The organism is uncultured Allofournierella sp., assembly GCA_944382705.1.
In the GTDB taxonomy this organism is placed as follows: domain Bacteria; phylum Bacillota; class Clostridia; order Oscillospirales; family Ruminococcaceae; genus Allofournierella.
Map to the genome: position 1 here is coordinate 1 of CALWNE010000027.1, position 56,983 is coordinate 56,983.

The 56,983-nt window shown below is 54.4% G+C and carries 54 protein-coding genes, 2 tRNA genes and 2 pseudogenes; 43 read left to right on the forward strand and 15 right to left on the reverse strand.

Annotated elements, in window-relative coordinates:
* From ACH2EM_RS03480 to ACH2EM_RS03490, 3 genes and pseudogenes are all read right to left on the reverse strand, one after another.
* Positions 1 to 525: DUF4422 domain-containing protein (locus ACH2EM_RS03480; RefSeq protein WP_395150690.1), on the reverse strand; the 525-nt coding region annotated here is incomplete at its 3' end.
* A 418-nt stretch (positions 526 to 943) separates the two neighbouring features.
* Positions 944 to 1,653, reverse strand: a pseudogene (locus ACH2EM_RS03485) (DUF3825 domain-containing protein).
* Between the two features lie 230 nt (positions 1,654 to 1,883).
* A tRNA-Leu gene (locus ACH2EM_RS03490) sits at positions 1,884 to 1,968 on the reverse strand.
* Positions 1,969 to 2,130: 162 nt separating this feature from the next.
* Between ACH2EM_RS03490 and spoIVB the strand changes: the two genes are divergently transcribed.
* From spoIVB to ACH2EM_RS03605, 23 genes are all read left to right on the forward strand, one after another.
* Positions 2,131 to 3,357, forward strand: a complete 1,227-nt coding sequence (gene spoIVB / locus ACH2EM_RS03495; RefSeq protein ID WP_395150691.1) for a SpoIVB peptidase — start codon at positions 2,131 to 2,133, stop codon at positions 3,355 to 3,357.
* Between the two features lie 147 nt (positions 3,358 to 3,504).
* Positions 3,505 to 4,257 carry a sporulation transcription factor Spo0A gene (spo0A, locus tag ACH2EM_RS03500; protein ID WP_395150692.1) on the forward strand — a complete coding sequence of 251 codons (753 nt, stop codon included), beginning with the start codon at positions 3,505 to 3,507 and terminating at the stop codon, positions 4,255 to 4,257.
* 193 nt (positions 4,258 to 4,450) lie between these two features.
* Positions 4,451 to 5,566, forward strand: coding sequence for a 2-C-methyl-D-erythritol 2,4-cyclodiphosphate synthase (gene ispF / locus ACH2EM_RS03505; RefSeq protein WP_395150693.1), 1,116 nt, complete (start codon positions 4,451 to 4,453; stop codon positions 5,564 to 5,566).
* 123 nt (positions 5,567 to 5,689) lie between these two features.
* On the forward strand, positions 5,690 to 6,586 hold the full coding sequence (gene cdaA / locus ACH2EM_RS03510) for a diadenylate cyclase CdaA (protein ID WP_395150694.1): 897 nt from the start codon (positions 5,690 to 5,692) through the stop codon (positions 6,584 to 6,586).
* Entirely contained in the window at positions 6,567 to 7,841 is a 1,275-nt protein-coding gene (locus ACH2EM_RS03515; protein ID WP_395150695.1) for a YbbR-like domain-containing protein, read from the forward strand. Before cdaA ends, ACH2EM_RS03515 begins: the two co-directional genes overlap by 20 nt.
* An 11-nt stretch (positions 7,842 to 7,852) precedes the next feature.
* Positions 7,853 to 9,454 carry an NAD(P)/FAD-dependent oxidoreductase gene (locus ACH2EM_RS03520; protein ID WP_395150696.1) on the forward strand — a complete coding sequence of 534 codons (1,602 nt, stop codon included), beginning with the start codon at positions 7,853 to 7,855 and terminating at the stop codon, positions 9,452 to 9,454.
* A gap of 35 nt (positions 9,455 to 9,489) precedes the next feature.
* Positions 9,490 to 10,776 (forward strand): hypothetical protein, encoded by a 1,287-nt coding sequence (locus tag ACH2EM_RS03525; protein WP_395150697.1) that lies wholly within the window; start codon positions 9,490 to 9,492, stop codon positions 10,774 to 10,776.
* A gap of 7 nt (positions 10,777 to 10,783) precedes the next feature.
* The gene (recJ, locus tag ACH2EM_RS03530; protein ID WP_395150699.1) at positions 10,784 to 12,817 is read left to right on the forward strand and encodes a single-stranded-DNA-specific exonuclease RecJ; all 2,034 of its coding nucleotides are present in this window, start codon (positions 10,784 to 10,786) and stop codon (positions 12,815 to 12,817) included.
* 2 nt (positions 12,818 to 12,819) lie between these two features.
* Positions 12,820 to 14,997, forward strand: coding sequence for a RelA/SpoT family protein (locus ACH2EM_RS03535; protein ID WP_395150700.1), 2,178 nt, complete (start codon positions 12,820 to 12,822; stop codon positions 14,995 to 14,997).
* A gap of 30 nt (positions 14,998 to 15,027) precedes the next feature.
* A complete protein-coding gene (gene dtd, locus ACH2EM_RS03540) occupies positions 15,028 to 15,486 on the forward strand; it encodes a D-aminoacyl-tRNA deacylase (protein ID WP_395150701.1) in 459 nt (152 codons plus the stop codon).
* A 31-nt stretch (positions 15,487 to 15,517) separates the two neighbouring features.
* Positions 15,518 to 16,105, forward strand: coding sequence for an MBL fold metallo-hydrolase (locus tag ACH2EM_RS03545; RefSeq protein WP_395150702.1), 588 nt, complete (start codon positions 15,518 to 15,520; stop codon positions 16,103 to 16,105).
* 15 nt (positions 16,106 to 16,120) lie between these two features.
* Positions 16,121 to 17,569 carry a coproporphyrinogen dehydrogenase HemZ gene (gene hemZ, locus ACH2EM_RS03550; protein WP_395150703.1) on the forward strand — a complete coding sequence of 483 codons (1,449 nt, stop codon included), beginning with the start codon at positions 16,121 to 16,123 and terminating at the stop codon, positions 17,567 to 17,569.
* Positions 17,535 to 18,461 (forward strand): AAA family ATPase, encoded by a 927-nt coding sequence (locus ACH2EM_RS03555; RefSeq protein ID WP_395150704.1) that lies wholly within the window; start codon positions 17,535 to 17,537, stop codon positions 18,459 to 18,461. Before hemZ ends, ACH2EM_RS03555 begins: the two co-directional genes overlap by 35 nt.
* Before the next feature lie 122 nt (positions 18,462 to 18,583).
* Complete coding sequence (locus ACH2EM_RS03560) at positions 18,584 to 19,021, forward strand: zinc ribbon domain-containing protein (protein ID WP_395150705.1); 438 nt, start codon at positions 18,584 to 18,586, stop codon at positions 19,019 to 19,021.
* A 443-nt stretch (positions 19,022 to 19,464) separates the two neighbouring features.
* Positions 19,465 to 20,256 (forward strand): nucleoside triphosphate pyrophosphohydrolase, encoded by a 792-nt coding sequence (gene mazG / locus ACH2EM_RS03565; RefSeq protein WP_395150706.1) that lies wholly within the window; start codon positions 19,465 to 19,467, stop codon positions 20,254 to 20,256.
* A gap of 40 nt (positions 20,257 to 20,296) precedes the next feature.
* A complete protein-coding gene (locus ACH2EM_RS03570; RefSeq protein ID WP_395150707.1) occupies positions 20,297 to 20,572 on the forward strand; it encodes an HU family DNA-binding protein in 276 nt (91 codons plus the stop codon).
* A 145-nt stretch (positions 20,573 to 20,717) separates the two neighbouring features.
* Positions 20,718 to 20,963: an RNA-binding S4 domain-containing protein gene (locus tag ACH2EM_RS03575; protein ID WP_395150708.1), complete on the forward strand. Its 246-nt coding sequence runs from the start codon at positions 20,718 to 20,720 to the stop codon at positions 20,961 to 20,963.
* Positions 20,964 to 21,011: 48 nt separating this feature from the next.
* A complete protein-coding gene (locus tag ACH2EM_RS03580; protein WP_395150709.1) occupies positions 21,012 to 21,329 on the forward strand; it encodes a YabP/YqfC family sporulation protein in 318 nt (105 codons plus the stop codon).
* Positions 21,330 to 21,335: 6 nt separating this feature from the next.
* Complete coding sequence (locus tag ACH2EM_RS03585; RefSeq protein WP_395150710.1) at positions 21,336 to 21,809, forward strand: spore cortex biosynthesis protein YabQ; 474 nt, start codon at positions 21,336 to 21,338, stop codon at positions 21,807 to 21,809.
* A 39-nt stretch (positions 21,810 to 21,848) separates the two neighbouring features.
* Positions 21,849 to 22,148 (forward strand): septum formation initiator family protein, encoded by a 300-nt coding sequence (locus ACH2EM_RS03590; RefSeq protein WP_395150711.1) that lies wholly within the window; start codon positions 21,849 to 21,851, stop codon positions 22,146 to 22,148.
* Between the two features lie 68 nt (positions 22,149 to 22,216).
* The gene (locus ACH2EM_RS03595) at positions 22,217 to 22,693 is read left to right on the forward strand and encodes a S1 RNA-binding domain-containing protein (RefSeq protein ID WP_395150712.1); all 477 of its coding nucleotides are present in this window, start codon (positions 22,217 to 22,219) and stop codon (positions 22,691 to 22,693) included.
* Positions 22,694 to 22,918: 225 nt separating this feature from the next.
* Complete coding sequence (gene hpf, locus ACH2EM_RS03600) at positions 22,919 to 23,440, forward strand: ribosome hibernation-promoting factor, HPF/YfiA family (protein ID WP_395150713.1); 522 nt, start codon at positions 22,919 to 22,921, stop codon at positions 23,438 to 23,440.
* Positions 23,441 to 23,724: 284 nt separating this feature from the next.
* The gene (locus ACH2EM_RS03605; RefSeq protein WP_395150714.1) at positions 23,725 to 24,834 is read left to right on the forward strand and encodes a class I SAM-dependent RNA methyltransferase; all 1,110 of its coding nucleotides are present in this window, start codon (positions 23,725 to 23,727) and stop codon (positions 24,832 to 24,834) included.
* 148 nt (positions 24,835 to 24,982) lie between these two features.
* Here ACH2EM_RS03605 and ACH2EM_RS03610 read toward each other — a convergent pair whose 3' ends face one another.
* Both ACH2EM_RS03610 and ACH2EM_RS03615 read right to left on the reverse strand, forming a co-directional pair.
* Entirely contained in the window at positions 24,983 to 26,854 is a 1,872-nt protein-coding gene (locus tag ACH2EM_RS03610) for a hypothetical protein (RefSeq protein WP_395150715.1), read from the reverse strand.
* Positions 26,855 to 26,858: 4 nt separating this feature from the next.
* The gene (locus ACH2EM_RS03615) at positions 26,859 to 27,752 is read right to left on the reverse strand and encodes a 4Fe-4S cluster-binding domain-containing protein (protein WP_395150716.1); all 894 of its coding nucleotides are present in this window, start codon (positions 27,750 to 27,752) and stop codon (positions 26,859 to 26,861) included.
* A gap of 171 nt (positions 27,753 to 27,923) precedes the next feature.
* Here ACH2EM_RS03615 and ACH2EM_RS03620 point away from each other — a divergent pair, with 171 nt between their 5' ends.
* The 8 genes from ACH2EM_RS03620 to ACH2EM_RS03655 all read left to right on the forward strand — a co-directional run bounded on the left by ACH2EM_RS03620 (position 27,924) and on the right by ACH2EM_RS03655 (position 37,795).
* Entirely contained in the window at positions 27,924 to 29,909 is a 1,986-nt protein-coding gene (locus tag ACH2EM_RS03620) for a fructose-1,6-bisphosphatase (RefSeq protein ID WP_395150717.1), read from the forward strand.
* Positions 29,910 to 30,036: 127 nt separating this feature from the next.
* Entirely contained in the window at positions 30,037 to 30,756 is a 720-nt protein-coding gene (gene deoD, locus ACH2EM_RS03625) for a purine-nucleoside phosphorylase (RefSeq protein ID WP_395150719.1), read from the forward strand.
* Between the two features lie 2 nt (positions 30,757 to 30,758).
* Positions 30,759 to 31,187: a cytidine deaminase gene (cdd, locus tag ACH2EM_RS03630; protein WP_395150720.1), complete on the forward strand. Its 429-nt coding sequence runs from the start codon at positions 30,759 to 30,761 to the stop codon at positions 31,185 to 31,187.
* A gap of 191 nt (positions 31,188 to 31,378) precedes the next feature.
* A complete protein-coding gene (locus ACH2EM_RS03635; RefSeq protein ID WP_395150722.1) occupies positions 31,379 to 32,491 on the forward strand; it encodes a BMP family ABC transporter substrate-binding protein in 1,113 nt (370 codons plus the stop codon).
* Between the two features lie 195 nt (positions 32,492 to 32,686).
* Entirely contained in the window at positions 32,687 to 34,219 is a 1,533-nt protein-coding gene (locus ACH2EM_RS03640; protein WP_395150724.1) for an ABC transporter ATP-binding protein, read from the forward strand.
* Positions 34,219 to 35,322 (forward strand): ABC transporter permease, encoded by a 1,104-nt coding sequence (locus tag ACH2EM_RS03645; protein WP_395150726.1) that lies wholly within the window; start codon positions 34,219 to 34,221, stop codon positions 35,320 to 35,322. Before ACH2EM_RS03640 ends, ACH2EM_RS03645 begins: the two co-directional genes overlap by 1 nt.
* Positions 35,319 to 36,308, forward strand: a complete 990-nt coding sequence (locus tag ACH2EM_RS03650; protein WP_395150728.1) for an ABC transporter permease — start codon at positions 35,319 to 35,321, stop codon at positions 36,306 to 36,308. Before ACH2EM_RS03645 ends, ACH2EM_RS03650 begins: the two co-directional genes overlap by 4 nt.
* A 164-nt stretch (positions 36,309 to 36,472) precedes the next feature.
* Positions 36,473 to 37,795 carry a pyrimidine-nucleoside phosphorylase gene (locus ACH2EM_RS03655; RefSeq protein WP_395150729.1) on the forward strand — a complete coding sequence of 441 codons (1,323 nt, stop codon included), beginning with the start codon at positions 36,473 to 36,475 and terminating at the stop codon, positions 37,793 to 37,795.
* Between the two features lie 246 nt (positions 37,796 to 38,041).
* Here the strand turns inward: ACH2EM_RS03655 and ACH2EM_RS03660 are convergent, their stop codons facing one another.
* From ACH2EM_RS03660 to ACH2EM_RS03675, 4 genes are all read right to left on the reverse strand, one after another.
* Positions 38,042 to 38,653 (reverse strand): TetR/AcrR family transcriptional regulator, encoded by a 612-nt coding sequence (locus ACH2EM_RS03660; protein ID WP_395150731.1) that lies wholly within the window; start codon positions 38,651 to 38,653, stop codon positions 38,042 to 38,044.
* 122 nt (positions 38,654 to 38,775) lie between these two features.
* Positions 38,776 to 40,698 carry a molecular chaperone HtpG gene (gene htpG, locus ACH2EM_RS03665; RefSeq protein ID WP_395150732.1) on the reverse strand — a complete coding sequence of 641 codons (1,923 nt, stop codon included), beginning with the start codon at positions 40,696 to 40,698 and terminating at the stop codon, positions 38,776 to 38,778.
* A 581-nt stretch (positions 40,699 to 41,279) separates the two neighbouring features.
* On the reverse strand, positions 41,280 to 41,840 hold the full coding sequence (locus tag ACH2EM_RS03670; protein ID WP_395150734.1) for a hypothetical protein: 561 nt from the start codon (positions 41,838 to 41,840) through the stop codon (positions 41,280 to 41,282).
* A 341-nt stretch (positions 41,841 to 42,181) separates the two neighbouring features.
* A complete protein-coding gene (locus ACH2EM_RS03675) occupies positions 42,182 to 42,424 on the reverse strand; it encodes a hypothetical protein (protein WP_395150735.1) in 243 nt (80 codons plus the stop codon).
* A gap of 6 nt (positions 42,425 to 42,430) precedes the next feature.
* On the opposite strand from ACH2EM_RS03675, the gene ACH2EM_RS03680 reads away from it, so the two are divergent.
* The 6 genes from ACH2EM_RS03680 (at position 42,431) to ACH2EM_RS03705 (ending at position 48,228) form a co-directional block, all read left to right on the forward strand.
* Complete coding sequence (locus ACH2EM_RS03680; RefSeq protein ID WP_395150737.1) at positions 42,431 to 42,670, forward strand: hypothetical protein; 240 nt, start codon at positions 42,431 to 42,433, stop codon at positions 42,668 to 42,670.
* Between the two features lie 96 nt (positions 42,671 to 42,766).
* Entirely contained in the window at positions 42,767 to 43,183 is a 417-nt protein-coding gene (locus ACH2EM_RS03685) for a phage tail tip lysozyme (protein WP_395150739.1), read from the forward strand.
* A 214-nt stretch (positions 43,184 to 43,397) separates the two neighbouring features.
* Complete coding sequence (gene rbr / locus ACH2EM_RS03690; protein WP_395150740.1) at positions 43,398 to 45,452, forward strand: rubrerythrin; 2,055 nt, start codon at positions 43,398 to 43,400, stop codon at positions 45,450 to 45,452.
* 95 nt (positions 45,453 to 45,547) lie between these two features.
* Complete coding sequence (locus tag ACH2EM_RS03695) at positions 45,548 to 45,868, forward strand: rhodanese-like domain-containing protein (RefSeq protein ID WP_395150741.1); 321 nt, start codon at positions 45,548 to 45,550, stop codon at positions 45,866 to 45,868.
* A 1-nt stretch (position 45,869) separates the two neighbouring features.
* Positions 45,870 to 47,558 carry an FAD-dependent oxidoreductase gene (locus ACH2EM_RS03700; RefSeq protein ID WP_395150742.1) on the forward strand — a complete coding sequence of 563 codons (1,689 nt, stop codon included), beginning with the start codon at positions 45,870 to 45,872 and terminating at the stop codon, positions 47,556 to 47,558.
* A gap of 496 nt (positions 47,559 to 48,054) precedes the next feature.
* Positions 48,055 to 48,228, forward strand: coding sequence for an IreB family regulatory phosphoprotein (locus tag ACH2EM_RS03705; protein WP_395150744.1), 174 nt, complete (start codon positions 48,055 to 48,057; stop codon positions 48,226 to 48,228).
* On the opposite strand, the gene eno is transcribed toward ACH2EM_RS03705, so the two are convergent.
* From eno to ACH2EM_RS03725, 4 genes and pseudogenes are all read right to left on the reverse strand, one after another.
* Complete coding sequence (eno, locus tag ACH2EM_RS03710) at positions 48,229 to 49,527, reverse strand: phosphopyruvate hydratase (protein WP_395150745.1); 1,299 nt, start codon at positions 49,525 to 49,527, stop codon at positions 48,229 to 48,231.
* Positions 49,528 to 49,547: 20 nt separating this feature from the next.
* On the reverse strand, positions 49,548 to 49,961 hold the full coding sequence (locus ACH2EM_RS03715; protein ID WP_395150747.1) for an EamA family transporter: 414 nt from the start codon (positions 49,959 to 49,961) through the stop codon (positions 49,548 to 49,550).
* Positions 49,962 to 50,039: 78 nt separating this feature from the next.
* A complete protein-coding gene (locus tag ACH2EM_RS03720; protein ID WP_395150778.1) occupies positions 50,040 to 50,903 on the reverse strand; it encodes an ATP-binding protein in 864 nt (287 codons plus the stop codon).
* Positions 50,880 to 51,254 (reverse strand): annotated as a pseudogene (locus ACH2EM_RS03725) (ferredoxin); the annotation flags it as partial. The pseudogene ACH2EM_RS03725 and the gene ACH2EM_RS03720, both read right to left, overlap by 24 nt.
* A gap of 314 nt (positions 51,255 to 51,568) precedes the next feature.
* On the opposite strand from ACH2EM_RS03725, the gene ACH2EM_RS03730 reads away from it, so the two are divergent.
* Positions 51,569 to 51,790, forward strand: a complete 222-nt coding sequence (locus tag ACH2EM_RS03730; protein WP_395150749.1) for a hypothetical protein — start codon at positions 51,569 to 51,571, stop codon at positions 51,788 to 51,790.
* A 266-nt stretch (positions 51,791 to 52,056) separates the two neighbouring features.
* On the opposite strand, the gene ACH2EM_RS03735 is transcribed toward ACH2EM_RS03730, so the two are convergent.
* Positions 52,057 to 52,141, reverse strand: a tRNA-Leu gene (locus ACH2EM_RS03735).
* 74 nt (positions 52,142 to 52,215) lie between these two features.
* Complete coding sequence (locus ACH2EM_RS03740; protein WP_395150750.1) at positions 52,216 to 53,379, reverse strand: DNA recombination protein RmuC; 1,164 nt, start codon at positions 53,377 to 53,379, stop codon at positions 52,216 to 52,218.
* Positions 53,380 to 53,480: 101 nt separating this feature from the next.
* Between ACH2EM_RS03740 and ACH2EM_RS03745 the strand changes: the two genes are divergently transcribed.
* From ACH2EM_RS03745 to ACH2EM_RS03765, 5 genes are all read left to right on the forward strand, one after another.
* Complete coding sequence (locus tag ACH2EM_RS03745; protein ID WP_395150752.1) at positions 53,481 to 54,290, forward strand: polysaccharide deacetylase family protein; 810 nt, start codon at positions 53,481 to 53,483, stop codon at positions 54,288 to 54,290.
* 195 nt (positions 54,291 to 54,485) lie between these two features.
* Entirely contained in the window at positions 54,486 to 55,349 is an 864-nt protein-coding gene (locus ACH2EM_RS03750; RefSeq protein ID WP_395150754.1) for a DUF5685 family protein, read from the forward strand.
* Positions 55,350 to 55,368: 19 nt separating this feature from the next.
* Positions 55,369 to 56,010, forward strand: coding sequence for a DnaJ domain-containing protein (locus ACH2EM_RS03755; protein ID WP_395150756.1), 642 nt, complete (start codon positions 55,369 to 55,371; stop codon positions 56,008 to 56,010).
* 3 nt (positions 56,011 to 56,013) lie between these two features.
* Positions 56,014 to 56,556 carry a hypothetical protein gene (locus ACH2EM_RS03760; protein WP_395150758.1) on the forward strand — a complete coding sequence of 181 codons (543 nt, stop codon included), beginning with the start codon at positions 56,014 to 56,016 and terminating at the stop codon, positions 56,554 to 56,556.
* 26 nt (positions 56,557 to 56,582) lie between these two features.
* A complete protein-coding gene (locus tag ACH2EM_RS03765) occupies positions 56,583 to 56,924 on the forward strand; it encodes a phenylpyruvate tautomerase MIF-related protein (RefSeq protein WP_395150759.1) in 342 nt (113 codons plus the stop codon).
* Positions 56,925 to 56,983: the final 59 nt, after the last annotated feature.

Below are 56,983 nucleotides of genomic sequence, written 5' to 3' on the forward strand. Positions count from 1 at the left end.
ATCCAGCAGGTCCCGGCGCATAATAAACATATTAAAGCGGTGGCCGCTGGTGCGTTTCATCACCCGGTCATAGGCAGGCAGATAGTCCGGCCATTTGCGCTCCAGAATGGCACGGGTCTGGTGCAAATCCTGGGCGTGATGTGCATGAATGTACTGGCTGTAATTGGTTTCAATCCAGTAGTGGCGCTTTTTGGGCAGCACAACGCCGGTTTGTTCCAGCATCCGTTCCAGTTCCGGCTGGCTGGCAATCCGCTGCCAGGGATTCTTCTCTCTGTGAATCGAGGCAAAATAGCGCCGGTAGTGCACAAGGCCCAGGTACTGGCAGGGCACATTTTTCCAGCCCCAGTAGAGGGCGGTCAGCTCGCAATAATTGGGATTTTTGGCCGAGATGGACTCGCCCTCATTATCCCGGCGGATGCCAGGCATCACCAGGGGCGGATGGAGGGCGGCTCCCACCTGAACAGGCAGGTAGACAGGGTCTTTGGGCAGCCGGGTGCTTTTGTGCATGGCCACCAGAACTTTCATATCCAATGTTTGCTCCTTCTCTCACAATTGGTGCCGCAAGCGGTAAGCTGCGGCGCCAGGATAGTCCAAGCTTGCACCACAAAAGGGCACAATTGTTTTTATGATACCCGATTTCGTCAAATCTTGCAATGCATTATTCTCTAGGGAGGGCCGCCTGCTTTGTGGAGGCAGCGGCGGCAGGTGACTGATAATCTTTTTTGCAAAGAAAGTGGCTTAACTGTGGGCGGTTTTAATGCGTTGCAATGCCGAATTATGTGAAATTGAGACGGGGACACACTTTACCGTGCAAAATTACTAAAACATATTGATTTTATCTGGAAATGAAACTATACTATCATTACAAACAAAACTTTGATTACGAACATTCCATGGACAAACTAAAAAAGACCGGAAGGGCAGCTGCCCCTCCGGTCTTTTTTTAATCTGCAAGCCAGTTTGATTCCGGCTTCATCACAAGCCGTGCTTTTTCGTAAGCCATCTCTTTGGTAAAAATCGTGTTTGCGCGGTACTGATTGGTAGCGGTTTTTTCAACAGCCAAAGCCATTGTTTCAAAGTTTCCATCCGCATTGGAGATTTTTATGGGAACAAGGTACATGATTTCGTTTTTATAAAACTGAGGAACCACCAGCCTGAGATTTCGCTTAATGCGTAATTTAGCTTCCTCAATCACTCCAACAAGCAGCGTTTTCATGAGTGTTTTATTCATCTTTACCACCGATTCAATCCGTTCCCAGTTATCGTCAAGAATGTGATCGGTATTTATAATAATGTTATAATCCGGGTTAAAGTACAGCTCCTCAAAATTGGTGGTGTATGTTGCCAGCAAAGGAATATCTGTAAAAACATTTAAAAAATCCCGGCTGCATTTATCTTTAAATTTTTTTAATACCCAAGGCTGAGCGCCTGCTTTGGTGTTTTTTCAAAAATGGCAATAATGTCGTTGCCGTTGGGGGTTAGCAGGCCGGTATTAAAGCAAGAGTGATTGCCGTCCGCAGAGATAAGCAGCTTATCCTGCTTGTAGCACTGTGAAAAAGTACCCAGAATGTAATTTCTCAAAACGCTATGTGGTTTTGCGTCATCAAAGCTCCACTTTTCTTCCTCTGCCAATTCGGCAAGATATCGCAGCATATTGTTAAAGCCTGTCTCTGTACCGCAAAACGCATAGGTAAACAAACTGATATCGTCTGGCACAAGCAATCCTCCTCGGGGCAATTTGGGCTGGCTTGTCGGCCCTTTACATGGGGATTAAACAGCATACTGTGGCCTAGCTGGATTAGGGGCAGCAAAGCTGCTGTTTTACAGCAAAAGTAGGTGTTTAATGAAAAATCGGAGCAGGTATCCTGATACCTGCTCCGATTTGGTGCGGGTAACAGGAATCGAACCTGCATGGATTGCTCCGCCAGATCCTAAGTCTGGTGCGTCTGCCAGTTCCGCCATACCCGCAAAACTGGTTCTAGTTTATCAGCTTGACGGGCGTTTGTCAATGGATGAAGGTCACTCTATTTAAAAATATCCGGGAACAAGAAATGGGATTTTTTGGAGCACTGTTTTTTTTATAAATTGCACATACTAACCAGGAACTTTATTAAAAGGAGAAGGATAGGTATGAAAACATGGGCAAAACGAGGCTTGGCGGCTGTTTTGGCTGCCGGTCTTCTGGGGGCTGGCAGCTGGGGATACCTCTATTCCAAATTGCCGGACACCTTTCTGGTACCTCAGGGACAGGGCCTGGTATTGGCCCAACTGCCCTGGCTAAAGCCCCAGGCTGCACAGGGCGTGCAGTCGGTGGCTTTGGCTCAAACCGGCTCCAGTTACAATGTAACCCTTTCTGCTTTTGGGTGGCTGCCCATTAAGCAGGTGCGGGCGGTGGTGGTAGAGCAAAGAGCAGTTACCGTTTGCGGCACCCCTTTTGGCATTAAAATGTTTTCTCAGGGAGCTATGGTGGTGGGCTTTACCGATGTACAGCAGCTGGCCGGCAGTGCCAACCCAGCCAAGCGGGCGGGCCTGAGGATGGGAGACCGAATTTTGGCCATGGATGGAGTGACCACCAGCAGCAACGAGGAGGTGGCCCAGGTGATTCAAAACAGCCAGGGCCGTTCGGTAACGGTGCAGTACAGCCGGGATGGTCAAACCATGGAAACCCAGCTGGAGCCGGTGCAGGACGCTGAGACCGGCCGCTGGCTGGCAGGAATGTGGGTGCGGGATTCCTCGGCGGGGATTGGCACCCTTACCTTTGTGGAAAACAGCACCGGTATTTATGGAGGGCTGGGTCATGCCATCAGCGATGCCGACACCGGCGAGAGCATTGCCCTGCGCAGCGGCGAGATTGCCTCGGTTACCATCACCGGGGCGGTAAAGGGCGCCGCCGGAAGCCCCGGAGAATTGCAGGGGCGCTTTTTGACTGGCCTTGCACTGGGGGATATTCTTTCCAATGGTTCCAGCGGCGTGTATGGTCATTATTATGGTGCTGCTCCCGGCAAGGACTATTTGGCTGCTGCGGCCCAACAGGTGCACCAGGGCAGTGCGCAGATTTTGGCCACGGTGGAGGGTACCCAGCCCAAGCTTTACGATGCGGTCATCGAACGGGTATCCCTTACCGAGGATGACCCAAATCGTAACATGGTCATTAGGGTAACGGACCCGGAATTGCTGGACAAAACAGGGGGGATTGTGCAGGGCATGAGCGGGAGCCCTGTCATTCAGGACGGCCAGTGGGTAGGTGCAGTGACCCATGTTCTGGTAAACGACCCAACCCGGGGTTATGGCATCTTTGCAGAGAATATGCTGAATGCGGCAGACCAGGCAGAGCAAGGGTCAAAATCACAATCTTAACCAAGCAATTTACCAGTTGTTTTAAATTGGTGGGAAAAACTGGAATAAAATGGTTGCATGAATTGGTAATATCTGGTATAATCAAAAACAATCGAGGAACAACCCTAAAATTTTTAATAATTTTAAATCATACAGGAGGAAGAATGTATGGAGTCGATGAAGTTTTTGATGACGGAGCTGGGAGACCGGATGACCCTGGAGTGCACCACGGCCATGAAGGAAAAAGGAATTGAAACCATTGTATGCCAGCGGGATGGCCATGCAGTGCTGGAGGCACTGCAACGCTACCAACCCCAGGCGGTACTGCTGGAAGCATTTATGCCTGGCCTGGATGCAGTGGCGGTAAAAAACCGGTACGAAGCACAGGGAGGTCAGGCACTGTTTTTTGCCATGGGCACCATGCAAAGCGAGCAGATGGAGCGGGAACTGCTGGAAAATGGCTTTGCCTTTTATTATGTAAAGCCCTTTGAGGCCCAAACCCTGGCCAACCGTACCGCAAAGGCACTGGGCCGGCAGTACTCCCAGCGGCAGATTGGCACCAGCAACGACGAGGTGCGGGTTACCAACATCCTGCATCAGATTGGAGTGCCCGCCCATATTAAGGGTTACCAATTTTTGCGGGATGCCATTCTGCTTACCATTGGTGACCAGGATTATATCAACGCAGTAACCAAGCGCCTGTACCCGGAAATTGCCCAGCAGAACGGCACCACCGCCAGCCGGGTGGAGCGTGCCATCCGCCATGCCATCGAGGTGGCTTGGGACCGGGGCGATGTGGATACCCTCAACAGCTATTTTGGCTATACCATTCATAATTTGCGGGGCAAGCCCACCAACAGCGAGTTTGTGGCCATGATCAGCGACCGGATGCGCTTAGATAAAAAACAGCAGCTGGTGTGATATCTGCGGGGTATGCTGTAAACCTCAGTCTGTCTTGCTTATGCAAGATGGGACTGGGGTCTTTTTTTTGGTGCTAGGGGATGTGGCGGCGGTGGATTTTTGAAAAAAAATACAGTATAATAGGGGCAACTGTTGCAATCGAAGGATGTGGGGTGCACAAAGCTGTGCAAACCCTTACAGGGAGGATATACATATGGGTGATACCATTACCGCAGTAATTGTGGCGGCGGGCAGTTCCAGCCGCATGGGCTTTGACAAACTGGCATGGAAGCTTCCGGGCGGCCGCACTGTACTGGAAACCAGCCTGCTTGCCTTTGACCAGCATCCGGACATTACGGATCTGGTGGTGGTGTACGGCAAAAACTTGCAGCTGGCCCAGCAGGCTGCCCAGCTGTGCCAAAAGCCGGTGCAGCTGGTGGAGGGAGGCGCTGAGCGGGCCGTTAGTGTGACAAACGGTGTGCGGGCTGCCCAGGGCCGGTATGTGGCCATTCACGATGGCGCACGCCCCTTTGTAAGCCAGCGGCTCATCCACGATGTGATTGAGGCCGCTTGCCGGTGGGGTGCAGCTGCCCCCGCTGTGCCGGTGAAGGACACCATCAAGCAGGCGCAGGAGCAGCTGGTACAGGGCACCCCCCCACGCAGCACCCTGTTTGCGGTGCAGACCCCTCAGTGCTTTGAACAGGCCCGGTACCTGGAACTGGCAGACGGGCAGGGCAATGAGCTGCTTACCGATGACTGCCAGCTGTACGAACAAGCCGGTTTGCCGGTGTATCTGACCCAGGGGGAATACGAGAACTACAAAATTACCACCCCGGACGACTTGAAGGAGGAACGAGCAATGCGCATTGGCCATGGTTACGATGTACACCAGCTGGTGGAAGGCCGCAAACTGATTTTGGGCGGCGTGGAAATTGCCTATGAAAAGGGGCTGAAGGGCCACTCCGATGCAGATGTGCTGGCCCATGCGGTGATGGATGCCTTGCTGGGCGCTGCTGCTTTGGGCGACATTGGCAAACACTTCCCGGATACCGACCCTGCCTACAAAGGGGCAGACAGCCTGGTGCTGGCGCACCATGTGGCCCAGCTGCTGGGCAAAGAGGGCTGGAGCATTGGCAATGTGGATGCGACCATCCTGTGCCAAGCCCCCAAGCTGGCACCCCACATTCCCACCATGCGCAGCAATCTTGCCCAGGCACTGGGGGTTGAGGTGGATGCGGTCAGCGTAAAGGCCACCACAGAGGAGCATCTGGGCTTTACCGGCGCAGGGCAGGGCATTGCAGTGCACGCCGTGGCGCTGATTCAGCGGTAAGCGGCCGGGTGAAATAGGTTTTCAAACCTTTATTCCTATGGTATACTAAAAGATGAGAATTTTTTACCATGTGCCCCTCCTGCCCCGGCAGGATGGCCAACAATGAGAACAGGAGGGCTTTTTGTGGCAAATGGCCTGGATGGAGGACTGCTGAGTATTGTGGATAAGGTGGTAAGCAATCTTACCACCATCTGGCAGCAGCCTCTTAATATTTTGGATATTTTAATTGTGGCGTTTGCGGTGTATCAGCTGTTTGCAGTAGTGCGCAAAACCCGTGCCGGTCAGCTGGCAAAGGGGGCCATTGTGCTGCTGCTGATTTACGCCATTGCATTTTTGTTTGACCTGCGCACCGTGGCCTGGATTATGAGCAATGTGCTGCAAATTGGTGTGCTGGCGCTGGTGGTGCTGTTTCAGCCAGAACTGCGCCGTGCTCTGGAGCAGATGGGCCGTACCGACAAATGGATGGCCCGTATGCTGCGCAGCCGCAAGATGGACCCCGGCCTGCGGGAAGCCTGGCAGAATGCCTGCCTGGCCATCTGCGATGCGGCAGAGCAGCTTTCGGATACCCGCACAGGTGCGCTGATTGTGCTGGAGCGCAGCACCAACCTTTCGGAAATTATTCGCACCGGCACCCCGCTGAACGCAGATGTAAACCGGGAAATGCTGGGGACCATCTTTTACGAGGGCACTCCGCTGCATGACGGTGCGGTGGTGGTGCGGGACGGCATTTTAAAAGCTGCCGGTTGCGTACTGCCCCTTTCCGACAACCTGGAAATTGGCAAAGACATGGGCACCCGTCACCGGGCCGCCCTTGGCATGAGCGAAAACTCTGATGCCGTGGTGGTTGTGGTGAGCGAGGAAACCGGCATTATCTCCCTGGCAAAGAACGGCGTGCTGATTCGCCGGTTGGACCGTCAGAACCTATTCGACCTGCTGCAGGAGGAATTGGTGCCTGCCGAGCAGGAGAAGCCGCAAAAACAATCGTTCTGGAGAAAAAAGAATGGAAAACAAACAAGCTAAAACCATCTGGGATGACCGGCGGATTACCATTCCCCTGTCACTGTTGATTGCATTGGTGCTGTGGATGGTAGTTACCCTGTTCATCAATCCCAATTCCACCCAGCTGCTGAGCGGCGTACCGGTGGATTTTAATTACAATTCTTCGGTTTACATCAACCAGCAGCTGGATATTGTGAACAATCCCCAGCAAAAGGTTACTCTGCGGCTCAGCGGCGATGGATATCAGGTAACCAAGGCCAAGGCAGAGGATTTTCAGGTGTATCCGGATTATTCCATGGTAACCAGCGCCGGAGAGGTAGAACTGGCTTTGCGGGTGCGGGTGCTGAACAGCAACCTGAACATTACCGCTTCGGTGGTAAACCCGGAGCGGGTCAGCGTGGTGTTTGATAAGGTGGAGGAAAAGACCTTTAAGGTAGAGGTGCAAACCCAGAACCTTACCGTGGCCGATGGCTATGTGCTGCAGGGCACCGTAGCCAGCCCAACCACTGTTACTGTGCAGGGCCCAGTCAGTGAGGTGGATCAGATCCAGTCCATTGTGGCTCGCATTGAACCCAGTGCTGATTTGGAGAATATGTCCGAAACTAAAATCAAAACAGTGGAGCTGCTGCCTTTGGATGAGGCGGGCAATCCCCTGGAGCTGCAATACACCACCCTGGACAACACCATGGCGGAGGTAACACTTACCATTTACCAAACCAAGGAACTGCCGCTCAAGATAAACTTCATCAACACCCCCGACGGCTTTGATGTAAACAGCCTGCAATACACCCTCTCCCAGGATAGCCTGGTGGTAAGCGGTATGCCGGAAACTCTGGCAAACCTCACCGAACTGGCAGTAAGCGATTTTGACCTGTCCAGCTTTACCATGGGGCATTCTTACAGCCTGAATGTGAACCTGCCCAAGGGGGTAGAGAGCAAGAGCAACATCAAAACCATTACCCTCAGCTTTGACAGCAGCAATCTGGCCACCCGAACCCTGAATGTAACCAACATTCGCACCATCAATGTACCGGCAAACTATCAGGTGGAGATACAGGACGAGCGCATCGAAAATGTAACCCTGATTGGCCCCAAGGATGTGATTGAATCCCTGTCGCCCTCCAGCGTTGTGGCAACAGTGGACATGAGTCAAAGCCAGGTGGTCACCGGCACCGAAAATCTGTCGGTGAGCATCTCGGTGCCCTCTGCCAACACGGTATTTGCTCAGGGCAGCTATCTGGCAGAGTGCTCCATTACAGTAAAATCCGGGAGCTGAACCAAACCATTATGTTATTAGTACGAGGAATCCGGGTGGATTTGAATTCTGCCCAGCCGCAGCAGCAGGCGGTGCACAAGGCGTGCAAACTGCTGCGCATCTCGCCCCGGCAGGCAGTCTCCACCGGCGTGGCAAAACTGTCGGTGGATGCACGGCACAAAACCCCTGTGCTGGTGTATACCATAGCCATTACATTGGAAAACGAGGGTGCAGAGCTGGCTTTGGCTGGCTCTGCGCCCTGCGTTGCTTTGGCCCGCCCGGCGGTATTTCGTCCCATTGTGGGCAGCGGCCAGCCCTTGGCGCATCGGCCTGTGGTGTGCGGCCTTGGGCCGGCGGGCCTGTTTGCAGCACTGGCTCTGGCACGGCAGGGCTACCAGCCCATTGTGCTGGAACGGGGCCCTGCTCTGGAGGACCGGGTAAAGGCGGTGGAGCATTTTTCCGCCACCGGCCAGCTGAATCCGGAGGCAAACATCCAATTTGGTGAGGGTGGCGCCGGTACTTTTTCGGACGGCAAACTCACCACCCGCATCAACGATGAACTGTGCAGTTTTGTGACCCAGACCCTGCTGAAGCATGGTGCCCCGGCAGAAATTGCCTACAAGCAAAAGCCCCATGTGGGCACCGACCTGCTGCGTGGGGTGATTTTGTCCATTCGCAAGGAGATTCAGCGGCTGGGCGGTACCGTGCATTTTAACACCAAGCTCACCGGCCTGGTGGAAAAAGGCGGTAAGCTGGCAGCTGTGCGCACCACCCAAGGAGAATTTGCCTGTGATGCATTGATTCTGGCGGTGGGCCACTCTGCACGGGATACCTTCCTGACCCTGGCACAGCAGGGCTTGCCTTTGGAGTGCAAGCCCTTTTCGGTGGGCTTTCGGGCGGAGCATCTGCAAACGGAAATCGAAAAAAGCCTTTACCATGCAGCGGCGGGCCACCCGGCATTGCCCCGGGGTGAGTATCAGCTGAGCCATCATGTGGGCCAGCGGTGTGTGTATACCTTTTGTATGTGCCCCGGCGGCCAGGTGGTGGCTTCCGCCAGCGAGGAGGGCGGTGCACTCACCAACGGCATGAGCTACCACGCCCGTGACGGCAAAAATGCCAATGCGGCGGTGGTGGTAAGCGTGGATGGCAGCGACTTTGGGGGCGACCCCCTCAAGGCCATCCAGTTCCAGCGGGAGCTGGAGCAGGCGGCCTTCCGTGCAGGGGGCGGCGGTTACCAGGCCCCGGCCCAAACGGTGGACAGCTTTTTGCAGGCGGGCAGCAGCCTGAACCTGAAACGGGTACAGCCCACCTACGACCGGGGCGTACAGGCGGCCAATCTGGGCAGCCTTCTGCCTCAGCAGCTGGCCGATACCCTGCGCACCGGACTAACTGCCTTTGACCGTAAACTGCGGGGCTACGCTGCGCCGGATACTGTTCTTACCGGCTTGGAGACCCGCACCTCCAGCCCGGTGCGGCTGGTGCGTGGGCAGGACCTGCAATGTGAGGGAATGCTCGGCCTTTACCCCTGCGGCGAGGGGGCAGGCTATGCCGGCGGCATTGTGAGTGCCGCAGTGGATGGACTGCGCTGCGCCCAGGCTTTGATGGCGGCTCATCCACCCCGCAGTGATTCGTAAATAATCCGCAAAACAGCAGGAGGGAAATGAACCCCATGGAAGATAAAAAGCCCTTTGAATATGGTTCTGGCAACCATAACTCTGGCGGCAAGCAAACCCAAAAAACTTTTACAAAAGAAGATTGGCAGCAGCTTTGCAGCAGCATTGGCGAACTGGGCCGCAACATGGCCGAGGAGATGGGTGTTTCCTTTTTGCTGGACCAACAGAAAGAAGGCCAAGGCTCCCGCCAGCTGGAGGAACTGGGCAAAAACATCTCCCAGGAGGTACAGCAGGCGGTGTCCTCGGTTTTGGGCGCAGACTGGGCCCATACCTCCAAAGCTGCCCCCAAGGCGCCGGCCTATCAAAGGCCCAAAGGTATGCCGGTTCAGGCAAATTCCCCCAAAACACAGAGCATCTGGAACGGCCTGAAAAACCGCCTGGTGGATTTCACTTATCTTACCACAGGCACTACATTATGGCTGCTGGCTATTCTTTTTTTGATTCCTGCCTTTGTCAAAGCAAGCTGGGTCGAGCCTGGCCTGGTGATTCTTTCACTGGCCTTTTGTGTGGGCAGTGGTTTGGGCGGCTGGTGGATGTTTCGCCAGCCCAAGCTGCGCCTGCGCCGCCGCCGCTACCTGGATTGCGCCGACCGGCCCCAGGGTGCTGGAGTTGAGGAACTGGCCGAGCTGGTGCAGCGGACTCCCCGGTTTGTAACACGGGAAATTGTGCGGCTGATTCGCAAGGGTCGTATGCCCGGAGCGTACTTTGACCGGGAGGAACAGCGGCTGTTTGCCCATCTGAAGGACTACCGGGCTTTGCAGCAGCGCCAGGCCCAGCAGAGTGCAAACCAGGAAAATCAGGCTCAGGCCTGTGCCCAGGGGCAGGAAGCTGCGCCCCAAAACCAGGAAGCAGCTGTGCTGCAAGGCCAGATTCGGGATTTTTTGCAGACGGTAGGCACCCACATTCAGCTGACCCACCAGGAGCCTGCCCTGCAGCAGGAGCTGCTCACCATGCACGGCCATGTAAGCACCATGTTGGCCTGGCTGGAACATCATCCCGAAAGTACGCCCAAGGCCCGGCGGCTGGGCAGCTATTATATGCCCGCCATCCGAAAGCTGCTGGGCGCTTACGATGAGGTAAGGGAACAGCAGAGCCAGGTGGCCCAGCAGATACGACTGGAAATTACCGGGATGCTGCACACCATGAACACGGCGTTTGTGAATTTGCAGGATGAGCTGCTCAGCAACACGGCGCTGGACATCTCCGCCGAAATCAGTGTGATGCAAAGTATGCTGGCCAAGGACGGATTGGCGGCAGAGGAGACTATTTTTTCAAAGGAGTAACAACGCAATGACCTATCGCGCCTGGCAAGTAAATCAACCCGATGACAAAGCGGCAGCCCGGCTGGCGGCAGCCATCGGGGCGCCCATGCTGCTGGCCCGTATCCTGGTGAGCCGGGGCATTACCTCTGCCCAGCAGGCCATGGCCTTTTTGGCCGAGGACGAGCCCCTGTCCGACCCTTTTTTGCTGAAGGATATGGATAAGGCGGCCCAGCGGATTCTGCAAGCCATCGACGGCCAGGAACCCATGGTCATTTTTGGCGATTACGATGTGGATGGCGTTACCGCCACCGCCCTGCTCTACTCCCATTTGCGGGGCATGGGTGCCAATGTGCGCTGCAAGCTGCCCAGCCGGGATGAGGATGGCTATGGTCTTTCCATCGGCATTGTGGAGCAGCTGGCCCAAAAAGGCTACAAGGTAATTATCACGGTGGACAACGGCATTGCCGCCATGGCGGAGGCTGCCCGTGCCAAGGAGCTGGGTATTGATTTGATTATTACCGACCATCATCTGCCGTCCGGCCCGCTGCCGGATGCCTTTGCAGTGGTGGACCCAGCCCGGCCGGATGACCAAAGTCCCTGTAAAATTTTGTCCGGCGCAGGGGTAGCCTTCAAGCTGTGCGCAGCGCTGGATGGCTGCGCCCCCGAAGATTTGCTGGACTTCTGCGGCGATCTGGCTGCCATTGGTACGGTGGCGGATGTAATGCAGCTCACCGGCGAAAACCGCACCATCGTAAAGCATGGGCTGCAGGTGCTGCAAAATTCTGACCGGCCTGGCTTGCTGGCCCTGCTGGAAGCCTGCGGCCTGGGCGAAAAGCCCGTTACCAGCGAGAGTATCAGCTTTGCCATTGCGCCCCGCCTGAATGCAGCCGGGCGTATGGATTCCGCTGTAACGGCCCTGCAGCTGCTGCTGTGCGAGGACGACCTGCGGGCGGAACAGCTCACCGAGCACCTGGTAGAAAACAACACCGCCCGGCAGGAGGCAGAGCAGCGCATTATGGCAGAAGCCCAGGCTCAGCTGGCCGCAGACCCCCAGCGGCGCAACGACCGGGTGATTGTGGTGTGGGGCGAGGGCTACCATCAGGGGGTGATTGGCATTGTGGCCAGCCGCCTGGTGGAACAGTACGGCAAGCCTGTTATCGTAATTTCTCTGGCAGATGGAGAGGGCAAGGGCTCTGGCCGCAGTGTGCCCGGTTTTCACCTGCACAAAGCCATCTGCGCCTGCGGCGATTTGCTGCTGCGGTACGGCGGCCACGCAATGGCAGCGGGCCTTTCCATCCAGGAACAAAACATTCCGGCCCTGCGCCAGGCCCTCAACCAGTTTGCAGCCCAGGAATACCCGGTGCTGGAAAGCCCGCCCCTCCAGCTGGATGTGGCGGTCAAGCTGGATCGCCTTACCGTGGAGGATGTGCAGGGGCTGGACTACCTGGCGCCCTGCGGCAACGGCAACCCCGCCCCGCTGTTTATGCTGGAGGATGCCATGATTGAGGGGATTTACCCGGTAAGCGACGGGCGCCATTGCCGGCTGCGGCTTCATCAGGGGATGTCCACCCTGTATGCGGTGTATTTTGGCATGAACCCTGCCCAGCTGCCCTATCAGATTGGCGACCGGGTGGACGCTGCCCTCAGCCTTTCGGTCTACGAGGGCAAAAACGGACCCCAGATGTCCGGCCGGATCAAGGAGCTGCGGCCCAGCGGCCTGCCCCCCACGGTGGCAAAACAGGCAGCACTGTTTGATGCATTCCGCCACGGCGCACCCATGACAGCGGCGGACCGGCAGCTGCTGATGCCTCAGCGCAGCCATATTGTGGCATTGTACCGCATGATTCAGGAGGGGACGGTCTGGGCGCAGGATTTGCAGCCGGTGTTTGCCAAGCTGGGTCCCGAAAATACCGCCCGCACCCTGGTAGGGCTGGAAGCTCTCACCCAGCTTGGTCTGGTGGAGATTTGCGAGGATAGCCAGGCCAACAAATATGCACCCATCCCCGTGGCGCAAAAGCAGGATTTGTTCTCGGCACCTATCTTTAAGGCATTGGAGGCATAACCATGGCAGAATATGTAACCTATCAGGATTTAAAACAGATGATTCAGGAAAGCGGCCGTGCCTATGACATGGATGTACTGGATCGGGCTTATAAATTGGCAGAGCAGGCTCACAAGGACCAGCGCCGCCGCTCCGGCGAGCCATACATCTGCCATCCCATCCATGTGGCCATGCTGCTGGTGGAACTGGGAATGGATACCGAAAGCCTGGCCGCTGCCCTGATGCACGATGTGGTGGAGGATACCAGCATTTCGCTGGAACAGATTCAGGCACAGTTTGGCCAGGATGTAGCCCACATGGTGGACGGTGTAACCAAGCTGACCAAAATCGTGTTTTCCTCGGTGGAGGAACAGCAAGCCGAAAACCTGCGCAAGATGCTCATGGCCATGAGCCAGGATGTGCGGGTGATGATTATTAAGCTGTGCGACCGGCTGCACAATATGCGCACCGGCGACGCCTGGCCAGAACAAAAACGCCGGGACAAAGCGCTGGAGACCATGGAGGTTTACGCCCCCATTGCACACCGGCTGGGCATCAGCAACATTAAGGAAGAACTGGAAGACCGCAGCCTGCGCTACCTGGACCCCATTGGCTACGAGCGCATCCGGCAGGAACTGGCCGACAATGGCGGCCGGGAATTTATCACTCGCATTGCCCAGGTGATTCACCAGCGGCTGGCGGAAAACAGTATGCCCCATGCCATCATGAAAAGCCGGGTAAAAAGCATTTACGGCATCTACCGCAAGATGTATATGCAGAACAAGGATTTTGAGGAAATCTACGATGTATATGCAGTACGCATTATTTTGGATACCGTGTCCGAATGCTACAATGCGCTGGGCGTAATTCACGATATGTACCACCCTTTGCCCAACCGCTTTAAAGACTATATTTCCACCCCCAAGCCCAACGGCTACCAGTCCCTGCACACCACCGTCATTGGCCATGCAGGCATCCCCTTTGAGGTGCAGATTCGCACCCATGAGATGGACCAGATGGCGGAATACGGCGTGGCGGCACACTGGAAATACAAGGCGGGCATCCAGGGCGGCGGCCGGGACAAGCTGGAAGAACGCCTGGCCTGGGTACGCCAGCTGCTGGAAAGCCAGCGGGAAAGCGAGGATGCAGGCAGCCTGCTGCAAGACATTAAGGGAGACTTGCTGCCGGAAGAAGTGTTTGCCTTTACCCCTAAAGGCGATGTAATCAACCTGCCTGCCGGGGCAACGGCCATCGACTTTGCCTATGCCATCCACTCTGCGGTGGGCAACCGGATGATTGGCGCCAAGGTAAACAGCCGCATTGTGCCCATTGACCATAAAGTAATCACCGGCGAAATTATCGAAATTATCACCGGGCCGGAGGACAAAGGCCCCAGCCGTGACTGGCTCAAGATTGTAACCACCAGCGAAGCCCGCAACAAGATTCGTAACTGGTTCAAAAAGGAGCGGCGGGAGGAGAACATCCAGGAGGGCCGCACCCTGCTGGAGAAGGAGCTGCGCCGCAACCTGATTACCATCCCCGATGATAAATGGGACGATTTCATGGCAGAAATTGCCCGGCGCCAGCGGCTGAACTCCACCGAGGAGATGTATGCCGCCCTGGGTTACGGCGGCTTGCAGATCAGCCGCCTGATGGGCAAAATCAAGGATGAATACCTGCGGATGAAAGCAGGGGAGGAAAAGCAGACTCCAACCCAGATTGCGGATGTTCCCCTCAAAAAATACAAGGGCAGCGAGGGCGTTGTGGTGGAAGGCATCGACAATACCCCCATCAAGTTTGCCAAGTGCTGCAGCCCCCTGCCCGGCGACGACATCATTGGCTTTATTACCCGTGGTTTTGGTGTTTCCATCCATAAAAAGGATTGCAAAAATGCCCAGGCCAGCATTCAGGACCCGGAAAATCGGGGCCGCTGGGTGAATGCCTATTGGGAGGACACCAAGCAGGAAAGCTACAAGGCTTCGCTGGAACTGATGGCCATGAACCGGGAGGGCCTGGTGGGCGATGTGGCCATGACCCTGAGCGATATGCGGGTGCCCATTTATGCCATGAGCGCCCGCATGGTGGACAATGGCCGGGCGGCCATGTCCCTGACGGTGGGCATTGCCAGCACCGAACACCTGAACAATGTACTCAACCGGCTGCGCCATCTGCGGGATGTGATTCTGGTTACCCGTGTATAAGCGGCAGCCACCGGAAAGGAGAAAGGAACCATGCGTGCCGTTGTGCAGCGAGTGAGCAGTGCCAGCGTGGTGGTAAACGGCGGTCAGCCCCGTACCATCGGCCCCGGCCTGGTAATTTTGCTGGGCATCCGAGAAGGGGACAGCCTGGATGTGGTGCCCAAACTGGCGGAAAAATGCGCCCATCTGCGGATTTTTTCTGATGAAGAAGGAAAGCTGAATAAAAGTGCGGTGGAGCTTGGGTATTCCGCCCTGGTGGTAAGCAATTTTACTTTGTACGGCTCCACCAAAAAGGGCAAGCGCCCCAGCTTTACCCAGGCGGCCCGGCAGCCCCTTTCGCTGGATGCCTACCAGGCTTTTTTGCAGGAGTTGGGCCGTCAGGGCCTGGCCCAGGTGCAGCATGGAGAATTTGGTGCCGATATGCAGGTAAGCCTGGTGAACGATGGCCCGGTTACCCTGATTCTGGACACCGACGAATGGCAGCAAGGTTAACCCGCTGCGTTTAAGAAAAGGAGCATACTGGATGCAAGTGTATCATTTACAGGGCCCGGCGCCCTATTCCACCAACTGTTTTTTGGCTATGACCGAACAGGGCAGCGCCGTACTGGTGGACCCCGCCCCCTCGGTGGAACAGCTGAATGAGCTGCTGGAGCAAAAGCAGGCCCGCCTGACCCATATTCTGCTCACTCACGGTCACTTTGACCATGTCACCAGCACCAAGGCCCTGCGTCAGCAGTGGGGGTGCAAGGTGTATCTGGACCTGGCGGATACCGCAGGCAGCGAGCTGTTTCCCCTCACTGCACAGGATGTGGACGGTGCCTATCAGGACGGGGGCGAAATCTGGGTGGACGAAGCCTGCTTTACCACCTGGCACACCCCCGGCCACACCGGCGGTTCCTGGGTGATTGCCAGCCAGGGCCTTTTGTTCACCGGCGATACCCTGTTTGCCGGTTCGGTGGGCCGCACCGATTTGGGCGGAAGCCCGGCGGACCAGCGCCGCACCCTGGAACGGCTGAAAACCCTGCCTCTTGCGCCGGATACCAGCGTGCTGCCTGGGCACGGTCCCTTCAGCACTCTGGCCCAGGAATTTGAAACCAACCCGTTTTTTTAAGCCAAAGGAGCCTTCATGCAGATTTTTGTAAGGGGCGTGGCCTCCGGCTATGAGCTGGAGAACATTGCCCGTATGTTTTTTCCTGGGGCACTGCCAGCCAAACGCTACTGCCCCAAAGAGGATTTGGTGCTGGCTTTGGCCAGCGGCCACCGGCTGGCTGCGGGCCTGCGCCAGAACGGTGTATGCCATGTAATGACTGCACCCCGGCCCGCCCAGCAGCAGGAGCTGGAGTTTGCCCTCTGCTCGCTGCTGTACCAGCTGCTGGGGCAGGTAACCGGCATCCGGCTGCCTTGGGGTAAACTCACCGGCGTGCGTCCGGTGCGCATCATCCACGACAAACGGGCCGCAGGCATGACCGATGAGAAGATTGAAAGCCTGTTTGTGGACCACTTTGACTGCACCCCCGAAAAATACCAGCTGGCCAAGGACATTGCCGATTTGCAGCGGCCCATTCTGGAGCGCAAAAGTCCGCTGGATTACAGCCTGTACATTGGCATTCCCTTCTGCCCCTCCCGGTGCAGCTATTGCAGCTTTGTTTCCCGCACGCTGGACCGGGACCAGAAGATGGTGCAGCCCTATGTGGATAAGCTTTGCCAGGAGGTACAGGCCATCCGCCGCCAGGCGGACCAGTGCGGTTTGCGCATCAAAACCATTTACATTGGCGGCGGCACCCCTACCAGCCTGTCGGCCCAGCAGCTGCGTCAGCTGATGGGCACTGTGCGGGACTGCTTTGAACTGGCGGAGCTGGAGGAATACACGGTGGAGGCGGGCCGTCCCGACTGCACCGACCGGGAAAAGCTGGAAGTGATTAAGGAATACGGAGCCACCCGTATCTCCATCAACCCCCAAACCTTCTCGGATGAGGTGCTGGCCCGGATTGGCCGCCGGCACACCGCCCAGGATATTCGGGATTGCTTTGCACAGGCACGGGCAGCGGGGCATACCAATATTAACATGGACCTGATTGCTGGCCTGCCGGGGGATACGGTGGAAGGTTTCTGCCAGAGCCTGGAAGAAGCAATTGCCCTTTCGCCGGAAAACATTACCGTGCACACCCTCACCCTGAAACGAGCCTCCAACCTGGTGATTGAAAACCGGGCCGAGGAGTTTGCGGATGTGGCAGCCATGGTGGAGCATTGCGGCAAGCTGGCACAGGCCGGTTATAAGCCCTACTATATGTACCGGCAAAAGAACACCTTAAAAAACTTGGAAAATACAGGCTGGTGTAAACCGGGCTACGAAGGGTACTATAACATTTACATCATGGAGGAGGTACACTCCATTCTCTCTGCCGGGGCAGGGGGCAGCACCAAGCTGTGCCAGCCCGGCGGCGACCGGATTGAGCGTATCTTCAACTACAAGTACCCTGCCGAATACATCGATGGATTTGATGAGATTCTTCGCAGGAAGGAAGGAGTGAGCGAGTTTTATGCCCGCTATCTGGATTCCCAAACGCCTGGTTGAAATCAGCCTGATTAACACTGCCGCAGAAAGCGCTCAAAGCTTTGTGCGCCACTGCGAACACGAGTATGAGGGCCGCATCCATGCCGCTGCCAGCGATGTGCTGGCCAGCGGCTGCAAGCTGGTAATGCTTACCGGGCCTTCGGCCTCCGGCAAAACCACCACCGCCCACAAGCTGGCGGCGGCGCTGCGCCTGCGGGGCACCCCGGCCCAGGTGGTAAGTCTGGATAACTTTTATAAAAATCTGGACTGCTACCCCCGCCTGCCGGACGGAAGCAAGGATTACGAAAACATCACCGCTTTGGATGTGGAGGAGATTCACCGCTGCCTGGAGGAACTGGTGCAAACCGGCAAAACCCAGCTGCCGGAGTTTGACTTCATGACCGAAAACCGCAAGCCCCAGCGCATCCCGCTGGATTTGGAGGGCGGCGTGTGCATTGTGGAGGGCATTCATGCCCTGAATCCCATCCTCACCAGCAAGCTGCCCCAGGGGCAGGTGTACAAAATCTACGCAGGCCTGCGGGAGGAGTACAGCTACCGGGGGCAGCGTGTGCTGCCCACACGGGACATCCGGCTGGCCCGGCGGATGGTGCGGGACCACAAATTCCGTGGTCACAGTCTGGAAAAGACCCTGGCCATGTGGAACCAGGTGTGTGCCGGAGAGGACCAGTTTATCCGGGTGTTCAAAACCGAAGCGGATTTGCTGGTAGATACCTCCTTCAGTTATGAGATTTGCCTGCTAGCGCACTTTGTGGTGCCTCTGGCCGGTCAGCTGCCAGTCACCCATCCCGGCTGCGAGCGGCTGAATGAACTGGCAGGGCATTTTGCTCTGGTGAACCCTCTGCCTCTGGAGCTGATGCCGGAGCACTCCATGCTGCGGGAATTTTTGGGCTGACCCGTTGCAGGACATACTGCCTGGCAGTATAATAAAGAAAAAACCTGGGGCACACATTGCCCTAGGCCAGCAGGCTGCAAAGCCTGTTACTTATTCTGTTAACATGAAAGAGGTGCGCAACCATGAACATTGATCTGGATCGACTGTGGAGCGCAGGCCAGCAGCTGGCCGACAGCGCCAAGAAAACCGCAAACGACCTGGCCCAAAAGGGCAAGCAGCAGGTGGATTTGCTCAATGCACAGAGCCGTTTGAGCAAGGCACAGCGCCAGCTGGGTGCTTTGGTATACAACCTGACCAAAAGCGGCGAAACCAACACTGCCCTGGTGCAGAAGTATGTGGATGCCATCGACCGGCTGCAGGAGGAAATCCGGCAGATTAAGCAGCAAACCCCGGAGCAGACCGACAGCCAGCCGGCCCAGGACCATGGCACCTTTGTGTACTCCTACACCGCCGAGGACGAGGAGATTTGCCCCCAGCCTGCTGTGCACACCTGCCCCCAGTGCGGCAAAGAGGTGCAAGAGGGTGCCTTGTTTTGTGATGGGTGTGGGGCACAGCTTTAAGCTGGGCAGCCAGTCCACTGGTGCAGCACTGGTGCTGGGAGTGGACGAAATAAACGGCCTTCGGCTGCATCGGCTGTGAGCGCCGATGGCTGTTTAAGCCAAAGCAATACACAAGGATGTGCCCCTGCGCCTGGTTCGGCAGATGCCGCCGGTGCAGGGGTGCTTTTTTGCCCTTGCTGCTTCCAGCAGAACAAACATTAGGGGAGCAACAGGGGGCGCAGCCTGGCTGCCAGCAAAACACAAGGCAACAAAAACCGGGATGATTTTTTCAATTTAGATAGAAAAAAAGCCAAAACCGCAATGGTTTTGTATGGGAAGGAATGAAAACCATTTGCACATGGTAAAAATACAAGAAAAGGGCTTGAAATGGCCTACTATCTAGAGTAAAATGGGAAAGTCACAAAATTGTAAGGCGAATCACGCAAAGGGAAAGGCGGTTTGGCATGGTAGATTTTACACCGAAGGAACACTACACTGCACAGGACCTGGTGGAAATCGTGGCGCTGCTGCGTGCCCCGGAGGGCGGCTGCCCCTGGGATAAGGAGCAGACCCACCAAAGCATCCGCATGAACTTTATTGAAGAAACCTACGAGGCAGTGGACGCCATCGACCTGGAGGACCCTCACCTGTTGGAAGAGGAGCTGGGCGATGTGCTGCTGCAGGTAGCCCTGCACAGCCAAATGGAAGCGGAGGCCGGCCGGTTTGATTTTAACCAGGTGTGCGACGGCATCTGCAAAAAACTGGTGTACCGTCATCCCCATGTATTTGGAGATGTATCCGCAGCCAGCAGCGGCCAGGCTTTGGCCAACTGGGAGATGCTCAAAAACGCCGAAAAGGGCCGTTCCACCGCACAGGACCGGTTGGAAAGTGTGCCCCGCAGTTTTCCTGCATTGATGCGGGCTGCAAAGCTGCAAAAGCGGGCGGCAGCCTATGGCTTTGAACTTACCGCTGCCCAGGCACTGGAGCAAATCAGCGCCTGCACAAAGCAACTTGCCAAGCCCCAGCCGGATACCGCTCAGGCAGGCCAGCTGCTGTTTGCAGCCGCAGCCCTCTGCCGCAGCCTTGGGCTGGACCCGGAACAGGCCCTTACCCAGGCAAGCGATGCCTTTCAGCAGCAGGTGATTTTTTGTGAACAGCAGGCCCAGGCCCAGGGAATTGGCCTGGAACAGGCAACCCCGCAGCAGCGTGCAGACTGGATGCAGGGGCAATCAATCCAGCAGTCCGCAAAGGAATAAGTCCTTTGTTGCTGATATATCATTTGGAGGTAAAAACAACATGACGAAAGTTGAACTGATCGCCGCAGTGGCCGAGAATGCCGGCCTTTCTAAAAAAGACGCAGAGCAGGCTGTAAATGCTACCGTAGAGGCCATCACCCAGGCTCTGGCTCAGGGCGATAAGGTTTCTCTGGTAGGCTTTGGCACCTTTGAGACCCGTGAGCGTCCCGCTCGCAAGGGCCGCAACCCCCGCACCAAGGAGGAAATCACCATTCCTGCCACCACCACTCCTGCTTTCAAGGCAGGCAAGGCTCTGAAGGACGCCGTAGCCAAGTAAGTTGGATTTCGTCGCTTAGTAAGATGTTCATCCCGTTGTGCCGCTCAAACCTGGTTTGGGCGGCCAACGGGTTTTTCTGTAACAGACTGCTCCAAAGGCAGAACAAATTGCAAGGAAACATTGCAAGGAAAGGAAGTGCACACAGATGCGTATTGACAAATACCTCAAGGTAAGCCGGCTGATTAAGCGGCGCACCGTGGCAAACGAAGTGGCCGACGCAGGCCGCATTCTGGTCAATGGCCGCCTGGCCAAAGCCAGCTATGCAGTAAAAGTAGGCGATGTGATTGAAATTACTTTCGGCAACCGGCCGGTTAAAGTAAAGGTGCTTTCCACCGAGGCACCCCTGGGCAAGGATGTAGCCCGGGAGATGTATCAGATCATCGAAGAATGATTGCTGCCCTTCCTGCATACCTTTTACAAAACAAAAGGAAAGGGATTGGTGAATGCCATCATGCAGGAAAAACGCTTGACTCAGCCGCAGCAGGCCGCCGCAGTGCCCAAGCTGCCCCATAATCTTACATTAGAAAGCCGCAGCACCCTTACCGCAACAGGTGTGGTGCGTGTCATCAGCTGTGACGAGCAGACCGCTGCCCTGGAAACCCAGCAGGGAAATCTGCTGATTGGGGGGCAGGGGCTCCAGGTCAGCGAGCTTTCCATGGAGAGCGGTGCAGTAAAAATTTTTGGACAGATTGAGTATCTGCAATATTCCCAGCCTAGCCAGAGCGCCGGAGGTTTTTTCCGCCGCCTGGTGCGGTAAATAGGGATGGCGGCCTATATCCCGGTGCGGTATGCCCTGGCAGATGCCTTGTGCTGCCTTGGGCTGGGTCTTTTGACGGCGGCAGGGCATCAGGCCTTGGGCTGGCTGCTGGGGCGTAGCAGGCTGGCCTTGTTCTGGCGGGACATTGCAGCCTTCTTGCTGGCGGCGGTACTGGGGTTCAGCTTTGCGGCTTCCCGCAGTTATAGTGGCCTGATACGCTGGTACATGGTGCTGGGTCTGGCGGCAGGTGCCTGGTGCTACCGGGCACTGCTGGCGGATGCTGTCCAGGCCACAGCCCAGTGGCTGGCGGCTGTGGTATGCAGCCCGCTGGTGTGGAGCTTCCGCCTGGGCAGGGCTTTGTGCCGCCCGGTGTGGCAGGCGGCTGGGCGGCGCAGAGCTGCCCGGCGGCAAAAGCGGGCAAAAGCAAAACAAAAACGGTTGCAAAAGGATGGCCGGGTGTTGTATAATTCTAATCAATAGCGGCTGCACAGCATTGCAGCAGAAAGGCAGGGAAGGACTATGGCAAAACAGAAAAACAAAACAATGGGCTTTTCCGGCCTGTTGCTGCGGGCGGGTGTACTGCTGCTGGGCGGTTACCTGGTGGTGAGCATGGTGCTCAATCAGGTGGAAATCCGCACCAAGCGCCAGCAGCTGCAAACCGTGGAGCAGCAGCTGGAAACCCAGCAGGCCCAGAACGAGGAATTGCAGCGCATTCTGGAGTCTGGCAGCGATCAGGAATTGATTGAGCGGGTAGCAAGGGATAAGCTGGGCTACGCAAAACCCAACGAACGGGTGTTTGTGGATGCCACCGGCAAATAAACCGTACATGCAAAAGGCCATTGGCTTTTTACATAATATTATTTTGATTTAGGAGAAAAAGGGGTTACATGGCGTTACAGTTAGAGGTAGGTTCCATCCTGGAAGGAAAGGTCACCGGCGTTAAAAAGTTTGGCGCATTTGTGGCATTGCCGGAGAATAAAACCGGTATGGTGCACATTTCCGAGGTTTCCAACAGCTTTATTGAAGATTTGGCAACAGTGCTCACCGAAGGCCAAACCGTAAAGGTAAAGGTTATGAGCATTGGCGAGGACGGCAAGATTGCACTGTCCATCAAGCGTACCCTTCCGCCGGAACCCCGGCCGGCCAAAGGGCCTCGTCCCGGCGGCGCAGCAGGCGGCCGTCCTGCCCGCAGCAAGAGCGATGCTCCCCGGGTATGGCAGCCCAAGGCACAGCCTGCCCAGGGCGATTTGAGCTTTGAGGATATGATGGCAAAGTTCAAAAGCCAGAGCGAAGAAAAAATTTCTGACCTGAAGCGTGTTACCGAAAACCGCCGTGGCGGCGGTTATTCCCGCCGCAGAGGTTAATCAGCAAAACTGCCTTTTGCACAGGATGCTCCCTGCAAAAGGCGGTTTTCTTGTTTAAAGGCAGATTCTTAACAGTTTTATCATAAATTGTTTACAGTTTTATCGGTTTTATCTCTGGCTTTTTTGTTGTAAATGTGGTACACTAAACACATGAAAAGGAGGAACAAAGTTCCATAAGGTGCAAGCTGTTGGTGCGGTGTTCCTCGAATAAGGAGGCAATGGTTTATGAAAGTCACATGCACTGGTAGAAAAGTCACCCTGAAGCCCACCTTCATCGAAAAAGCAGAGAACAAGCTGGCAAAGCTGGACAAGTTCCTCAGCGATGAGGCACAGGCGCACATCACCGTGACCGTGGAAAAGAGCGGTCAGACCGTGGAAGTAACAGTGCGGGACAAGGGCCTTGTTATCCGGGCAGAAAAAGCCGCCGAGCGTATGGAGGACGCATTGGATGAAGCAATGGACCTGCTCACCCGTCGTCTGGTAAAAAACCGCAAGCGTCTGGGCGATAAGCTCACCCATGCAGCCGTTGCGGAATGGGCTCAGGAGCCGGAACAGGAAGAAACCTACGATGTAATCCGTGAAAAACGGTTTGTGGTAAAACCTTGCAGCGCCGAGGAAGCTGTGTTGCAGATGAACCTGCTGGGCCACAACTTCTATCTGTACCGCAATATGGATGATGACCAGATTCAGCTGGTTTACCGGCGGGCCAATGGCACCTACGGTGTTCTGATTCCTGAGGATTATTAAGGGCCAGCCAGCGGCAGGCAGTTTGCCAATGCTGGAATAAAAAAGGGGAGGATACCCTTGGCTTAAGTTACAGTCAAACAGCACCCAGCCTGGCTGGGTGCTGTTTTTGCTGTGGGACTACCCAGAACAAAAAGGGCCTGTATTTGTGCCTCTTGCGCCGCCTGTTGGGGTATGGTATCATAAAAAGCACGCAATGAAACCGACCTGCACAAAGAGTATTGGCGAGGGCTGCTTTGCTTTTCTCCACTTGCTGGAGCAGGCCGCATATAAAAGGAGTTTGCCTTATGAAATTTGATTTGATTGCCCCCTGTTATTTTGGCACCGAAAGCACCGCTGCCTTTGAGGTGCGCCGCCTGGGGGCCGAGGATGTGAAGGTAACCGATGGCCGTATTGCCTTCCGGGGCAGCGAGGATATGATTGCTGCCGCTAACCTGAACCTGCGCTGTGCCGAACGGGTGCTGGTGCTGCTGAAAACCTACCCTGCTCACACCTTTGATGAGCTGTTCGACGGAGTTTCCTCCATTGCCTGGGAGGAGCTGATTCCCGCAGATGCACAGTTCCCTGTAAAAGGCTCCAGCCTGTCCAGCACTCTGTCCAGTGTGCCTGCCTGCCAGAGCATTGTAAAAAAGGCAGTGGTGGAACGGCTCAAGCGGGGCCACAAAACCCTCATGCTGCCGGAAACCGGTGCCCTGTATAAGATTCGTTTTTCCATCCGCAAAAACATGGTGGAAATCATGCTGGATACCTCTGGCGATGGCCTGCATAAGCGTGGCTACCGGCGCAATGCCACCGGTGCCCCCATTAAGGAAACCCTGGCAGCAGCCATTGCAGACCTGGGCCGGGTGCGGCGGGATTCCATTGTGGCCGATCCCTTCTGTGGCAGCGGCACCATGGTGATTGAAGCCGCCCAAAAAGCCATGAACATTGCACCGGGCCTGCGGCGCCGCTTTGCTGCCGAGCACTATACCTTCTGCCCGCCCCAGGTGTGGGCCCGCCAGCGGGAGAAGGCCCTGAGCGAAATCCGCAAGGATGCTGCCTTTGAGGGCTTTGGCTACGATCTGGACCCGGCTGCGGTGGCACTGGCCACCCAAAATGCCAAGCTGGCCGGCGTGGGCGACCGCTGCCACTTTGCACAGGCCGATGTAAAGGAGTTTGCGCCGGAGCCCCACATGATTGTGCTCACCAACCCCCCCTACGGTGAGCGCTTGGGCGACCTTGCCACCGCTGCCAAGCTGGCCGGTGTGCTGGGCCAGCGGCTGGAGGAGCATCCTGTGACCGGTGCCTACATCATCACCGCCGATGCAGACCTGGAAAAGCACCTGGGCAAAAAGGCAGCCCGCCGCCGCAAGCTGTACAACGGCATGATTCCCTGCCAGGTGTATATGTACTACTAATTTGAGCAAGCCCCTGCATAACTTGTAAAAGTAAAATGCCCATCCCTCTGTGTAAACCGCAAAGGGATGGGCATTTGTTTGTTATAAGTACAGCATATACAAGCGGCGTGACCCCCACAGAAACCCACACCGCCAAAGGGGCAGAGGATTATAAGGCTGGCACCTGGTACAGCTGGTACTCGCCGGACTGGTAAAGCAGGGTGCAATTTTGCTGGAACCAGTCCTCCTGCACTTGGTAGTCGCTGCGCTCCCAGGAGGAGATGACCACATACCCAACACCCCATTCATGCAGACCCTCCAAACTGGGGGATTCGTACAGGGTGCGCACCGCCTGCTTTTTCTCCTGCGTGTCCCGTCCGTGGAAGTAGAGCCACAAATCTGCGCTGCACACCACCGAGCGGCCGCTAAGGCTGAGCACCGGGTTAATGTGCTGGGTGCCGGTCAAAAACAGGGCAGTGGGGCTGGTGTTTTCCTCCACATAACGGGCCATAGCAATGCCGTCGGCAGAAAAATGCTGGTACCGGCTCACCGCTTCCCGGCCAAGGGTAAGTACGCTGCCAAGGGTGCAAACCACCACAAACCCACAGGCCAGGTATCGCTTAACCCACAGCTTGGGCACCAGTGCCAGAAGGTCCACCACCAGATTGGCCACCAGAATGCACCCCAGCAGATGCCAGATGAACAAAAGCTTGTTGTTGTCGTAATTATTGGGCTGGAACACCACGAATTCACTGAGGAGCAAAATCAGCAGACCGCCCCCATACACCCACCGCAGCTTGCGGCCTGCCCACAAAAAGGCAGGAATCAGCAGCAGGTACACCAGACCGATGTTTTTGATGTAGAACCAAAAGTAGGAATCCCCCTCGTTGGCCCAGTTGAAGTGCAGCCGCAAAAAGCCGCTGCCCTGGCTGGTGCTGGGCAGAATCTGGCTGGCCATAAGGGGAATCCACACCAGGCCGGTGGCAATGCCAAAGCACAGCCAGCCTTGCAGGGCTTTCAGATTAAACCGGCTGGCTGCCAGCTGCTGCGCAAACAGCACCAGGCAGATGAGCACCAGAGCCAGGGCGGAATGGGTGTGCACCAGGGGCAGGCAGACCGCCAGGATGAACAGGCCCGGCCAGAGCCGATGCGCTCGGCTGGCCCAAAAGTCCACAAGCAGGGTCAGGCAGGGCAGCAGCAGTGCCCAGCCAAACAGGGTGGCCCGCTGGGGAATGAGCAGGTCGGCAATGGGATTGACCCAGCGGATGTTTTCCTGCACATAATTGGTGGGGGTCTCGTAAAAAGCGGTAAAAATGCGGGTGAAGTTTTGCCAGTCGCCATTCATAAAATAGGCAAAGCCAAAGCCGCTGCCCATAAAAAACAGCCAATAGGCAAGGCTTGCCTTGGTGCTGCTGCACAGCAGATGGTCTGCCAGCAGCCAGCCGCCCCCCAGCACTGCCACAAAGGCCACAAACAGGGGCAGCAAGCAGGCCAGCTTCAGAGGCACACCCAGCAGCAAAAACACGCTGGAAACACTTTCGCACAAAAATGGGTAGCCAAACATCTCTTTTCCGGCCATGAGGGGGGAATAGGGCGGAAAGCTGCCCTGGTTGGCAATGCTTGTAATAAAGCTCAGGTGCATGGGCAAATCGCCGTAGGTGCTTTGGCCGCACCAGTAGGCGCCGTCCTTAAAATAAAGAGTATGGGTGTGCAGCAGCCAAAAACTGAACAAAGCCAGCGGAACCACGCACAGCCAAAAGGCGGGGGTAAAGCCTGGCCGCTGGTTGTTGGGGGGCGCGGTAAACCAGCACCACCCGGCCAAGGCCAGGGCTGCGGTAGCTGCAGCCAGGGCAGCGGGCAGCGTAAAACCCAGCACCAGAGCGGCCAGAGCCGGCAGGGCACACAGGCCGGCCAGCCCAAAGGCGCAGGTAAATACAGTGCGCTCCTGCCAATCTGCCTGGGGCAGCAGCTTGCGGCAGAGTGCTGCGCCAAAAGCTAAAAAGATACCTGCATAGACAATGCTTGCAGCAACGGAAATCATTCAATCACACTCCTTGTAAATCAAAGGGCGGGGTGTATTCTTCTTTAGCACTGCTTTTTTGCTGCATATAGCCCTGAGTCAACCCCAAATCCACGGCGTAATTGACCACCTGACGATATTCCCAGGTGGAGATGCGCCGGTTGAGCGGCTTGCGCTGTGCCGCTTTGTAAAAGGGGGTGTACTGGCTCATAAGGCTGGGCACAAAACTGCCCTTGGGCAGGCTTGCCCAGAAATCCAGTACCGCCCGGGAATCCTGCAAGGCCCCCGGCAAAGCCAGATGACGCAGGATGACACCCCGCTCCAGCAGGCCCTGGTCATTCCAGCGGGGCATACCGGCCTGGGCAATCATCTGCCGCACTGCCTGGGAACAAACCGTAAAGTAGTCCGCTGCGTGGGAATATTCTGCGGAAAGCTCGCTGGAAACATACTTCACATCCGCCAGCCAGATATCCACATGAGCAGTCAGTGCCTCCAGCGTTTCGGCGGTTTCGTAGCCGCTGGTGTTATAGGCGACGGGGATGGTCAGCCCCCGGCTGCGGGCCAGCTGTAAGGCCTCCAGCACCCAGGGCAGCCACTGGGTGGCTGTAACCAGGTTGATGTTGTGGGCCTGCTGGGCCTGAAGCTCTAAAAAAATCTCGGCAAGCCGCTGTGCATCCACCGCCTTGCCCACCATCTGCTGGCTGATGGGGTAGTTTTGGCAGTAGCAGCAGCGCAAACTGCACCCGGAAAAGAACACGGTGCCGCTGCCGTTCCGGCCGCTGATGCAGGGTTCTTCCCAATGGTGCAGGGCAGCCCGTGCCACCAGCAGTTCACTGGCGGCCCCGCAGGCACCGGCCCGCTGGGTGCGGTCTGCCTTGCAGAGGCGGGGACACAGGGTACAGGAACGGGGAATCTCCACCCGAAAACCTCCTTATAAAACGGCCCCAGAAATACAAGGCCGCAGAATCACAAAAATAACTATACCATACATTCGGCTCCATGTGGTATAATGAGTGATACAAAGGATTGCATTTGTTGCAAAATCCGCAGGCAAGGCCCCCGGCCGCCGCAAAAAAGGAGGGCGTTTCCCATGCAGAACAAAGCTGCCCAGGTGCGCAAACATTTAAAGTATCTTACGCTGCTGGCCAGGGAGTATCCTAACATTGCCAGTGCATGCAGTGAGATTATCAATTTACAGGCTATTTTAAAGCTGCCCAAGGGCACCGAGCACTTTATGAGCGATTTGCACGGCGAAGCCGATGCATTCACCCACATTGTGAACAGTGCGTCGGGCGTTATTAAAGAAAAGGTGGACCGGGTGCTGGGCCCGGCGGTCCCTGCCGAGGAACGGGCCGAGTTTGCTACCCTGATTTACTACCCCAGCAAAAAGCTGGAACAGCTTAAAAAACGGCAGCAGAATCTGGATGCCTGGTACCGGCACACCCTTTACCGGCTGATTGATGTGTGCCGGATGGTATCTTCCAAGCATACCCGAAGCTTTGTGCGCAAGCGGCTGCCGCCCAACTACGCCTATATTTTGGACGAGCTGCTCCACGCCCATTTTGAGGACCACGACAAGGAGTCTTACTACGACCAGATTCTGGCCAGCATTCTGGATGTGGGCCGGGCGGATGATTTTATTGAGGCACTTTGCCAGCTCATCAAAAGCCTGGCGGTGTTCAAGCTGCATATTGTGGGGGATATTTTTGACCGAGGCCCCCGGCCGGATTTGATTATGGAGCAGCTGATGGGCCACCACTCGGTGGACATCCAGTGGGGCAACCACGATGTGGTGTGGATGGGTGCAGCAGCGGGCAGCCCGGTGTGCATTGCCACCGTGCTGCGCACCACTCTGGCCTACAACAATCTGGAAGCCTTGGAAGATGGCTATGGCATCAACCTGCGGCCCCTGGCCCTGTTTGCAGAAAATGTTTACCGGGATTGCGATATGCACCATTTCTACCCCCGTGTGAGTGAGGCTCAGAAAGGGCTTTGTATGCGCAGCGATTTAATCCGCACCGCCCGGATGCACAAGGCCATTGCCATCATTATGTTCAAGCTGGAATGCCAGGTGATTGACCGCAACCCGGATTTTGAGATGGACCAGCGGGACTTTTTGCGCCGCATTGACTACGACGCTGCCACCGTGGAGGTGGAGGGCAAACGCTATCCCTTGCAGGATGGAGATTTCCCCACCGTGGACCCGGCGGACCCGGCCCGCCTGACTGCCGAGGAGCAGCAGGTGCTGGATGCCTTGCAGCGCAGCTTTATGGAGAGCGAAAAGCTTCAGCGCCATGTGCATTTTCTGTTTGCAAAGGGCGGGGTGTATCACATCGAAAACGGCAACCTCATGTTCCACGGGGCGGTGCCTCTTACCGAGAGCGGCAGCTTTGCGGTGGAAACCTTTGAAAACCACGGTTACGCAGGCCGTGCCCTGATGGACTACTGCGATGAGCGTGCCCGGCGGGGTTACTTTTCGCCCATGGGCAGCGAGGACCGGCAAAGCGGGTGCGACTTTTTGTGGTACCTGTGGTGCGGCAAGCTGTCGCCTTTGTATGGGCGTGATAAGATGACCACCTTTGAGCGGCTGTTTGTGGCGGACCCGGTCACCCATGTGGAAACCAAAAATCCCTACTACCACCACATCAATGACTCCAAGATGGACAGGGCCATTCTGGCAGAGTTTGGCCTGGACCAAACCCATAGCCACATTGTAAACGGCCATGTGCCGGTGCGGGCAGCCCAGGGAGAAAAGCCCCTGAAGGGCGGCGGCAAGGTGATTGTGATTGACGGCGGTTTCTGCCGTGCCTACCACGACAAAACCGGCATTGCCGGCTATACCCTGGTGTACAACAGCCGGGGGCTGAGCCTGCGCCAGCACCAGGCATTTGAAAGCACCGAAAAAGCCATTGAAGAAAATCAGGACATTGCTTCCACCGTGGATGTGTTTGAAACCATCGAAAAGCGAATGATGGTGGGAGATACCGACGAAGGCCGTAAGCTGGCTGCCAACGCAGAGGATTTAAAGCTGCTGGTGCAGGCTTACCAGATGGGCCTTGTGAAGGAAAAACAATAATGTTGTTTCAGCTCTGCTCCTTGGGGCGGGCTGTTTCAAGGGCTGCCACAAGGGGCATGGCCCCCTAAGCGGCAGCTGTACCATACAAACAACCAAAATTTCAACGAATATAAAGGAGAGTGCAACAATGTCTACCCCTCATAACAAGGCCCAGATGGGCCAGATTGCCAAAACCGTACTGATGCCCGGCGACCCTCTGCGTGCTAAGTTTATTGCCGAGACCTTTTTGGAGAATCCCGTACAGTTCAACGATGTGCGGGGTATGCTGGGCTATACCGGCACCTACCAGGGCCGCCCCATCAGCGTAATGGGCAGCGGCATGGGTATGCCTTCCATTGGCATTTACAGCTACGAGCTGTACAGCCAGTACGGTGTGGAAAACATCATCCGCATTGGTTCCGCCGGTTCCTACACCGAAAAAGCCAAGCTGTACGATGTGGTCATGGCCACCGCAGCTTACTCTGAAAGCAGCTTTGCAAAAACCCAGAACGGCTGCTGTGACGATACCCTCAAGCCCAGTGCAGAGCTGTGCGATGCACTGCGGGCCAGCGCTGCCAAGCAGGGCATTCCCATGGTAGAGGGCACCATCCACTCCAGCGATGTGTTCTACCGGCACGATGACCGCCAGAATCCCACCTACTGGGAAGCACTGCGGGATGAAAAGGGCTGCATTGCCGTGGAGATGGAAAGCTTTGCGCTGTTCCACAACGCCAATGTGCTGGGCAAGCGGGCTGCCTGCCTGCTGACCATTTCTGACAGCTTTATCAGCCATGAGGAAACTACCCCGGAGGAGCGTCAGACCAGCTTTACCAACATGATGAAGATTGCCCTGGGCGTGGAGATGTGACCATGGCTGTAACAAAACAGGAGCTGATTTGCAAGGCATTTGAAGCACAAAAAAATGCCTATGTGCCCTATTCTAACTTTGCCGTGGGTGCCGCTTTGCTGGCCAAGGATGGCAGGGTGTTTACCGGCTGCAATCTGGAAAGTGCTTCCTACACGCCCACCCAATGCGCTGAGCGCACCGCTCTGGGCAAGGCAGTGAGCGAAGGGGTGCGGGAATTTGCCATGCTGGCTGTGGTTGGCTCCAAGGTGGGCCAGCGCAACACCCTGGTAACCTCGCCCTGCGGTGTGTGCCGCCAGATGCTGTACGAGTTTTGCAGCCCCCACATGCCGGTGATTATGGCCAAAAGTGAGGAGGATTTTGTGGAGATGACCCTGGGTCAGCTGCTTCCTCTTGGATTTGGTCCCAAAAATCTGGCCGATGACATGGAATAAATTGTGACAAATATCAGTGTAAACAATTTGTAACAGGTTGGTGGTTGTAATTCAGCTGCAAACTCGTTATAATGAAGTTGCAAGTAGGGGGAAGGGCGATGCTGTGCGTTGCCCTTTCCTTATGCCACGGCCCTGTGTAAGGGGTGGCACGGAACAATAATTTCCGCAAGACAGAAAAGGAGAACAGAATCATGAAAAAACTGATTGCTCTCGTTATGGCGGCCACTATGGCTCTGTCCATGGCAGCTTGTGGCGGCAACACCACCAGCGGTTCCGCCAGCACCGGCACCAGCACCGGCACCAATGCAGGTACTGGCAACACTGATATCGCTTTTGTAACCGATACCGGCAACATCGATGACCACTCCTTCAACCAGTACAGCTACGAAGGCGTGACCAACTTTGCCGAGGCCAACGGTCTGAAGTACAACTACTTCCGTCCCACCGAGGATACCGACGCAGCTCGTCTGGATACGATGGAGCAGGCTATCAGCGATGGCGCCAAGGTTGTTGTTATGGCTGGTTACCTGTTTGCCCCCAGCCTGGGCGAAGTGCAGGAGCGTCACCCCGATGTACAGTTCCTGGCTCTGGATGTAAGCACCGGCGACCTGGAGAACCCCGGTTCCAACACTGCTCTGATTACCTACCAGGAAGAGCAGGCTGGCTACCTGGCTGGCTATGCTGCCGTAGAAGACGGCTACACCAAGCTGGGCTTCCTGGGCGGCATGGCTGTTCCCGCTGTTGTGCGTTACGGCTACGGCTTTGTGCAGGGCGCTGAGGCTGCCGCTGCCGAGATGAATGTTCAGATCGACATGAAGTACTGGTACTCCGAGAGCTTTACCGCAACCGACGAAATCAAGGCTAAGATGGACAGCTGGTATGCCGATGGCACCGAGGTTGTGTTTGCCTGCGGCGGCGGCATTTACAGCTCTGCCATTAGCGCAGCTGAGGCCAGCGGCACCAACGCAAAGGTAATTGGTGTTGACGTTGACCAGAGCACCGACGGCAGCATGGTAATCACCAGCGCTACCAAGGCCCTGGCAAACTCTGTTGAGCTGGCTCTGGCTGACTGCATGAACAACGGCTGGAAGTGGAGCGAGGCCTACGCTGGCAAGGAGACCAAGCTGGGCGCTGCTGAGGATTGCGTTGCCCTGCCCATGGAAACCAGCCGGTTTACCACCTTCACCCAGGAGAAGTACGACGAGCTGTACGCTGGCCTGAAGAATGGCACCCTGGTTGTGGATAACAGCAGCAACCCCGACGAGCATCCTGTTACCACCCATGTAACCGTTGATTGGCAGTAATTTTTAACAAACAGCGGTAGAATCCAACAAATTGCAGAGAGGACATCTGTCATGTGTGACAGATGTCCTCTTTTTGCTTGTTTAAATCTTGCCATTGTCTTGTTTTTGCGGCAAAAAATCGGTATAATATACAAAGTAATAAACAATGAATCAACCGCCGCTTTGGGCGGACGGATTTAAAGGAGGAAAGAGCGGATGAGTGAATATGTCATCGAAATGCTGAACATCACCAAGGAATTTCCGGGGATTAAAGCCAATGACAACATCACTTTGCAGCTGAAAAAGGGCGAAGTGCACGCATTGCTGGGTGAAAATGGCGCAGGCAAATCCACCCTTATGAGCGTGCTGTTCGGTTTGTATCAGCCCGAAGCAGGTGTGATTAAAAAGGATGGGGTGGAAGTAAAAATCAAAAACCCCAACGATGCCAACGACCTCCATATTGGTATGGTGCACCAGCACTTTAAGCTGGTGGATGTGTTCAGCGTGCTGGACAACATTGTGCTGGGCGTAGAACCCGGAAAAATGGGCTTTTTGCAGCGGGGCGAGGCTCGCAAAAAGGTAATGGCTCTTTCTCAAAAATATGGCTTGCAGGTGGATCCGGATGCCCTTGTGGAAAATATCAGCGTGGGCCAGCAGCAGCGTGTGGAAATCCTCAAGATGCTTTACCGGGACAACGATATCCTGATTTTTGACGAGCCTACCGCTGTGCTCACCCCCCAGGAAATCGACGAGTTGATCGAAATTATGCGGGGCTTTACCAAAGAGGGTAAGAGCATCCTGTTTATTACCCACAAGATGAATGAAATCATGGCCGTGGCCGACCGCTGCACCGTGCTGCGCAAGGGTAAGTGTATTGGCACCGTAAACATCAAGGACACCACCAAAGAGGAACTTTCCCGCATGATGGTAGGCCGTGATGTAAGCTTTGCTGTGGAAAAAAGCCCCTGCAAGCCCGGCAAAAATGTGCTGGAAGTAAAGGACATGGTGGTGCCCTCCAAGGTGCACAAGAACAATGCAGTCAAGGGCGTTTCTCTCAATGTGCGGGAAGGCGAGATTGTGTGCATTGCAGGCATTGAAGGCAACGGCCAGACGGAGTTTGTATACGGCCTGTCCGGCCTGGAAAAAATCACAGGCGGCACCGTAACCTTGTGCGGCCAGGATATCACCAATGCCAAGGTGCGGGACCGTTCCAAGCAGGGTATGAGCCATATCCCGGAGGACCGGCACAAGCACGGTTTGGTGCTGGACTACACTCTGGCAGAGAACATGATTCTGCAAAGCTACTGGAGCGAGCAGTTCCAGAGCCACGGCTTTTTAAAGAAGGCCACCATGAATGAGTACGCCGACCGGCTGATTGCCCAGTACGATGTGCGCAGCGGTCAGGGACGGGATACCATTGTGCGCAGTATGTCTGGTGGTAACCAGCAGAAAGCCATCATCGCCCGTGAAATTGATAAGGACCCCAAGCTGCTGATTGCGGTTCAGCCCACCCGAGGCCTGGATGTGGGTGCCATTGAGTACATCCACAAACAGCTGGTAGCCGAACGGGATAAGGGCAAGGCTGTGCTGCTGGTCAGCCTGGAGCTGGATGAGGTTATGAACCTCTCTGACCGGATTCTGGTAATGTACGAGGGTGAGATTGTGGGCGAACTGGACCCCAAGCAGACCGATGTACAGGAGCTGGGCCTTTATATGGCTGGCGCAAAACGGAAGGAGGCTAACGCCTAATGAAACAACTCAAGCAAAAATGTGCAAGCCCTGCGTTTGCCAGCTTTTTGTCCAGTGTGCTTACCATCCTGGCAGGTCTGGTGTTTGGATTTCTGCTGCTGCTTGTCCTGAATGCACCTGCTGCGGCAAGGGGGATACAGGCCCTGCTCACCAACGGCGTAAGCAACCTGAACAGCTTTGCCAAGGTGCTTTACCAGGCCGCCCCCCTCATGATGTGCGGCCTTTCGGTGGGTTTTGCCTTTAAAACCGGCTTGTTTAACATCGGTGCACCCGGTCAGTACACCATGGGTGCCTTTGTGGCCATTGTGCTGGCCACCCAGTTCCAGATGCCCTGGTGGATCTGTTTGCTGGGCGCCATGATTGGCGGCGCCGTGTGGGGCCTGTTTCCCGGTTTGTTCAAGGCTCTGTTCAATGTGAACGAGGTAATTTCCAGCATCATGTTCAACTGGATTGGAATGTACCTGGTAAACCTGATTTTTGCCAATATGCCCAAGACCCTGGCCAGCTACTGGGGCGCCACCAACAGCGACCGTACCGCTGATTTGGCCAAGGCAAACCCCAGCGCCCTGATTCCCCGCCTGGGACTGGACGAGCTGTTTGGCTCCACCTACATGAACATCAGCATCTTCATCGCTATTTTTATGGCCATTGTAATGTATGTGGTGCTCAACAAAACAACCTTTGGCTATGAGCTCAAGGCTTGTGGTCTCAATAAAAATGCCAGCCTGTACGCAGGCATCAATGCAAACCGCAATGTGGTGCTGAGCATGGTGATTGCCGGTGCTCTGGCTGGCATTGGCGGCGGCCTGTACTACCTGGCTGGTACCGGCCAGTATGTGCTGGAAAAGGTCATTCTGGCCCGTGGTTTTGACGGCATTCCCGTGGCCTTGCTGGCAAACTCCAACCCGGTAGGTACCATCTTTACCGCTTTGTTTGTAAGCTATCTGAGTGTTGGCGGCAGTGCCATGCAGCCTCACTTCTCCACCGAAACGGTCAATATCATTGTTTCGGTGATTATTTACCTGGCAGCATTCAGCCTGCTGGTGCGCAATATGCTGAATAAATCCTTCCAGAGCAAAAAGAAAGGGGAGGGTCAAAAATGATTATTCTTGCCAATGTATTAAGCTGTACCATCGTGTTTGCCGTGCCCCTGCTGCTGGTGGCCCTGGGCGGTATGTTCAGCGAGCGTTCCGGTGTTATCAACATTGCGCTGGAGGGCATTATGGTGATAGGTGCACTGGCCGCCTGTCTGGCCCTTAAAAGTTTTGATACCTCTGGGTTTGGTGCTGCTTCGCCCCAGCTGGCGGTGTTTGTAGCAGTGCTTATTGCCGGTGCCTGCGGTGTGCTGTACTCGCTGTTTTTGGCCTTTGCTGCCATTAACCTGAAAGCAGACCAGACCATCGGCGGTACTGCCCTCAACCAGTTTGCACCTGCCTTTGCCGTGGTAATCACCTGGGCCATCCAGGGCCAGGGCCAGACCCAGATTCAGATTCCCAGCTGGGTGCGCATCACCCGCCAGACCTTTGGCCTGGCCGAAGCAGACCAGAGCTTTTGGAACAACCTGATTTTCAAGTATTTCTACCTCACCACTCCGCTGGCCATTCTGCTGCTGATCGGTGCCTATGTGCTGCTGTTCCGTACCAAGTTCGGCCTGCGCCTGCGGGCCTGCGGCGAGCATCCCCAGGCTGCGGATTCGGTGGGTATCAATGTTTACAAAATGCGCTATGCCGGTGTAATGCTGGGCGGTCTGCTGGGTGGCATCGGCGGTTTTGCTTACACCCTGGCTGCGGGCAGCACCTTTGCTTCCAGCGTAGGCGGTTACGGCTTTTTGGCGCTAGCTGTTATGATTTTTGGTAACTGGAACCCCTGGACCATCCTGGGTGGTTCGCTGTTCTTTGCCCTGTTCAAGGTGGTGGCCTCTTACAGCACCATCATTCCCTTCCTGCCTAACTTTGAGGGGGTAAAGTCTGCCAGCAACATCTACCAGATGCTGCCCTATATCGTAACCATGATTCTGCTGATTTTCACCAGCAAAAAGTCCCGTGCACCCAAGGCAGAGGGCATTCCCTACGATAAGGGAAGCCGCTAAGCCGTTAAGCTGCTAAGGGGCAAGCCTGTTGCTTTTATGCCCCTGCAAGCACTGCTTGCAGGGGCATACTTGCTTTTTGGGCAGCTGGGTGCTATGCTGACAGTATAGCCTTAAATCCCGGACCCGGTGCAGCGGGGCGGGCAAGCGTTTAGGAGGTATATACCATGCGAATGTTTGATATTATTGCCAAAAAGCGGGATGGGGGAACCCTCACCCGCCAGGAACTTGAATTTGCTGTGATGGGTTTTGTGGAGGGGACGGTTACAGATTACCAGATGAGCGCCCTCCTGATGGCCATTTATCTGCGGGGCATGACCGAACAGGAAACCGCCCAGCTGACGGATATAATGGCCCATTCCGGGGATATGGTAGACCTTTCCGCCATTGAGGGCATCAAGGCAGATAAGCACTCCACCGGCGGCGTGGGGGATAAAACCACCCTGGTGATTGCGCCCATTGTGGCGGCCTGCGGCGTAAAAATTGCCAAGATGAGCGGCCGTGGTCTGGGCCATACCGGCGGCACTGTGGATAAGCTGGAATCCATCCCCGGCACCCTGACCGCCCTGGAGCCGGAACGGTTTTTTGAGCAGGTAAACCAGATTGGCATCAGCGTGATTGGCCAGAGCGGTAATCTGGCCCCAGCGGATAAAAAGATGTATGCCCTGCGGGATGTAACCGCTACCATCAGTTCCGTGCCCCTGATTGCCTCCTCCATCATGAGCAAAAAGCTGGCCGCCGGTGCAGACTGCATCCTGTTGGATGTAAAAACCGGCAACGGAGCTTTTATGAAAACGCTGGAAGAGTCCATCCAGCTGGCCCAGGCTATGGTGAGCATTGGCTGGCACAACGGCCGCAAGGTGGCTGCTCTCATTACAGATATGGATACTCCTTTGGGCTATAACATCGGCAACAGCCTGGAGGTAATGGAGTCGGTGCAGGTGCTCAAGGGCTGCGGCCCGGATGATTTGACCCAGGTGTGCTACCAGCTGGCAGCCAATATGCTGCATCTGGCCGGAAAGGGCAGCCTGGAGGATTGCATGAAGCTGGCCCAGCAAGCGGTGGAAAGCGGCGCAGCCTTTGAAAAATTAAAGCAGATGGTGGCAGCCCAGGGCGGTGATGTAACGGTGCTGGATTGCCCCGAAGCCTTTGCCAAGGCACCCTTCAGCCATCAGGTGGTGGCAAAGCAGGATGGGTGGCTCACTGCCATGAACACCGAGCAGGTGGGCAACGCCAGTGTGCTGCTGGGTGCAGGCCGCATTACAAAAGAGGACAGCATCGACTTTGCGGCGGGCATTGTGCTGCACAAAAAAACCGGCGATTGGGTGCAGGCAGGGGACTGCCTGGCAACCCTGTATGCCATCCAGGAAAGCAAGTTTGCACCGGCAGCCCAGTTGTTTGAATCCGCTCTCACCTTTGGCCCTCAGGCGCCGGTGCTGCCGCCCCTGGTGATGGCCCGTGTAACCAAGGACGGCGTGGAGCGGTTTTAACAAGCTGCATCTCTGCCCGGCTGCGCTATGGCCGTGGCCTCTGCCAGGCAAAGAGCGTTGGCAGTTTGCCGCTAAAACAGCAAAGGACACTGCGCACCCGGAATGCTGTTTTGTTCAGCCATTCTGGCAGACGCTATGTTTGTCTGGCACAGCAGTTGTTTGCTTGGGTACAATCCTATAAAAAAACTCCCCCGGCGGTTCTTTAAAGGAACTGCCGGGGGAGTTTTTTGGCCGGAAAGTAAAACGCTAGCGGGCCCAAAAGCTGGCCACGCTGTCTTCAATCATTCGTTTGCCGCTTTCCAGGGCGGTGGTGGTGCCGCCGGTAAAACACCAGGTGGCCATCATGCCCTGTACCAGGCTTTCAAAAAAGAAAAAGGCGTCCTGCACGGTGCGGCCACGGGGCAGCTGTTGCTGATGCTCCTCCAGCAGCTCCAGCAGGGTTTGGCTAAAGGCCCGCCGCTCAAAATGGTCGGCGGGGCCGGTAACACAGCCGGATAAATCCATGGAAAGGGCAAGGCAGGTGAGCTCGTGCCCGGCGTACTGGGCAAATACCAGCTGCAATTTTAAAAATTCAGCCACCTTTTGGTCTACGGTTGCATCCGGAAAACGGCGGAGAAAAAACCCATAGGTGCTTTGGAGGTATTCGCCCATTTCGGCGTAGTAGCTTTGCCGCACGATGTCCTCTTTGGAGGCATAGTGCACATAAAAGGAGCCCTTTGCAATGCCGCAGGCCTGGCAAATTTCGCTGACCGTTACCTGATGGTAACCGTGCTTTTTAATCAGCTCTACCGCTGTGGCGTAGATGCGCTGGCGGGTGCGTTTGCCCTTTTGGTAACGGGGTTTTGGGGTGGATTCCATACGGCAGCCCTCCTTTGGTGCGGCAAGACGCAAAAAATAAGACCAAGGCCTGTGGACCTTGGTCTTATTTTATCACAGCCTGGGGAAGGCTGACAAGTACAGGCAAAAGCCCTTGTGCTGGCTTACTGCATCAGCTGGCAAACGGCCTGGGCGTAGGCCACAGGGTCCTCAATGGGCATACCCTCAATGAGCAGAGCCTGGTTGTACAGGATGTTGGTGTACTGGGCCAGCTTTTCGGTGTTGCCCTCAGCTTGCAGCTGCTGCAAGGTGTGGAATACAGGGTGGCTGCCGTTCAGTTCCAGAACCTTCTGGCTCTTGGGAGCGGGCATATCCCCGGCGCCGGGCATGGAGCTGAGCACCTTTTCCATCTCCAGGCTCAGTGCACCCTCGCTGGCAATGCAAACAGGGTGGCTCTTAAGGCGAGAGGACAGACGCACAGCGGTGACCTTATCGCCCAGGGCCTCCTGCATGGCGGCAAACAGGTCCTTGTTGGCTTCGCTGGCCTGCTCGGCAGCTTTCTTTTCCTCCTCGGTTTCCAGGCCCAAATCGCCGCTGGAAATGTTCTTGAATTCCTTCTCCTTGTCCTTCTCGCCGTAGTTGCGCAGAACCTGCAGGCAGAATTCATCCACATCCTCGGTGAGCAGCAGCAGGTCGTAGCCCTTTTCCAGCACCAGCTCGGCGGCAGGCAGCTTAGACAGACGCTCGGTAGACTCGCCAGCTGCGTAGTAGATGAAGTTCTGCTCCTGAGGCATTTCATCCACATACTCCTGCAAGGAAATCAGTTTCTTGTGCTTTGCGCTGTAAAACAGCAGCAGGTCCTTCAGCAGGTCGCTGTGGGCACCGTAGCCGTCGTAGCAGCCAAATTTCAGCTGACGGCCAAAGTTTTTGAAGAACTTTTCGTACACTTCACGGTCGTTGTTCTTCATGGCGTTCAGCTCGTTTTTAATCTTCTTTTCCAGGCTGTTGCGAATCAGCTTGAGCTGGCCATCCTTTTGCAGCATCTCACGGCTGATGTTCAGGCTCAGGTCCTGGCTATCCACAATGCCCCGCACAAAGCTGAAGTAATCGGGCAGCAGGTCGGCGCATTTTTCCATAATCAGCACGCCGCTGGCATACAGCTGAAGGCCCTTTTCAAAGTCTCGGCTGTAATAGTTGTAAGGGGTGTGGCTGGGCACAAACAGCAGAGCGTTGTAGGTGGCGGTGCCCTCGGTGCGGCTTACCACCACACGGGCAGGGTCTTCAAAATCATAGAATTTTTCTTTGTAGAACTGGTTGTATTCCTCGTCGGTTACCTCGCTCTTGCTGCGCTTCCACAGGGGAACCATGCTGTTGAGGGTTTCCAGCTCGGTATAGGTTTCGTACTCGGTCTTGTAATCCTCACCGGCATCGGCAGGGCGTTCCTTGGCACGGGTCTTTTCCCGCTCCATCTGGATGGGGTAGCGCACATAGTCGCTGTATTTTTTCACGATGTGGGCCAGGGTGTACTCGTCCAAAAACTCGTCGTAGTTTTCCTGCTCGGTGTTTTCCTTCACCACCATGATAATCTTGGTGCCCACCTCGGCCTTTTCGGCAGGGGTAATGGTGTAGCCGTCGGCACCGGTGCTCTCCCACTGCCAGGCCTCGTTGCTGCCAAAGGCACGGCTGATCACCGTTACACGGCTGGCCACCATGAAGGCGGAGTAGAAGCCAACACCAAACTGGCCAATGATGTCGATGTCCTCGGCCTGGTTGTCCTTTTTAAACTCCAGGCTGCCGCTGCGGGCAATGGTGCCCAGGTTCTGCTCCAGTTCCTCCTGGGTCATGCCGATGCCGTTGTCGGTGAGGGTGATGGTGCGGTTGGCCTTGTCCAGATCCAGCCGGATTTTGTAGTCCTCTTTTTTGGTGGTAACACTGTGGTCGGTCAAGCTTTTGAAATACAGCTTGTCGATGGCATCGCTGGCGTTGGAAATCAACTCCCGCAGAAAAATCTCCTTGTTGGAATAGATGGAATGAATCATCATATCCAGCAGTTTTTTGCTTTCGGCCTTAAACTCCTTAACAGCCATGTGAAACGCTCCCTTTTATCGTAGATTTTCAAGAATAAACAAATAATTTAGCACTCGTTAAAACTGAGTGCTAATTCAATATACACCTTTTTTGAAAAAATCGCAAGAGGAGTTCACAAAAAGTTTAAAACTTGCCCGGGGCGCGCAGCAGGCTGTGGATGGAATATTTGTTTTGAAGAATCATAAGCTGGAACAAACAAAAAAGTAATGGGAAGGGTTTGCCGCCGGTTGTGCAATGGCTGCGCCATTGTTGGGTGAAAGCCCATCGGAACGAAAAAAGTATTAAAGCAGCTAAAAGGGCTTGCCGTCTGTGAAAAAATAGGCGGCAGGCCCTTTTTATTTGCTTATCATGGGAGTGCTGTCATAAATTGAATACGGAACGCTATCGCTGATTGCTTTAATTTTAGCGCGCGTGTTTGTTTGGGTTTTTGTAATTTCTTTGGAATGATAAAACACCTCATTTGTTTGGATGGTATACCATACCGTTCAAACAAATGGGGGTGATATATAGTCTTTATTCCTAGGCTGCGTTTTCTTTATAAGCAGGGGAGTTGCTCCATGCTACTCCTGTTTTTATGTGTTTAGGCACGAGCCAACTGAGCAATCTCGTTAAGGTGCTCCACAATAAGCTTTTGTGCAGATTTGCTGTAAAAGCAAATCGAATAAACTCCCTGGATGCCTTCCCGCTGTTCCACTGCAATTCCAACCCGTACCCCCTGATCGGTAGGCACTCGAATCATCTTTCCTTTTTCGTCAGGAATTAATACGATGTACCCACACTCTACCAACCAGTGACTGATATGTTTATAGCTCAGTTTTTTCATCTCTGGTATAGCAATCAAATCATTGATACGCTTTGTAATCTCGCTGATGGTAATGGGGTGTTCCGAATAAGAAAAATTTTGTCTGGTTTGATAATCAATCTCAAAAGGAACCTTTGGTGCCTTCGCTCTTCGTGGAGAAGAGCCTCCTCGCTCTACCACCTGCCGCAGTACATCCGATACATAAAACAAGCAGCGAGATATCCGCACATTATTGATAAGATCCGATTCCGGAACAACCTCTCCAGTTAAAGGATTGATTCCGTTTGCAAGCTTTTCCACATAGGTTTTTGCATAAGCAATTTTTTCAAGCTCTGTCATTTCAATTCTCCCTTACCCTGTTTTGCGTTTCTTGGCTGCCATATTCAGTATAGCGAAATTAGCAAATTTTTACAAGATTGTTCATTTTTTAAATGAGATGGAATTGAAACCCAATGGTTTACTGGATGCCGCCGGGCTGCAAAAAGAGCAGGGCAGACAACTAAAATTCACCTAAAACAACTGGATGAATGCAAAAAAGAGTGCCCTCACAGCACTTTCATGCTATAAGGACACTCTCTTTGAAAGTGGCGACCTATTTTAATACAAAATGGCCATACCTTCGACCTTTCGTTAAATGGTACAGGAATAATTAAAAGGTGGCCATACCTGACCTGGCCCTATCAGCCATCTGTCGGGATCGAACCCAGCACAGTAATGTCAAGTTCTTTCTCCTTGGTTTCGGTTACGGAAACCATATAGCAGCGCACCTCGAACTTCGTACCAGCCTTAACCGGGTAGATCGTCGGCGTGTCCAGGTTTCTCAAGTCTGCCAGGACATAGCCGTTGCCTTTGTACTCTGCCAGCAGTTCCCGGCAAGAAGAACAGAAATACTGCTCATCATATTTTTCAACTTCGCTTGACACAGTGACATGAGCATGGACACCTTCCGTGCCGATGTAAAAGCTCTGCTGGAGGGTAAGGAGGAAACCACTGTTCCTGCTCCCACCGAAGATCCCGAGGCCACCATCTGGAAGTTCCTCTTCGGCAAGCTGGGCAATGCCTACGGTGCCGCCGGTCTGATGGGTAACTTCTTCGCCGAGTCCGGCTTGAAGCCCACCAACCTCCAGAACACCTACGAGAAGAAGCTGGGCTATACCGACACCGCCTAAACCGCTGCGGTGGACGATGGCTCCTACGATAACTTCGTAAGGGACTCTGCCGGTCACGGTCTGGCTCAGTGGCCTTATTGGAGCCGGAAGTAGGGGTTGCTGGAGCTGGCCAAGGCGGAGGGGAAGTCCATCGGCGACCTTTCCTTGCAGCTGGACTACATCTGGAAGGAGTTGTCCGAGGGCTATGGCAAACTGCTGAAGACCCTCCAGGCCACTACATCTGTCATTGAAGCCTCCACTGCCGTGCTGACCCAGTATGAGCGCCCCGCTGATATGGGGGAGGCTGTCCAGGCAAAGAGAGCTGGCTACGCCCAGACCTACTTTGACAAGTACGCCCCCAAGCCCACCCATCCTGAGCGACTTACGGAGGGTTACTACCGTGTCCGTAAGATCTGGGCGGACAAGAAGTCCCAACTGGGTGCATACCGTATGCTGACGACGCTGGTGGTTATAGTAATGGATGAACTGTTCGTCAGCAGATACAAGTTCTTCGTAGGTATCAAAATGGTTTAGAAATAAGTATTTGATTTTCAAGCATATTTGTGTTATACTATGCTATCAAAAAGGCTTTTGCTGGAATTTGCCTGATGGTGGTTGGAACACTGCTGATGGTGTTTTTTAAGTAATAAGTCTTGATAAATTCACAGAATTGTGATATAATCATTGTGTATAAACTGGCAAACAAAACAATTTCAGAATAAACAATTAAGAATATAGGAGGAATGAAATGGCAGAGCATTTACCACTATCTGTTCGGGTGCCGATTGAAGCGGATAACCCAAGTATTTGCCGCAAAGAAGAGCTTTGCATCAAGTGCGGACAATGCCGTGAGGTCTGTACGAATGAAATCAGTGTTCACAGTACATATTCCTTCGAGCAAACCGAAGGAAAGGCGATCTGTATCCACTGCGGACAGTGTGCAAACGTCTGTCCTACCGCAAGCATTACCGAGGTCTACGAATACCCGGACGTGAAGGCGGCTATCGCAGATCCCGATAAGATCGTTATCGTCAGCACGTCCCCCTCTGTGCGCGTTGCTCTCGGTGAAGAGTTTGGAATGGAAAAAGGAAGCTTCGTGCAGGGTAAAATGATCGCCCTTATGCGTGCTCTCGGTGCCGATTACGTCCTGGATACCAACTTTGCCGCAGACCTAACCATCGTTGAGGAAGCAAGCGAGCTTGTTCGTCGCATTACGACAGGAGATAAGCCCCTGCCTCAGTTTACAAGCTGCTGCCCTGCGTGGGTGAAGTTTGCTGAAACCTACTATCCCGAAATGCTCCCGCACTTATCAACTGCCAAGAGCCCCATCGGTATGCAAGGCCCCACTATTAAGACCTACTTCGCCCAGAAGATGGGTATTGATCCGAAGAAGATCGTTAACGTAGCACTTACCCCCTGTACTGCGAAGAAATTCGAGATCCGACGCGAGGAAATGAACGCCGCAGGCAAGAAGCTCGGTATCCCCGAAATGCGCGATATGGACTATGTTGTTACAACTCGCGAGCTTGCTCTTTGGGCAAAGGAAGCGAAGATCGACTTTGCTTCGCTTGAGGATAGCGATTACGACCGCTTTATGGGTGAAGCATCGGGTGCAGGCGTGATCTTTGGTAATACCGGAGGTGTTATGGAGGCAGCGCTTCGTACTGCATACTCCTATATCACGGGTGAGGTCCCTCCGAGCGCACTTCTTGACCTTAAGCCCGTTCGCGGATATGAGGGCATCAGAGAAGCAAGCCTTGACGTCAAAGGAACCACTGTAAACGTAGCTGTTGTTTATGGTACAGCCAACGCTCGCAAGCTCATCGAACTAATCAAGAGCGGCGAGAAGAACTACCACTTCGTTGAGGTGATGACCTGTCCCGGCGGATGCATCGGCGGTGGCGGTCAGCCCCGTGATTTTGCGGCAGATGCTGATGCAAGCCGTAAGGCAAGAATCGAGAGCCTTTACAAGAGAGATGCCTCTTTGACTCTTCGTTTGAGCCACGAAAACCCTGAGATAAAGGAGCTTTACGAGGAATTTTACGGCAAACCGCTCAGTGAGCTTGCGGAAGAAATGCTCCATACTATGTACACTGATCGCTCAAGCGACATCAATAAAGAAATTATAAAAGGAGAAACTAAAATGGCTAAATGGAAATGTAAAGTTTGCGGATATATTCACGAGGGAAAGATGACCGACGATTTCAAATGCCCCTTATGCAAAGCACCCGCATCCCAGTTTGAAAAAATTGAGGAAGCTCCCGCAAAGAATCCCTTTGCAGGCACAAAGACCGAGAAGAACCTCTGGGAAGCATTCGCAGGTGAGTCTCAGGCAAGAAACAAGTATACATACTTTGCATCTGTAGCAAAGAAGGCAGGATACGAGCAGATCGCTGCAATCTTCCTTCAGACCGCTGAGAACGAGAAGGAGCACGCAAAGCTTTGGTTCAAGGCACTTGGCGAGCTTGGCGATACCGCTGAGAACCTTCTTCACGCCGCTGAGGGTGAGAACTACGAGTGGACCGATATGTACGACAGCTTTGCTAAGGATGCTGAGGAAGAGGGCTTTACCGAGCTTGCAGCACAGTTCCGCGCAGTTGCCGCTATCGAGAAGAGCCATGAGGAGCGCTATCGCAAGCTGCTGCACAATGTGGAAGCAAAGGCCGTATTTGAAAAGAGTGGTGTTACCCTGTGGGAGTGCCGCAACTGTGGCCATCTGGTAATGGGTGTCAAAGCACCGGATGTATGTCCTGTCTGCGCCCATCCCCAGGCATTCTTCGAGGTCCGGGCAGAAAATTACTAAGAATTCATCTTCTAAAGGCAGTGAGCATTCCGCTCACTGCCTTTTACAAATGGCGGTAATTCTTGTAATTCCGGTCTTGAGCTAATATATGGACAGTGGTACAGAAATCCAAGGGGAAGCAGCCTGACATCAACAAAGGTTTCGTAGATTACTGCAATGCCGAGGGAGCCATCCTTGTGGATGTGCGCACCCCTAAGGAATACCGGGAAGGTCATATTCCAGGAAGCAAAAATGTGCCGTTGCAGCAGCTTGACAAAATCAGCTCTGTAACCGACAGTATAAATGTACCAATGTTTGTATACTGCTATTCAGGCGGCAGAAGCCGTCAGGCAACCTACATGCTGCGGCACATGGGATATACCAATGTGCAAAACATCGGCGGTATTGCCGCTTATTCCGGAAAGGTGGAGAGATAACATGAAAGTTGTGATCGTGGGAGGTGTGGCAGGTGGAGCCACTGCAGCAGCAAGAATTCGCAGACTGGATGAACAGGCTGAAATCGTTGTGTTCGAGCGGTCAGGCTATATTTCCTATGCCAACTGCGGTCTGCCCTATTACATAGGTGGTATCATTGAAGATCCCGAGGATCTGACCTTGCAGACCCCGGAGAGCTTCTTCTCCCGCTTCCGCATCCATATGAAGGTGCGGCACGAGGTTACCGCGATTCATCCTGACAGAAAGACAGTGTCCGTAAAGAATCTGGAAACCGGCGAAGAATTTGAAGAGAGTTATGATAAGCTGCTTCTCTCTCCCGGCGCAAAGCCTGTCTGGCCCAACCTGACCGGAATGGATAGCGACAAACTGTTCACTCTGCGTACCGTGGAGGACACCTTCCGGATCAAGGAATCTGTGGATCAGCAGAAGCCAAAGTCTGCGGTGATAGTGGGCGGTGGCTTTATCGGTCTGGAAGTGGCCGAAAATCTGCGTGAATTGGGTATGGACGTGACCATCGTACAGCGTCCCAAGCAATTGATGAATCCCTTTGATGCCGATATGGCTTCCTTTATTCACAGCGAAGTCCGCAAGCACGGAGTAAAACTGGCGCTGGGCTATAGTGTAGAAGGTTTTGCAGAAAAAGACGGCGGCGTGGATGTGCTGATGAAAGATCAGCCATCCATCCATGCGGATATGGTGGTGATGGCCATTGGTGTCACCCCGGAATCCAGTCTTGCGAAGAATGCCGGTTTGGCTCTGGGTATGAAGGGCAGCATTCTGGTTAATGACCGGATGGAAACCTCCATTCCCGACATCTATGCTGTTGGAGATGCGGTGCAGGTGAAGCATTATGTGACCGGTGAAGATGTTCTGATCGCTTTGGCTGGCCCTGCCAACAAGCAGGGAAGAATTGCGGCAGACAACATCTGCGGTGGTGACAGCCGTTACATGGGGAGCCAGGGCAGCAGCGTGATCAAGATATTTGACATGACCGCAGCTGCTACCGGCATCAACGAGACCAATGCCTGGAAATCCGGGCTGATTGTGGATACTGTAATTCTGTCGCCTATGAGCCACGCAGGCTATTACCCTGGTGGTAAGCTGATGACTATGAAGGTAGTCTTTGAAAAGGAAACCTACCGCCTTCTGGGTGCCCAGATTGTGGGCTACGATGGTGTAGATAAGCGTATCGATGTGCTGGCTACTGCCATTCATGCCGGCATGAAGGCAACGGAACTAAAGGACCTTGACCTTGCCTATGCGCCGCCCTATTCCTCTGCTAAAGACCCTGTGAATATGGCAGGCTTTATGATCGACAATATCTCCAAGGGACTGAAGCAGTGGCATTTGGCTGACGCCGCCACGCTACCCCGAGATGGAAGTGTCACCCTATTGGATACCCGGACAGTGGGCGAGTACAGCCGTGGACACATCAAAGGGTTCCGAAATATCCCGGTGGACGAACTGCGGGAGCGAATCGGGGAGATCGAAGCCGGGAAACCCGTCTATGTGATCTGCCAGAGCGGTCTGCGCAGCTACATCGCCACCCGGATTCTGGAGGGGTACGGCTTTGAAGCTTATAACTTCTCCGGTGGCTTCAGGTTCTATGATGCGGTGATGAATGACCGTACTTTGATTGAAGTGGCTTTTGCGTGCGGTATGGATAAGTAAATAATTGGGTAGTGATCACGCTTCCTGGCAAATGACTATTATTTGGATACAATCTGCTAATGGCGCCGTTGAGGCAAATAGATAATGCACCCCCTATGCAGTAAAGGGGGTGCATTGGTTGTTCAGGGGGTGCATTTACATTTTTCCGCAACCATTGCAAAGTCTCAGTATGTTATTGCGAATTGAAACATTTTATGATATATTTAAATAAACTATGTAGTTAGGGTGATTGCCATGAAATTAAGTGAAGCAATCAGCAAAAGAATACATATGCTCTGCCAGGAGCGCGGTATCAGCACTGAACAGCTTGTTGCTAAAGTGTGAATGCCGATCGCTATGAAGTAGTGGCTGTAATTAAAGGGCACGGTCCGGCGCCATTGAATATCATGGGCGAAATCTGCCTTGCGCTTGGAGTAACTATGTCCGAGTTTTTCCATCATAGCTTATTCGAAAGCTTCTAATAACCTTTTCAAATTACCCCAAGGGAACTGATTCTATGAAAGGCTATAGCAGAGAGTTATTACAAATTATCGGCGGCATTTTAGAAGCTGGCTACGACCCTCATATGCAGATTTATGGTTATTTGCAAACCAACGATGATGCGTATATCACCAGGACGGGAAATGCCCGCAGCTCCTATCGAACTGCGGGCATTGGCTTGATTATGTAATTACAGATTAAAGAATGCTCTTTTACCGGGATACTGTGCCTGGTTCCCCAGCTCCTCCTCGATGCGAAGCAGCTGATTATACTTGGCAACACGGTCGCTGCGGCTGGGGGCGCCGCTTTTGATCTGTCCTGCATTCAGCGCAACGGCCAGATCCGCAATGGTGGTATCCTCCGTCTCACCGGATCGGTGGGAGATGATGGCCGTATAGCCTGCCCGGTTTGCCATGGCAATGGCATCCAGGGTCTCCGTCAGCGTGCCGATCTGATTCACTTTGATGAGAATGGAGTTGCCGATTCCCATTTCGATACCCTGCTTCAGCCGCTGGGTATTGGTCACAAAGAGGTCGTCGCCGACAAGCTGAATTTGCTTACCCAGTGCCTTGGTCAGCATCTTCCAGCCTTCCCAGTCGGTCTCGGCCATGCCGTCTTCCAGGGAAATGATGGGATACTTTTCTGCTAATTTCTTCCACATCTGCACCATCTGATTTTTGCTCAGAACCTTACCGGCCTTGGGCAGACGATAGATGCCTTGCTCTTCCTCATACCATTCAGAGGAAGCGGCGTCGATGGCGATCATGAAATCGGCACCGGGCTTGTATCCGGCTCTTTCGATGGCCGCAACAATGAGGGAGAGGGCATCTTCGTCCCGTTTCAGCATGGGGGCATAGCCGCCTTCGTCGCCCACACCGGTCACCGGGATCTTGTTTTCCTTCAGAATAACTTTCAGCGTATGGAAGACCTCGGCGCACCGGCGCAGAGCTTCCTTCCAGCTTCCTGCGGAAATGGGCATAATCATGAACTCCTGGATGTCCACATTGTTGGAAGCGTGAGCGCCACCGTTGAGGATGTTCATCATGGGCACAGGGAGCGTCTTTGCATTCATGCCGCCTACGTACCGGTACAGGCTGATGTCCTGGGATGCAGCAGCAGCCCTGGCACAGGCGAGGGACACACCCAGAATGGCGTTGGCACCCAGACGGCTCTTGTTGGGGGTTCCGTCCAGATCCATCATAATCTCATCGATGCGGGTTTGCTCCAGTACATTTTTGCCCATCAGGGCAGGGGCGATTTCGCTGCGGATATTCTCCACTGCCTTGGAAACGCCTTTTCCAAGATAACGGTTGGAATCTCCGTCCCGAAGCTCATGTGCTTCATAGATGCCGGTGGATGCACCGGAGGGAACAGAGGCTCGACCGATGATCCCGCTCTCGAGAATTACTTCCACTTCCACAGTGGGGTTTCCACGGGAATCCAGAATTTCCCGACTAATGATATTTTGAATGATTTGATTCTGTTTCATGGTAATCTCTCCTATCTGAATTATAAAACCATAAGTAAAGTGCCAGCCGCAATCAGGACGCAGCCGATGATGGATTTGGGGGTGAATTGCTCGTGCAGAATCAGTGCTGCAAGTACCATCGTAATCACAACGCTGAGCTTGTCAATGGGGATCACTTTGGAAGCCTCGCCCAACTGAAGGGCCTTGTAATAGCAAAGCCAGGAGGCACCGGTTGCGAGGCCCGATAAGACCAGAAACACCCAGCTTCTTCTGGAAATCTCAGTGATTCCTCCCTGGGAATTGGTGAGGAAAACCATACCCCAGGACATAACCAATACAACAACGGTGCGAATGGCGGTTGCAAGATTGGAATTGACTCCGTCAATACCGATCTTCGCCAGGATAGAGGTAAGCGCTACGAAAATAGAAGAAGCCAAGGCAAGAATAAACCACATATAGGTGTTCCCCTTGTTTACCTTTTTAAATATAGTTTACCAATCTTTTCCTTTGCATTCTGTGACAAACTCACCAAATCAAAGCTTGTCCATGCCGCAGTCCGGATTGCTGAGTTTCTGCTGTACAGAAGGGAACCGGTTCATATCTGTGTGGGGAATAAATTTTGCTGCCTGCATCCGGACAAGAAAATCGGGAATAGATGCAAATTGGACGCAGTAGATGTTTTCCAAAAGTTCTTTGGCCTCTGCCAGCTGGGAATGGTCCAGCAGAACCTTTCTGGCACCGTCCACAGAACTGTTTCGCAAAACACGGTACTTCTCCCTGAGAAGATCCGGGAAAATGCCGATGGTAATGGCAGATTCCAGATCGGAATGGGCAGGGAAAGCACCTGAAAGATAACAATGATAAAGATCCTCAAAGGCGATACCTGCAGATTCCAGCAAGCACTCCATCATGGTGAAGGCCGCTGCTTTGGTGTCAAGATACTGATCGATATCGGTCTGGGAGAAATAGAGAGGACTGCCGGTTGCGGATTCTTCCGCATGGGCATAAATCACACCATACTGGTTTTCGTCAGGCAGATAGACGATCCTTGGTGAGCTTGCAGGATTCAGTTCTCCCGCAATGTTAATCCAGCCATTCAGACGCATCTGTGCCAGCAGGTCGATGATACCGCTTCCGCAGATGCCGATTGGATTTTCATTGCCAATGGTTGTATAGGACAGCTCCTCTCCGTGGATCTTTACAGAATCAATGGCACCGGGAGCTGCACGCATACTATAGCGGCTGATATAACCTTCCAATGCAGGTCCCGCAGCTCCGGCACCTGCTACCAGCCATTGGTTGTTTCCAATGACCAGCTCACCATTGGTGCCAATATCAAAAAAGGGATTCGTTTCTTCCCGCTTATGAATACCAAGTTCCAGCAGACCGCTGACAATATCGTCGCCTACATAGTTGGATGCGGCGGGAATAAAGTAAAGAAGACCTTCGAAATCCATGCCCAGCTCATGACCCCAGAGATATCCGGGATCTGCCGTAACGGGAGCGAAAGGGGCGGCAAAGACGGTCCATGCATTCAGCCCAAGAAGGAAATGAACCATGGTGGTATTGCCAGATATCACCATAACAGAACACTTGGAGGTATCAATGCCGGTTGATTCCGTTAATTGAGCCAGAAGGAAATGAAAGGTTTCAACAGTAGTGCGCTGAAGGTTTGCAGGATGTTCCTCATGTTCCAAGCAGTAAGTGATACGGGTCATAATGTCCGTTCCGTAGGCTACCTGACCGTTTACAACCTTAACGCTTAAGCTATTCCTAGCGTGTACCTCCGTTTTTTATATTATAACAGGAAGTAATCCATAAGTAAACTTTTCTTAGATATATAAAGTAGATTTTGAAATCATTTATGCGAATGGGTAGCCCCTTTCTGTCTATTACTAACCTTGCAAATATTTAAAATAAAAAGGAGAAGTATCCAAGGTTTGTCATCGATACTCCTCGGAATCTCACTTTTGATCATTTCCATTCTGTCACTTTTTATCGGTGTGATGGATATTGATTTGAAGGCGATTCTTTCCGGTGGAAGTAGAATGGAACTGAACATATGTTTATTCTTGACCGCAGTAATGCTACCGGTGCATCTGACGAAAGTGTGATGGGCGCTCGCGAAGTAATCGAGAATGAGCTGATTAAGGAACTGGATGTTTACAAGAACGGTAAGATCGTTTACTTCATCGAACACGCAAATGTCTGGTATACTTCCACCGATAGTGTTCAGGCACTGGATGCCATGATGGCTGACCTGGAAGGCGCTCTGCTAAATTAAAATCTTGGCGTAAAAATAGAATCAGAATACCAAGTAGTCAAATTTCAATTTATCTAACAGATCCATATTGTGCGCCGTAAGCACACGAACAAGTAGACTGATCTTGCAAAAGGAATAATTTACAGTTGAACATACCTTCCCCAAAAGTGGACATACCTCTGACCTTTCGTTAAATCGTATGGGAAAACCGTTGCAAATCAAGGGAAAATAAAAAGAAACTGGACACCAGCCTTGATACTCATTGTATCAAAATTGGTGTCCAGTTATGGTGCGAGGAAAGGGACTTGAACCCTCAAGGTAAAAACCACATGCACCTCAAACATGCGCGTATGCCGATTCCGCCACCCTCGCATAATGCAGCCGCTTGAAGCTGCAAGAAGTATTCTACCAGAGAATGTGCGAAAAGTCAAGGCAAAATTTTGAAATTACAGCAAAGAAATTTTTTCAGGCTCGGTTTCCTCGCTGGGCATCTGGGTTACCTGGCTCAGTTTCCGCTGTATCTGGCGGGTGCGCACGCCCACCAGGTTTTCCAGCTCGTGGCTGGCCTGGTTGATGCGGTTCTGTGCCTGGGCAAGGGCTGCGCCAAAGGTATCGAACTCGGTTTTTACGCTGCCCAGCACCTTCCATACCTCGCTGGAACGCTTTTGAATGGCCAGGGTGCGAAAGCCCATCTGCAAGCTGTTGAGCAAAGCGGCCATGGTGGTGGGGCCTGCCACTACAATGCGGAATTCCCGCTGGAGCCGTTCCGCCATGCCCCGGCGTACCACCTCCGCATACAGCCCCTCAATGGGCAGGAACATAATGCCAAAATCGGTGGTATGGGGCGGTGCAATGTATTTGGTGTGAATGTCCTTGCCAAAACTGCGGATGCGTTTTTCCAGCTCCTTGGCGGCGGTCTCCACAGCTGCTTTGTCGCCGCTGTCGTAGGCTTCCAGCAGGGCAGAGTAGGCATCCACCGGGAACTTGGCGTCAATGGGCAGCCAAACGGGGGCCTGGCCGTCGCCGGGCAGCTTGAGGGCAAATTCCACCCGGTCGCTGCTGCCGGGCACCGTGGCCTGGTTTTCGGCATACTGTTCCTTGGTTAGAAGTTCCTGCAAAATGGCGCCCAGCTGGATTTCGCCCAGAATACCCCGTGTTTTTACATTGCTGAGCACCTTCTTTAAATCGCCCACGCCGGTGGCCAGGGTGCGCATCTCGCCCAGGCCCTGGTACACCATCTCCAGCTGCTTGCTCACCAGACCAAAGCTCTTTTGCAGCCGGTCCTCCAATGTTTGCTGGAGTTTTTCGTCCACCGTCTGGCGCATCTGGTCCAGCCGGCGGTCGTTGCTGGCCTGCATGGTGCTGAGCCGCAGCTCCATGGTGGCCCGGATGCTTTCCAGTTTTTGTTCGGTTTGGGTTACGCTGGCCTGCATTCCGCCCATCACACGGGCGTTTAGTTCCTGACGGGTCTGGCGGATTTCCGCCAGCAGGTCCTGGCGTACCTTTTCTAAATCCTCTCCGGTCAAATCCGGCTGGGGAGGCTGGCGCAGCAGATTCAAAAGGCCCAGTACACAGGCTGCGGCGGCCAGAATGAGGGTGACAACTTCCATAATGCTCTCCTTTTTGGGGATAAACCCACCTGGTGGTTCATACACATTAGTATAAAAGGTTTGCGCTGGCAAATCAACCGGGGAAAGGAAGGATGAATGCAATGAAGGCAAAAGGCATATGGACTGTGCTGTGGGCAGCGGGCTGTCTGGCGGCAGCAGTCTGGGTGGGGTGTGCAGTGCAGCAGCCCCACACCAGCTGCGCTCAAAGTGATTTGGCGTTTGGAACGGTGGAGTCGGCGGCGGGTCAGCCCCAGGAGAATCCCCAGCAAAAGCGGGTGTTCCTAACCTTTGATGATGGCCCCAGTGCAACAACCGAGCTGGTGCTGGATACCCTGAAGGAAAAAGGAGTTAAGGGCACCTTTTTTGTGGTAGCGTCAGAAAATAACCAGAACTATCTTCATCTGATTGAACGGGCCACCCAGGAGGGGCACCAGATTGCACTGCACAGCTGCACACACGAGTATAGCAGCATCTATGCCAGCACCACAGCTTTTTGGGCTGATATTAAGGAGCTGCGGCAGAAAATCAGCCCCTACACCGACGTGGACCGCATCCACTGGCTGCGCTTTCCTGGCGGCAGCACCAACACGGTAAGCCACAAATACGGGGGGAGCAGCATTATGAAAACCCTCAAGGCCCAGGCTGCGGAAAAGGGGTACCGGTACATTGACTGGAATGTTTGCGCCAACGATGCGGTGGGTGGCCACCCCAGCGCCGATACAATCTATCACAATGTGGTGGACAGTGTGCAGGACCGTGCCGACGCAGTGGTGCTGATGCACGATACCAAGGCCACCAAAACCACCGCCGAAGCTCTGCCGGACATCATCGACTGGTTTGCGGCCCAGGGCTATACCTTTTGCACATTGGATGCAATGGACGGCGATGAAGCCCAGCCCACGGCATCCTGACCAGTACATCAACCAAACGGACTGCTTGCCTGCGGGGCTGCAGTCCGTTCTGTTTTGCAGTACAAAAGAAGGGATTGTAAACTTTTTGGGAACAATAGGTCGGGGTAAGGGGTCCCTCATTGTAAAACAACAATAAATGGTGTATGATACATTAGGAGAAGTTTCTGCATCTTGCAGGCAAAAGGAGGGGGCCAGATGTTTGGGTATATTACCCCTGTAAAGCCTGAAATGAAGGTAAAAGAGTTTGAAAGCTACCGGGCGGTGTACTGTGGGCTTTGCAAACAGCTAAAGGCGGACTATGGTTTTTGGCCCAGAATGCTGCTGAACTATGACCTGGTTACGGTGGCCCTGTTGGCTGACGGCATCAGCGGGGATGGGGGCACGGTATGCCGGGAACGGTGCATTGCAAACCCATTGCAGCGGCGCTGCCTGCAAAAGCACACCCAGGGGCTGCACCTTGCGGCGGCGGCACTGGTGCTGCTAAGCTGGTACAAGCTGGAGGATGATGTTGCCGACGAAGCCTGGCCCAAACGGCAGCTGGCCCGCCTTGCCCGACTGGTACTGAAAAAAGCCCACCGAAAGGCGGCGGCTGCCTTTGGGGAAATTGACCGGGAGCTGGCGGCGCAAACTGCCTGCCAGCAGCAGACCGAGCAGGAGCACTGCCCCAGCCCGGACCAGGCGGCAGAACCAACTGGCAGGATGACCGGGGCCATTTTGGCTGCCTGCACCCAGGACGCTGACCAGCAGGTGATTTTGCGCCGGATGGGCCTGTTTTTGGGCAAGATTCTCTACTGGCTGGATGCAGCAGAGGACTACGAAAAGGACTGCCAGAAGGGCCGCTATAATGTATTTGCGGCCCTGGGGCTGAGCCGGGAGCAAACGGTGGAGCGGGTGCAGCTGGAATGCCGGCTGGCTGCCGGTGAGGTGGCCCGGTGCTACAATCTGCTGAACCTGAAAACCAACCGGCCTATTTTGGATAATATTTTGTTTTTGGGGCTGCCTGCCAGCATTCAGCGGGCTGGACAGCCATTGCCCAACCAGCACAGAATGCTGCACTGAGGGCAGGAAAGGAAAAGCCATGGATGCATACCAGGTACTGGGGCTCCGCCGCGGAGCCACCGAAGAAGAAGTGAAGGCTGCTTACCGGGCACTGGCCCAGAAGTACGACCCTCAAAATTATGAGGTCGGCCCTCTGCGCCAGCAGGCCGAGCAGAAGATGAACGAGCTGAACGAAGCTTTTGATACCGTGATGAATGAACTGCGGCTGGGAACTTCCGGCCAGAGCGATTCCGGTACAGGGGCTCAGCAGCAAAACAATGGGTACAGCCAGAACGGGCAGGGAAGCCAGGGCAGATATCCGGAAATCCGGGCGCTGATTCGGGCAGGCCGTGCGGATGAGGCGTTGGCAGCCCTGCAGGCCATTCCCGGCGGCTCCCAGGTGGCGGAGTGGAACTTTTTAATGGGCAGTGCCTACTACTACAAAGGATGGATGAGCGAGGCACTGCGCTACTTTGAGCTTGCCTGCCGGCAGGAACCCTCCAACCGGGAGTATGCTGCGGCTTTGCACAACTTGCAGCGCACCGCCGGTGGCCAGATGCCTGGCGACCCTTACGGAATGTACGGCGGCGCACAGGCCAATGCCATTGGCTGCAACTGCTGTGATATGTGCATGGCGCTATGGTGTATGAACGCCTGCTGCGGCTGCGGTCAGGGGTGCTGACCCATGGCTCGGAGTAGAAGCAAACGGGTGGCGCTGTGCGGGGTAATCTGCGCCCTTTCGGTGGTGCTGATGCTCAGCGGAAGCATCATTCCCTGTGCCACCTTCTGCGCACCTGCCCTGGCAGGGGCTATGCTCATGGTGGTGGCCATGGAATGCGGTATGCGCCTGGCCTGGATGTGCTACGGGGCGATTTCGGTTCTTTCGGTGCTGCTGGTGCCGGATAAGGAGCTGGCGCTGTTTTTTGTGTTTTTGTTTGGTCACTATCCCTTGCTAAAGGCCCACCTGCAGCGGATGCACTGCAAGCCGCTGGCCTGGCTGTGCAAGGCGGCGGTGTTCAACCTGGCAGTGGTGGCAGTGTATGGACTGCTGCTGTTTGTTCTGCCTATGCCGGGCTTGGTGGAGGAATTTGCCCAGACCCAAAGCTGGCTGCTGGCGGTTCTTTTGGCACTGGGCAATCTCTGCTTTTTTGTATACGATGCAGCGTTGCTGAGTGTTTTACAGATGTATGTGCTGCGTATTAAACCGCGCATCCGTCATCTGCTGTAAACCGTTGCAGGAAAGGAGTAATAGCAATGCCATTTGTTCATGTAACCACAAATCTGTCTGTTTCGGACGGTGCGGGGGAGATGCTGAAAAACCAACTGGGGCACGCCATTGCGGTGATTCCCGGCAAAAATGAGGACTGGCTCATGGTTCAGCTGGAGGATGAAGCCCGGCTTTGGTTCGCAGGCAGCGATGCCCCGGCGGCTATGGTACGGGTGGACTTGTTCGGCGGAGCCCGGGCGGATGCCTGCGACGAGCTTACCGGCCGTGTAACCGAAATTTTGGAAAGTGTACTGGATGTGGAGTCCCAGCGGGTGTATGTACGGTACACCGAAACCCAGGACTGGGGCTGGAATGGCCGCAATTTTTAATCACCGGCCGCAATCTGCAGGCAGCGGCAAGCAAAACAAACTGGCTGTTCAGCGCCGCT

Coding starts and splice junctions, on each gene's coding strand:
- spoIVB (WP_395150691.1), top strand. CDS start 2,131: ATGAAAACATGGGCAAAACGAGGCTTGGCGGCTGTTTTGGCTGCCGGT.
- spo0A (WP_395150692.1), top strand. CDS start 3,505: ATGGAGTCGATGAAGTTTTTGATGACGGAGCTGGGAGACCGGATGACC.
- ispF (WP_395150693.1), top strand. CDS start 4,451: ATGGGTGATACCATTACCGCAGTAATTGTGGCGGCGGGCAGTTCCAGC.
- ACH2EM_RS03515 (WP_395150695.1), top strand. CDS start 6,567: ATGGAAAACAAACAAGCTAAAACCATCTGGGATGACCGGCGGATTACC.
- ACH2EM_RS03520 (WP_395150696.1), top strand. CDS start 7,853: ATGTTATTAGTACGAGGAATCCGGGTGGATTTGAATTCTGCCCAGCCG.
- ACH2EM_RS03525 (WP_395150697.1), top strand. CDS start 9,490: ATGGAAGATAAAAAGCCCTTTGAATATGGTTCTGGCAACCATAACTCT.
- recJ (WP_395150699.1), top strand. CDS start 10,784: ATGACCTATCGCGCCTGGCAAGTAAATCAACCCGATGACAAAGCGGCA.
- ACH2EM_RS03535 (WP_395150700.1), top strand. CDS start 12,820: ATGGCAGAATATGTAACCTATCAGGATTTAAAACAGATGATTCAGGAA.
- dtd (WP_395150701.1), top strand. CDS start 15,028: ATGCGTGCCGTTGTGCAGCGAGTGAGCAGTGCCAGCGTGGTGGTAAAC.
- ACH2EM_RS03545 (WP_395150702.1), top strand. CDS start 15,518: ATGCAAGTGTATCATTTACAGGGCCCGGCGCCCTATTCCACCAACTGT.
- hemZ (WP_395150703.1), top strand. CDS start 16,121: ATGCAGATTTTTGTAAGGGGCGTGGCCTCCGGCTATGAGCTGGAGAAC.
- ACH2EM_RS03555 (WP_395150704.1), top strand. CDS start 17,535: ATGCCCGCTATCTGGATTCCCAAACGCCTGGTTGAAATCAGCCTGATT.
- ACH2EM_RS03560 (WP_395150705.1), top strand. CDS start 18,584: ATGAACATTGATCTGGATCGACTGTGGAGCGCAGGCCAGCAGCTGGCC.
- mazG (WP_395150706.1), top strand. CDS start 19,465: ATGGTAGATTTTACACCGAAGGAACACTACACTGCACAGGACCTGGTG.
- ACH2EM_RS03570 (WP_395150707.1), top strand. CDS start 20,297: ATGACGAAAGTTGAACTGATCGCCGCAGTGGCCGAGAATGCCGGCCTT.
- ACH2EM_RS03575 (WP_395150708.1), top strand. CDS start 20,718: ATGCGTATTGACAAATACCTCAAGGTAAGCCGGCTGATTAAGCGGCGC.
- ACH2EM_RS03585 (WP_395150710.1), top strand. CDS start 21,336: ATGGCGGCCTATATCCCGGTGCGGTATGCCCTGGCAGATGCCTTGTGC.
- ACH2EM_RS03590 (WP_395150711.1), top strand. CDS start 21,849: ATGGCAAAACAGAAAAACAAAACAATGGGCTTTTCCGGCCTGTTGCTG.
- ACH2EM_RS03595 (WP_395150712.1), top strand. CDS start 22,217: ATGGCGTTACAGTTAGAGGTAGGTTCCATCCTGGAAGGAAAGGTCACC.
- hpf (WP_395150713.1), top strand. CDS start 22,919: ATGAAAGTCACATGCACTGGTAGAAAAGTCACCCTGAAGCCCACCTTC.
- ACH2EM_RS03605 (WP_395150714.1), top strand. CDS start 23,725: ATGAAATTTGATTTGATTGCCCCCTGTTATTTTGGCACCGAAAGCACC.
- ACH2EM_RS03610 (WP_395150715.1), bottom strand. CDS start 26,854: ATGATTTCCGTTGCTGCAAGCATTGTCTATGCAGGTATCTTTTTAGCT.
- ACH2EM_RS03620 (WP_395150717.1), top strand. CDS start 27,924: ATGCAGAACAAAGCTGCCCAGGTGCGCAAACATTTAAAGTATCTTACG.
- deoD (WP_395150719.1), top strand. CDS start 30,037: ATGTCTACCCCTCATAACAAGGCCCAGATGGGCCAGATTGCCAAAACC.
- cdd (WP_395150720.1), top strand. CDS start 30,759: ATGGCTGTAACAAAACAGGAGCTGATTTGCAAGGCATTTGAAGCACAA.
- ACH2EM_RS03635 (WP_395150722.1), top strand. CDS start 31,379: ATGAAAAAACTGATTGCTCTCGTTATGGCGGCCACTATGGCTCTGTCC.
- ACH2EM_RS03640 (WP_395150724.1), top strand. CDS start 32,687: ATGAGTGAATATGTCATCGAAATGCTGAACATCACCAAGGAATTTCCG.
- ACH2EM_RS03645 (WP_395150726.1), top strand. CDS start 34,219: ATGAAACAACTCAAGCAAAAATGTGCAAGCCCTGCGTTTGCCAGCTTT.
- ACH2EM_RS03650 (WP_395150728.1), top strand. CDS start 35,319: ATGATTATTCTTGCCAATGTATTAAGCTGTACCATCGTGTTTGCCGTG.
- ACH2EM_RS03655 (WP_395150729.1), top strand. CDS start 36,473: ATGCGAATGTTTGATATTATTGCCAAAAAGCGGGATGGGGGAACCCTC.
- ACH2EM_RS03660 (WP_395150731.1), bottom strand. CDS start 38,653: ATGGAATCCACCCCAAAACCCCGTTACCAAAAGGGCAAACGCACCCGC.
- htpG (WP_395150732.1), bottom strand. CDS start 40,698: ATGGCTGTTAAGGAGTTTAAGGCCGAAAGCAAAAAACTGCTGGATATG.
- ACH2EM_RS03670 (WP_395150734.1), bottom strand. CDS start 41,840: ATGACAGAGCTTGAAAAAATTGCTTATGCAAAAACCTATGTGGAAAAG.
- ACH2EM_RS03680 (WP_395150737.1), top strand. CDS start 42,431: ATGAGCATGGACACCTTCCGTGCCGATGTAAAAGCTCTGCTGGAGGGT.
- rbr (WP_395150740.1), top strand. CDS start 43,398: ATGGCAGAGCATTTACCACTATCTGTTCGGGTGCCGATTGAAGCGGAT.
- ACH2EM_RS03700 (WP_395150742.1), top strand. CDS start 45,870: ATGAAAGTTGTGATCGTGGGAGGTGTGGCAGGTGGAGCCACTGCAGCA.
- ACH2EM_RS03705 (WP_395150744.1), top strand. CDS start 48,055: ATGAAAGGCTATAGCAGAGAGTTATTACAAATTATCGGCGGCATTTTA.
- eno (WP_395150745.1), bottom strand. CDS start 49,527: ATGAAACAGAATCAAATCATTCAAAATATCATTAGTCGGGAAATTCTG.
- ACH2EM_RS03715 (WP_395150747.1), bottom strand. CDS start 49,961: ATGTGGTTTATTCTTGCCTTGGCTTCTTCTATTTTCGTAGCGCTTACC.
- ACH2EM_RS03730 (WP_395150749.1), top strand. CDS start 51,569: ATGTTTATTCTTGACCGCAGTAATGCTACCGGTGCATCTGACGAAAGT.
- ACH2EM_RS03740 (WP_395150750.1), bottom strand. CDS start 53,379: ATGGAAGTTGTCACCCTCATTCTGGCCGCCGCAGCCTGTGTACTGGGC.
- ACH2EM_RS03745 (WP_395150752.1), top strand. CDS start 53,481: ATGAAGGCAAAAGGCATATGGACTGTGCTGTGGGCAGCGGGCTGTCTG.
- ACH2EM_RS03750 (WP_395150754.1), top strand. CDS start 54,486: ATGTTTGGGTATATTACCCCTGTAAAGCCTGAAATGAAGGTAAAAGAG.
- ACH2EM_RS03755 (WP_395150756.1), top strand. CDS start 55,369: ATGGATGCATACCAGGTACTGGGGCTCCGCCGCGGAGCCACCGAAGAA.
- ACH2EM_RS03760 (WP_395150758.1), top strand. CDS start 56,014: ATGGCTCGGAGTAGAAGCAAACGGGTGGCGCTGTGCGGGGTAATCTGC.
- ACH2EM_RS03765 (WP_395150759.1), top strand. CDS start 56,583: ATGCCATTTGTTCATGTAACCACAAATCTGTCTGTTTCGGACGGTGCG.